The organism is Cohnella baijiui (assembly GCF_020731285.1).
Lineage (GTDB): Bacteria > Bacillota > Bacilli > Paenibacillales > Paenibacillaceae > Cohnella.
In genome coordinates this window covers 288,358-346,028 of the sequence record NZ_JAJFOW010000003.1, presented here as the reverse complement: position 1 = coordinate 346,028, position 57,671 = coordinate 288,358, and the positions used below count along the sequence as shown (strand labels likewise).

Below are 57,671 nucleotides of genomic sequence, written 5' to 3'. Positions count from 1 at the left end.
GGGCTTTCTCATCACCCTTCTCCATTCCATTACCCTTTAACCGCACCGGCAGTAAGGCCGCTGATAAACTGTTTCTGGGCCAACAAGTATACGGCAACAATCGGCAATGATGCGAGCACGGAGCATGAAAACACGATGTTCCAATCGGTCGTTTCCCTACCCACTGCATTATAGATCCCGGTTGTGATCGTTCTGCCATGATCAGACCCCAAGATGTACATGGGCGGCAGAAAATCGTTCCATATCCATATTGAAAGAAATGTAAATACGGTTGCCGTACATGGTTTTAATAGGGGAAGAACCAGTTTGAAAAAGATCGTAAATGTGCCAGCGCCATCAATGACTCCGGATTCTTCGATGGATTGAGGGATCGTTTTAATAAATTCTACATAAAAGAATACGGCGATACTCATGTAAGTACCGGCATAGAAGAGAAACAGTCCCGTCATTGAACCATCCAAATGAAGGAACTTCAATGTTTTCAAGCTGGGGATCAGCACGGCGGGAGCTGGAACCATGAATCCTGCCAATACAAAAACGTACATATAGGAAACCATTCTAGTTTTATTTCTGGCAATAATATAAGCCAGCATTGAAGCTGTAACTAAGATCAGAATCAGGGAACATACCGTAATAAAGATGCTGTTGAGATATAATTCTCCGATTTTCGACCTTTCCCATGCCATCCTAAAATTATCGAACGTAATGGACAATGGAAGCGATAGAGGATTTTTGACGATCTGATCATACGTCTTGAAGGAATTGACGATGGCAATATATAAAGGAAAAATAAAAAGGAGCGAAGCAGCCAGAAGCACTGTCTTTTCCGTAAACCCGGCCATCATGCGTTTTTGCTTCATCCTTCGCTCACCTCAAATCTTTTCATAATTCCGAGTTGTATGACCGATATGACAATCACAATGACGAACAGGACCAAAATAATCGCAGATGCATAGGAGAACATATTATAATTGAATGCCCGCTCGATGGAATTCATCGTGATGGATTGAACGGTTCCAGGCGTCATGATTTTCATATGATCGTATTGCTTAAAGCCCCATACGATGGAAAGTACCGTATTGATGGTAATCCCAGGTGCCAACAGAGGAAGCGTGATGCGGAAAAATTTACTCGTTTTTCCTGCTCCATCGATGGTGGACGCTTCATAAAGTTCTTCAGGTATCGTTTTGAGCGCCGCCATATAAACCATCGTAAAGTACCCTAAACCGGCCCACGTTACCGCTACAGACACCGTATATAGAATTGCCATCTTAGAGCCGTAAAAATGGATGGATGGCAATCCGAACGCATTAACGACCAGATTGATGATCCCCCCGTCCATTTGGGTCATATAGGACCATATAAAAGATACGACTACGCTGCTTAAGACTACAGGTAAGAACACCGTTGATTTCGCAAAATTGTGCACTTTTGATTTTTTATCCAAAATGACGGCAATCAAGATGCCGAAAACATTATAAATCAAGGCCGTAATCAATGTGAAAATGGCCGTATATTTGAGCGCATCAAGAAATGTATCATCCGAGGCAAGTTCAGTGAAGTTTTTAATACCATTGAATCGATAATGGTCGCTGATCCCGTCCCAATTCGTAAAGCTATAATAAAAGCAAAGCAAAATGGGCACAACCATGAATACGAAATATATAAGTATGCCTGGCAAGGCGAAAACGAATGCAGACTTTTTCGCAATTCTCATCGGTTATCACTCCCAAAAATCTCTTTGTTGCATAGTAGGGGGAATGTCAATGAGACAACATTCCCCCTCTAAACGAAGGATATATTATTTCTCTAACGCCGCATTTGCCCGATCCCATTCCTTATCAAGAGCGGCCAATTCATTCTTCACGTTCGTTCCCATCGAAATGCTTGCATCCGCTTTGTACCATGCACCTTGGATGCCAGGCAAGAGAGCATTGTCGCCGGTGGCATCGGTAAAGATCTCCACTTGCTTCCAATTATTAATTTTTTCGCCGATCTCTTTGCGTAGCGCACTCATTTCATAAGGAACATCTTCTTTAGTCGTTGGGAACAGCATTTCGGTCTTCAGGAATTTCCCATACCACTCCTTGTCGGTAAAGAAAGACCGAATCAAAGCCATGCTTTCATCCGGGTATTTGGTTCTTGAGCTAATAGCCAAGCCTTCGTTCGTAAATACCGGAATGACATTGGCGTCCGTTTCGTTCGGGACCGGGAAGAACCCGACTTCGAAATCAGGTTTAAGTCTCTCGACTTCCCCTTGAGCCCATGAACCCATAGGCATCATTGCCGTTTTGCCTTTGAAGAACTTCTCGAGAATTTGCGTGTAGCTTGTGCTGCCGACATCATTACCAGCATATTGGATGCTGAACAATTTGAAATTCTCCATGGCCTTGACGATCTCAGGATCACTGTATGTGAATTTGCCTGCGTTACGATCCGCGCCAAAGTTCGGATTTTTTGCGGATACCATAGAAGTGACTAACGAAGAAGCAAGCACGAATGTCGGCCATCCGTCTTTTGCTCCAATAGACATGGGAGTGATCCCTTTAGACTTTAAATTCTCACTAATGTCAATAAGTTCTTGAAGTGTTTTAGGTTCTGATAGTCCATTGTCAGCAAAGATTTTTTTATTATAGAAAATTCCCGCCAATTGTTTCTTATAGATCGCAACGTAGCGTTTGCCGCCCATTTTGCCGGAATTCAGATCCGAAAGATAATCAACATCCGCATCTGTCAATTCAGCCAGTGCGCCGGAAGGAACAAAGTCGCCCGGAGACATCATGACCATAACGTCAGGCATATCTCCCGTTGCCAGCAATGTTTTCAAATGGGTGGTCCAATCCACGTTGGATGACGGACTTGTAACCAATTCCACTGTGACATTCGGGTGTTCTTTCGTGAACTTCGCAACGGATTCTTGCCAAAACTCTTTGGTCAAAATCGGCGTCACGTTTACGCCAAATTTCAATTTTATCGGGTCTTTACTGCCGATTTCATTGCTGGAGGGTTCTTGATTACCGACTTCATTGCTTTGAACCCCTTCCGACTTATTTGAAGTCCCACATCCCGCCACTAACATTGACACCAGCAGACAAAGAACCAATACTAATGACCTCATTCTCATCATGCGTCGCTTTCCCCCGTCTACATTATTATTTAAAGACATCCTAATTGTATTTTTTTCTTGCTCGCTCCCCAATATAACAAATTTCAAATTTTGTCGTCGTAATTAAATGATTTGCAAACGCTTACGGGAAACCGGCAGGTTTCTCTGCTGGTCTTTGAAGGCCAGACTCGCTTTTTGAACGGCTCACGTTCTTTGGGGTCCACCATTGCCGGCATGACATGAAATTGCATTTCCGCTTTAGCGCGATAATGGAAGCGTGACCGAACCCGAGCGCGAAAAACTTAGATTGCCCCGGCCCAGGGTCCATCCTTCCTTGATTTTGCCCCCCTATACCCTCATCTCCCGAATTGTTCCCGTTAGCTTTCTTCGCACGCGTGTTATAATCTCCGTAGTTTGCTTATCGGAGGATTTCCCCCTCCGCGCTACGGAATTCATCAACATACAAAAGCCGGTGATCAGGATGTTTCAGCTCAAGTGGATTTGGCACAATTTGTTAGGAGACCGGGTACGGTATATTCTCGCCTTATGCCTCTCGGTCGTAGGCTCCGCGCTTACCATTATTAATCCGTACATCGGCCAGCGCATCGTGGATACCTTTATCGCGGGCGACGATGCGATGCAGAACCTGACGAACGAGAGAATGCTGCTGATCAGCCTATGCCTCGGCATGATCGGCTTTTCTTTGCTGCGCACGGGTCTGTCCTACTTTACGACCATGCTGTACGAACGCGCCTCGCAGAACATGCTGTACCGCGTCCGGATTTACCTGTACAACAAAATTCAAGGCCAGGACATGCAGTATTACGATCGCAACCGCACCGGGGACCTCATGACGCGAATGACGGGCGATCTCGAAATGGTACGGCACTCCCTGGCGTGGATCATCAAGACGATCGTCGAATCGCTGACGGTGTTCGCCGCGGCGGTCGTGTACTTCTTCTACATCGACGCGGAGCTGACTTGGTGGCTGCTCATTCTGTCGCCGCCGATCTTCTTCGTGGCGTTTATTTTCGCAAGGCGCGTACGCCCGATGTATATCGACCTCCGGGAACGGCTGTCGCAGCTCAACACCACCACGCAGGAAAATATCGCCGGCAACCGCGTCGTCAAGGCGTTCGCGCGCGAGGAATACGAGGTTCAAAAGTTCAACGAAAAAAACGTCAACTACGCCAAAGCGAACAAAGCAGCGGCCATGGTGTGGCTCGATTACTTTCCGTACCTGGAGACGTTTGCCCAAGGTTTCAACGTAATTCTGATGATTGCGGGCGGTCTGTTCATCATGAACGGCCGCATCACCTTCGGGGAATTCTCGGCCTTCTCCGCGCTGATCTGGGGCCTCTCCAACCCCATGCGCAACATCGGCATCGTCATCAACGATATTCAGCGTTTCTTTGCAAGCCTTACCAAGATCATGGAAGTCTATTATGCCCATCCGGGCATCGTCAACGAGCACAAGCCCGTGGTCAAACGTCGCTATCGGGGCCGCATCCAATTCGACCGGGTCAGCTTCAAATACGACAACGTGACGGTGCTGGAAGATATCAACTTCTCGATCGAGCCCGGCGAAACCTTGGCCATCATGGGAGCGACCGGATCGGGCAAAACGACGCTTATCAACCTGATCCCCCGCTTCTACGACGTAGCGGAGGGTCGCGTCCTGGTGGACGGCATCGACGTGCGCAAGCTGGAGCTCGACGAGCTGCGCGGCAATATCGGCGTGGCGACGCAGGACGTCCTGCTGTTCTCCGACACCATCGACGGCAACATCGCTTACGGTAATCCCGAGCTGCCGGAAGAGGACGTCACGAAGTTCGCACAGCTCGCCGCCGCCGACGGCTTCATCCGCAAGATGCCGGAAGGCTACGATACGATCGTCGGCGAACGCGGCGTCGGCCTGTCCGGCGGGCAGAAGCAGCGGATCGCGCTCGCCCGGGCGATGGCCGTGCAGCCGCCGATCCTGATCCTCGACGACACGACCTCCGCCGTCGATCTCGAGACCGAGGAGCATATTCAGAAGAGTCTGCGCGAGCTGGATTATGACTGCACGAAGATCATCATCGCCCAGCGCGTATCCACGACGGCGCAGGCCGACCGCATCCTCATCCTGGACAATGGCCGCGTGATCGAGGAAGGCACCCACGCCGAGCTGGTAGCTAGACGCGGTTATTATTACGAAGTATTCATGCTGCAGAACGAGGGCATTGGAAGGCAGGTGACCGCTCATGGCCAGGAATAAATTCGACATCGACGAGAATTTGGAGTCGCCCTTCGACATTCGGCACTTCCGCCGCGCGCTCGTCTATATCAAAAAGCAGAAGAATCCGATGATCGTCGCCTTTGTCCTGAGCGCCCTATCCGCCGGCATCGCGCTTTCCGCGCCGCTCATCATGCAGCATGTCGTCGACGTGACGATTCCCGCCAAGGCCAAGTGGCCGCTCGTCGGGTGGTCGGCGCTCGTGCTGGCTACCATCGTCGTCAGCGTCATCCTGGCCACGATCCGCTCGCGCATCATGACCCGCGTCGGGCAGGATATCATTTTCGATATCCGCACCGATCTGTTCAAGCACCTGCAGGAGCTGCCGTTTCAATATTACGACGACCGTCCGCAAGGCAAGATTCTCATCCGGGTCGTCAATTACGTCAACTCCGTGTCGGACGTCCTGTCCAACGGCATCATCAACTTCATTCTCGAGATCATGAACCTGCTCTTCATCGGCGCCTTCATGTTCGCCGTCAATGCCAAGCTGTCGCTCGTCATTCTCGGAGGGCTGCCGATCTTCATCGCCATCATGCTGCTGATCAAGACGAAGCAGCGCCGGGCGTGGCAGGCGGTGTCCAACAAGAGCTCCAACCTGAACGCATACCTGCAGGAGAGCATCAGCGGCATTCGCGTCACCCAAATCTTCACCCGCGAAGAGCGGAACGAGGGCATCTTCACCCGCCTGTCCGTCAACTACCGCAAAGCGTGGATGCGGACCATGTACTTCAACTTCCTCGTTCCGTTCTCGGTCGACAACCTGACGACGATCGTCACCACGTCCATCTACTTCGTGGGCTTGCTGGCGCTGGGGCCGCAGGAGATTACCTTCGGCGTCATTCTCGCCATGAGCAGCTATGCGGCGCGCTTCTGGCAGCCGATCCTCAGCTTGTCGAACCTGTACAACAGCTTCATTAACGCGGTCGCTTATCTGGAGCGCATCTTCGAGACGCTGGACGAACCGGTCACCGTAAGCGACGTTAAAGGCGCGCGGGAGCTGCCGCCGATCCGGGGCCGGGTGACCTTCGACGATATGACCTTCGCCTACGATCCGGGCCACAACATCCTGGAGCATCTGAACTTCGACGTCAAGCCGGGCGAGAGCATTGCGCTCGTCGGCCCGACGGGCGCGGGCAAGACGACGGTCGTCAACCTGATCTCGCGCTTCTATAACGTCACGAGCGGCAAGATCCTCATCGACGGCGAAGATATCTCCGAAGTGAAGCTGAAGTCCTTGCGCAGCCAGATGGGCATCATGCTGCAGGACAGCTTCATCTTCTCCGGCACGATCCTGGACAATATCCGCTACGGCAAGCTCGACGCCACCGAGGAGGAAATCATCGCCGCCGCCAAGACCGTGTGCGCCGACGAATTCATCCGCGAGTTCGAGCAGGGCTATCGGACGGAGGTCAACGAGCGCGGCTCGAAGCTGTCCCAAGGACAGCGGCAGCTCATCTCGTTCGCCCGCACGCTCCTTGCCAACCCGCGCATCCTCATTTTGGACGAAGCGACCTCGTCCATCGACGCGCGGACCGAGCGCCTGCTCCAGAAGGGCTTGAACGAATTGCTCAAGGGACGCACCTCGTTCATCATCGCGCATCGCCTCTCTACGGTGAAGAACTGCGACCGCATCATGTACGTCGCCGACAAAGGCATCGCCGAATCCGGCTCGCACGACGAGCTGATGGCGCTGCGAGGACGGTACTACAAGCTGTATTCGGCTCAGAAGATGGAAGCATAAGACGCGGTCAACACAAGCAAGCCCCCGATCTCTGTTGAGATTGGGGGCTTCTTTGTCCGGCGGATCAGGGCCGTTTTCGCTCTTGCTCTAGAGAGCGCAACAGCTTCAGTAGGCTGCTTACCTCAGGATCCTTATCGCTGTCGCTGTCGCTGTTCGGAGCCGCGACAACGACTTCGGGACGACGGGCTGACGGTTGCGGGTCATTTGCATTCGTACGATGGCTGTAGGAACGGAGCAACAACATCAGACCGAATACCTCAGGATCTTTATCGCTGTCGCTGTCCGGAGCCGCGACAACGACTTCAGGCAGACGAATTGATGGTTGCGGATTTTCGTCCGTTCCCGCAGCCACAGCAGCCCCGGTCATGATCGTACCTGACAGCGCCATCCAAAGGATGATCACACCCGCTTTCTTCCGCTTGGTGTCCATGATAAAAGAAATACGATTTTTCATACTTCTTTTTCCTCCATACAATTGAGTTGAGAATGCGGTTCGGAGCTTTGCCCCATTTCTGGCTACGGCGATAATGGCTTCGCCGTATTGCTTTCGCTGTTGAAAATCCGCGCCTTGCAAAACCAACGCGTCACAGGAGAATTCACATTGTACCGCTATCGACTTTGACATCCAATAGACGATGGGATTGAACCAATGAAAAACGGTGGCCAAAAGAACGATTGCCTTAAACCATAGATCATGCCGTTTGAAATGAATCAGTTCATGCTTGAGGATCAAAGATAATTGCTCATCCGAAAAAGAAATCGGCGGCAGGAGGATGGTTGGCCGGAAAAATCCGACGAGCATAGGACTTGCAATCATCCGACACTCGCTTAGCCCGATATGTTTTCTCATGTTCAGTTCCGACTTTAAGTTGTCCAACGTCTCAAGTACCTTGGAATCCGCTACAGGGGTACTCCAACGGCGTACCGCCCTTACCAAGGATCTGTGCCGCAAAATTTGATAAGATGCGATGCATACAACGCCCGCAACCCAAATCGTTGCAAGCACCGACCATATAGGGATGGACGCCGAAGCGTTAGTCCCATCTGTTACAGTCATCGAAGGCATGGCATTCATAAGGGGATCCGGCATTTGCACAGGAATATTCAAGAGGTCGATCCGGGGACGAAAGGGGATTGCCCATCCCGCAGCAATCAGCATCCAACCCCTGTAACACCACTGCGCCGCATACCGTTTGGATAACAGGGGCCATACTGCCGCATACGCGAGCGTCACCAAGGACATGGATACGGAATCTTGGAGCAGGGTGTAAAAAAGGGACTGCATATCAATCCTTCTTTTCTTTCAGCCACTGCGCCAGTTGATCAAGGTCGCTGTCTTTGATCTTGTTCCCGTCATACAGCCTGGCAACCAGGCTTGTTAAGGAATTCGCATGAAAACGCTCCATGAAGTCGCTCGTTTCAAAATTCAGGTAGTCCTCTTTGCTGACAAGCGGAAAGTAGGTACGTTCCTTGCCGTTCTTTTCCGTCCTGACAAACCCTCGTTCCACCAGCCGCAACATCAGGGAAAGAACGGTCTGCGCCTTCCATTTTCGTTCATTACCCAATTGCTTCATAATGACTTGGGAAGTGATCGGCGGCTCATTTGCCCATACGACTTTCATAATATCAAACTCTGCATCCGGCAATTTCTTCATGGTTCCCACCTGACAGCTCCTTTAAGACATTTGTCTTACAACGATATTCTACACTTGCCTTAAAAGAGCGTCAACCCTCTTAGGAAGAATTTCTACAGTTGTAGAATATGAAAGGCGGATCCTTCTACTCGTTTCTATGAAAAGTTTCTAACCTGCCTATTTACGCAACGATAACAATAGGATGTTACGATTTCGGAGTCGTTAATTCCATTCATATAGGAGGGTGTTTGATGAAACGCAATTCACTCCAAAGAAATAAGAGGATCCGCAAGATGATCGTCCCGGCGTTTGCCATGGCTCTCGTATTTCCGGCCGTACTTCCGGCACAGGCGGCGCCGATTCGGGCAACGGTCAAGTCCATTGAATTCGAGGGCATGGCCGCGCCTGCCAGCGTAAAGGAGATGGCCGACCAATATTCGACCGCTTCCCTCAAAGTGACTTATAGCGATGGTTCCGTAAAGAATTTCCCGCTTTCCTACAATAGACTGTTCAAAACGACGGACTCGATCGGAGGTACGGTCGCCGGCGTAGCGATCGACCATAAGGGCGCTCCGATTATCGACAACAGCGTTCCCTCGAATCCGACGCCTTACGTATCCGATTCGCCGGACTCCAATTCGCTGTTCCAGGTACCGGGCGTGGCGCCGACGGCTTTGGGCGGCAATCCCCTGTCGCTGGTCACCCATTATGAATACATCACCTTTGACAATGCGAATCAATCGGCCTATGGTCTGATTCCGGCCAGCATGAGCCTGACGACGCTGGACCAGAACAAACAGACCGGCGAACTGAAGCCGACCGAGTTGAAGAAAATCGATTTTTCCGGCGTAAACGGTCTGTGGATTCCCTGCAACGGCTCTCTGTCTCCTTGGAACACCCATCTCGGCAGCGAGGAATACGATCCGGACGCCCGTGCCTACGAGGCCGATCCGAAAGCTACGTATACCTCGCCGTTCGTGCAGGCGTACTACCAGGACAAGACGAAGACGGGAAATCCGTACGATTACGGCTATATCGTCGAAGTAAAGACAAATGCCGATAAATCTACGCAGGTCGCGAAGCACTACAGCATGGGGCGCTTTTCCCATGAGCTGACGAAGATCGCGCCCGACGGCAAAACGGCCTTGTTCGGCGACGACGGCGGCAATACGATGCTGTTCCTGTATGTGGCGGATCAGGCGCAGGACCTGTCGGCAGGCACGCTCTACGCAGCGAAGTGGGTGCAGAAGACGGCCGCGAACGGCGGCAGCGCCGACCTTCAATGGATCAAGCTCGGGCACGGAACGGACGCCGAATTGAAGCCGCTCGTCGATAAGGGACTCCGATTCAGCGATATTTTCGAAACCTCGGACAAGGCTGCCGAAGGCTTTACGGCCATCAAGACGTACCCATCCGGCAAGATTGAATATCTGAAGGTGAAACCCGGCATGGAGAAGGCTGCGGCGTTCCTCGAAAGCCGCCGCTACGGCGCGATGCTCGGCGCCACTTCGGAATTCAACAAAATGGAAGGCGTTACGATCAACGAAAAGGACCGCAAGGCGTATGTCGCGATGTCCTACGTAGAAAAGTCGATGGAGAAGGACGCAAAGGGCACCGATCCGGCCGACGATATTCAAGTGGACAAAATTTCCTCGGGCGTGACGTATGAGCTCGACCTTGCCGGCGGCGCAAAGGACCGCGACGGCGGGGCGATCGACAGCGCTTATGTCCCGACGTTCATGAGCGGCCTTGTCGTCGGCGAGGATCTGAAGGAAGCGGACGCGTTGGGCAATAAAGCAGCCGTCGACAAAGTCGCGAATCCCGACAATCTCTCCTACTCCGAATCGCTGCGCACCCTGTTTATCGGCGAGGATAGCGGCATGCACGTCAACAATTCTCTGTGGGCATACAACGTAGACACGCATAAGCTGTCCAGAATCATGTCCGTGCCGGCGGGAGCCGAAGCGACGGGGCTGCAATTCGTCGAAGATCTGAACGGCTTCAGCTACATCATGAGCAACTTCCAACATCCGGGAGACGAGCTGCTGCTGCCGGATCCGCTGAAAACCGAAGTGCTGGCGGAAATCAACAAATCGTTCGAGAACCGCAAAGCCGGCGGCGTGGGATACATTTCCGGCCTGCCGAGCATGAAGCAGATTGCGGAAGCGGCTCCGGTGATTGGGGACGACAACCCAACCGACAAGTCGCTGGTCGATCTTCGCGCAAAGGCCACTGCAGCCGGAGCTAAGCTCGATTGGCACGGCAAGAACAAAGACATCGTGGTCACGTTGGGCAAACATTCGCTGACGACGCGGGTCGGCTCGTCCACGGCGACGATCGACGGGAAGAAAGTCAACTTGCCGGCCGCGACACAGTTCAGCAAAGGAAAAACCTATTTCTCCGCCGCGATCTGGGACCAGTTCATCAAGCTTTAATAATAGGTAATGCAGAAAACCGCCCGTTACGGGGCGGTTTTCGCCGCTTATGATTATGCTTAATGCTTACCTTTGATATGCTAGTCGTGTCGATCCTGTCTCAAAAACGGAAATAGACCGCCCTCGGTCAAAGGTCGCGGTCTATTCCGTGTTCCAACTGATTTGAAGCCTACCGCTCTTACAAGCGGCTATTACACGGTGTCAGTGTCGATTGAATGAATTAATCAATATTCGCAGCTTGAAATGGGCAGATATGTCTTCACGTAATTGCGTAGACCCGCTATTATTTCCCATTCAAATGATAGATGAGCTGTACAACGCCCGAGGATAATGTTTTTGCATGAACCATCTTTAAATTTATCCTCTGTTTGATATCCATAAACAACGGTTTTCCCTCTCCCAAAATAACTGGATGAACAGACAATCTAAATTCGTCAACAAGTCCTAAATGGATAAAAGTTGTAATCAGACTTGCTCCACCATATAGCCAGATGTCTTTACCGGGCTTATTCTTGAGTTTATTTACTTCTTCAAGAATATGATCATTAATGAATATTGCTTTGTTATCCGTCCCTTTTTTTGTCCTGGAAAACACATATTTTTCTTTACGATGAATGACTTCCCAAATTTCTTTATCCGTATCCGTTTGTTCCATTTCTGGCGTAAATTGTCCCCACATATCATAGCTTTTTCTTCCATAAAAAATCGTATCAATTTGATTTAAGAAATCAACAAACCCCATCTCAGCGTCCATGATGCACCAATCGACTTCCCCATTTTTTCCTTCAATAAATCCATCTAAAGTAACTGCTAAATCTAAAATGATTTTTCGTCTCATGATTGGTTGCTCCTTTCGTTGATCTATCACTTAGTATAGACCCTTATATATGCCACCTTGTGTCATATTCATAATGCCGCACGAATATGACAGAAGATGTCATGATGATCCCTTTATACTGATCCGTGTATGAACTACGCGAAAGGTGTTGATCGCATGGATCAGAATAGCATCGTCATCAAGGGCGCGCGAGAAAACAACTTGAAGGATGTTACGCTTCGCGTCCCGAAGCGGAAGCTGACGGTTTTCACCGGGGTATCCGGCTCCGGCAAGTCGTCGATCGTTTTTGACACGATCGGCGCCGAGGCGCAGCGGGAGCTGAACGAGACGTTCAGCGCGTTCATCCGCAACCGGCTCCCGAAATTCGGGCAGCCCGAAGCGGACGCGATCGAGCATTTGTCCCCCGCCATCGTCGTCGACCAGAAACGGCTCGGCGGCAACTCCCGGTCGACCGTCGGCACGATCACGGACATCTACGCGCTGCTGCGGCTCCTGTTCTCGCGCGTCGGGCAGCCGTTCGTCGGCCATTCGAACGCGTTCTCGTTCAACGATCCGGCCGGGATGTGCCCGGAATGCCACGGCGTTGGCAAGATCGTTTCGGCCGACGTCGGCAAGCTGTTGGACCGAACGAAGTCGCTGAATGAAGGCGGCATTGCTTTTCCGACGTTCCGCGTCGGTACGTGGTACTGGAAGTTGTACGTCATGTCGGGACTTTTCGACAACGATAAGAAGTTGGAAGATTACACAGATGAGGAATGGAACTTATTACTGTACGGCATCGGCGGGAAGGAAGCGAAAATCTCGTTCGATACGCCAACCGGCCCGATGGACGCGAGCTATGAGGGTGTCGTCACGAAATTCGAACGGCTTTACATCAAGCGGGATTCGGAGGAAATGGCCGAAGCGACATTAAGCCGTGCCCAGCCGTATATGATGTTCGCCCCCTGTCCGCTCTGCCGCAGGACGCGGCTCAATCAAGCGGCGCTAAGCTGCCGTATCGGCAGTTTGAACATCGCGGAGATGGCCGCCATGGAGGTCGGCGAGCTCGTACACGTCGTGCGCAGCATCCGGGAGTCGGTTGCGGAGACGATAATCTCCGCGCTAGCCGAACGGCTTCAACAATTGATTGACATCGGACTCGATTACCTTAGCCTCGACCGGGAAACGGCGTCACTGTCCGGCGGCGAATCGCAGCGAATCAAGATGGTACGTCACCTTGGCAGCAGCCTGACCGACATGCTGTACATTTTCGACGAACCCAGCGCCGGACTGCACCCTAGGGATGTGATTCGGTTGAACCGGCTGCTCCGCCAGCTGTGCGACAAGGGAAACACGGTGATCGTCGTCGAGCACGACCGCGACGTCATCGCGGCCGCCGATCATATCGTCGACGTCGGCCCGCACGCCGGCGTTCACGGCGGGCGGATCGTCTATGAAGGGGACGTTGAAGGACTGCTGCATGCCGACACCTTGACGGGCCGATACATGCGTCACGAGCTGGCGCTGCGCAAGGACGTCCGCAAGCCGACAGGCTTCTACCCGATCGTCGATGCGACGCTCCATAACTTAAAGCGGGTATCGGTCGACATCCCGGCAGGCGTGCTGACGGTCGTGACCGGCGTAGCCGGCTCCGGCAAAAGCTCGCTGATCAACGGCGAGTTTCTGACGCGCTACCCCGAGGCGATCGCGACAGACCAGTCGGCCGTCGGAGCGTCGGTCCGCTCGAACCCGGCGACGTATACGGGCATCATGGACGAACTGCGCAAGTTGTTCGCAAAGGCGAACTTCGTGAACGCCTCCCTGTTCAGCTTCAATTCATCGGGGGCATGCGAGACGTGTCAGGGGCTCGGCGTCCTCTATACGGACCTTGCCTTCATGGAGGGCATCCGCACCGTCTGCGAAACGTGCGGCGGCCGCAGGTTCAAAGAGGAAGTGCTGCAGTACCGGTACCGAGGCCGATCGATATCGGACGTACTGGCGTTGACGACCGAGGAGGCCCTGGCTGCATTCGACAAGCATCCGTCCATCCGCCGACGTCTGCAAGCGGTCGCGGACGTCGGTCTCGGCTACGTGACGCTCGGACAGCCGCTGAGCACCCTGTCGGGGGGCGAGCGCCAGAGGCTGAAGCTCGCTTGCGAGCTGCACAAGGCGGGCAGCATTTACGTCATGGACGAGCCGACGACCGGCCTTCACATGTCCGATGTCGGACTACTGCTCGACATCATGAACCGCTTGGTCGACGCCGGCAACACGGTCGTCGTCATCGAGCATCACCCGGACATCATCCGGAGCGCGGACTGGATTATCGACATGGGCCCGGAAAGCGGCGCTCGGGGCGGCAAGGTCATTTTCCAGGGGACACCGCAGCAGCTTGTCGATGGGCAAGGTGACGCGGCGCGTTCGATCACCGGCAAATATTTGCGCGGCGAGCTGCGGTAACGGCCAAGAGGGGGTAGGATATATCGCGGTCTTCGGAATGATTGTTGGCGCTTATGCGGAGTATGGCATTGCAAAGGTGAATCAACTGGCGAAAATGTCGAACGCGGAGTATTCCGCTGCTCCGGTGGATGACCTGGTGAAGTTACCGGACGGTCTCTCGTTCGAGGATGCAGCAACGATCAGGGCCGGTGCGGATACAGCATGGAAAGCCTTGTTTACCGAAGGAGAGCTGGAGGCCGGTCAAACGGTCCTCATTCATGCCGCTGCCGGCGGTGTGGGACAATTCGCCGTTCAGTTGGCCAAATGGAAGGGAGCCCATGTAATCGGCATCGCTTCAACCTCTAACCTGAGCTTCGTCAAGTCTTTGGGGGCGGACCAAGTCATCGATTATACGACGACGGCTTTCGAAGAGGTTGTCAAAGAAGTGGATCTTCTCATCGTCGATGCCGTTGGAGGAGATACCGAGAACAGGTCCATGGCCGTTCTAAAGCAGGGCGGAATTCTTGTCGCTTTGACGCAGCCTCCATCCCAAGAGAACGCTCAAAAGCATGGTATTACAGCTAAATTTAACACCAAGTTTCCAACCTACGCGAATCTGCAGACAGTAGCACAATTAATTGCCGACGGTGCAATCAGAGCAGAGATCGATTCCATATTCCCGCTGAGCCAAGCTAACAAAGCACTAGAGAAAAGCGAAGCAAAACATGGTCGCGGAAGAATATTGCTGCGCATCAACCCTTAATGCCCTGCAAGGACAAAGACCCCTTAACCGAGGGGTCTTTTCTGTAACCTAACTAAAGCCCAAGCTTCTTCCACGATAGGACGCGAAAGGTAAATCCTTAGTTTAGTCGTGCGAGATCAAAATAGTGCCATGATAGGTTCGGCTTATCCCCGCTTCGATACAAACAAAAAAACCTCTCGGTTAAAGAGAGGGCCATCCCACATTATCTTCTCACTCCGGCCATTGCAAATAAGGATAACTACCGCCTTCATCCATACTCCAAATATCGATAAAGTCCTAAGAGCGGTCGAGCGCCATCATCTTTATTAGATATTCATAATATCCCTCGCGTTGTCTTCACTTTTTTTATGTAAGTTGTCACTAGGTCGTATGAATGGTTTGAGGAGGAGACGGAGCATGAGGATGTTGGAGATCGCTTTGCTTGGTGTCAATTTCTGCTTGTTGTACTGGGCGGTAATCGCGAATAAGAAGGGGGCGAAGGGATCTTTTATTCCATTGGGGATCGCCATCTTATTGGTGATTGCGCAGATTGCCGCGGAAGGCGGACGATGGGAGATGATTCCGGCCTATCTGACACCGCTTCTATTGGCGGTTTATTTCTTTATTGGCAAGCGGAAAGAGGCAGGCAGAAGCAGGATCGCTGTCACTGTTCAGGCGGTATTGTTGACCGTATACCTGGCCGTCTCGGTCGCAGGGCCCGTGCTTTTTCCCGTATTTTCATTCGTGAAGCCGACGGGGCCGTACGCTGTCGGAACGGTGGTTTATCACTGGGTAGACGAACAACGGCGGGAACCTTATTCAGACAACCCTGCCGACCGGCGCGAGTTGATGGCGCAAATTTGGTATCCGGCCGCCGAAGGAGGCGGGGAAAAGCGGAGCCCGTATTTGCTGAATGCATCGAAAATGACGGCAGCCATTTCTTCGAAAATGATGGATCTTCCAGCTTTTGTGTTAAGCCATCTAGGGCTCGTCAAAACGCATTCTTTGCTGGATGCCAAACTTTCCGATTCGGAGAGCCGTTACCCGGTATTGATTTTTTCCCACGGGATGCTTGGGTATCGCGATCAAAATATTTTCCAGGTGGAGGAGTTGGCAAGCCACGGCTACATCGTCGTTGCCGTCGATTATGCTTATGAAGCCGCCGCATCCGTGTATCCCGACGGAAGGGTGGCCTTGAGTAAAATCAGCAGTTCATTGACTTCCAATGCCCAGTATAATGAGCATATCCCGCTTTGGACCGCTGATACGACTTTCGTGCTCGATCAAGTGGAAAAGCTTAATCGGAGCGATTCCACCGGCCTTTTTACCGGTAAAATCGATCTTGAACGAATCGGCATGATCGGACATTCGTTCGGCGGAGCCGTTACGGTGCAAATGATAAAGAATGATCCGCGCGTAAAAGCAGCTCTGAGCATGGACGGCGGGATCTATGGTCCGCCGGTTTCCGAGAAAGGCTTGGGGAAACCGTTCTTGATGATGTTCTCGGACGAAATATACAGTATGGTGATGGCCTCATACGATGACGTCGCTAAAAAGATGGGCGGGGTAAGCCGCGAAGCGTTCGAAGCTCCGAGGAAAGAATACAAATTAAAAACTCGTAATACATTGGCGGGCGGAGGGTTATCGCTTATGATTCCGGGTTCCAAGCATGCAAGCTACTCCGATCTTTCGTTATTCTCTCCTCTGCTAGGTTTGGGCGGCGCAAACCCGCGACGGGATCACCGGATCGTGAACGAATTCAGCGTTGCCTTTTTCGATCGGTATTTAAAAGGAAAGAACGATTCTGCTCTGCAAGATTTGGCCGCCAAATACCCGGAAGTAAATTTCAAGGTGAATAATTAAAAACTCAACTTTCGGGAAGTTCGATGACGAAAACGTAATGTCCCGACGAATGAACGAGACTTAACGTGCCGCCGTGCTGTTCGACGATTTTTTGGGCAATGGATAACCCCAATCCGGAACCGGCCTGGATCGCTTGGGCAGCTCGCGAGTGGTCTGCTTTATAAAACCGCTCGAATAATAGCGCCTCCTGCTCCTTCGATATCGGAGTACCATCGTTCTCGATTTGAATGGCTACGGAAGATAACCGTTCCTCCAATGTCACGCGTACGACTCCCGGTTTGTTCGAGAACTTTAATGCGTTGATCAGAAGATTGTCGATGGCCCTCCTCATTTTTCTGGGATCCATGGCCATTGGCATCGCCTTGAACGGCAACGACATTTCAACGTCAACCCCGAGTTCTTTGGCGTAAGGTTGAAATTCGGCCAGCATTTGCGTAAGCAATTCTCTTACGTCGATCTGGCCGAATTCAAGCTTGGCGTCGCCGCTTGTAAGACGTGTATACTCGAACAAGTCGTGAATGAGGTCTTTCAGTTGGATGGCTTTTTTGAAGGTGTTATCGACGAAGCGTTCGTGCTCTTGCTCATTCCGGTAAACTTTATTTTTCAACAATTCCAAATAACCGATGAGGCTGGAAAGCGGGGTTCGCAAATCGTGGGATACGGCCGTAATCAAGTCCATTTTGGAACGTTCGATTTCCCTTTCTTTTTCGATTAGCTGTTCCAGTTTTTCGGCCATCGCGTTAATGTTGTCCGCGATTGTGCCCAGTTCGTCTTTCCGCGATAGCGGAACGCGGAAGCGCAAATTTCCCCTAGCGATCACGTCGAGTCCTTCCGCCAGACGCAGCAAATCTTGAACAATGCGCCGGGTCATCAGCGAAAAGCTGAGAATAAACAGGACGACGAACAAAACGACGTATAACATATTCCATAATAAAAGAAAGTGGCGAGTCGTGGAGAAACCGCTTAACAGAGATTCGTTGACGAAGGACGACACATTCATCGCAATGACCAAGCTAATGATAAATGACCAAATCATGCGCACACGGATGCTTGTTTTTCCGGAAATCAAGACAAACCATTTATTTTTCAATTTTGTATCCTACTCCCCAGACCGTCTTGACGAATTGCGGCTCCCGTGGGTTTTCCTCGATTTTCTCCCGGAGATTTCGGACATGAACCACCACCGTATTATTTGAGAAGCCGGCAGTTTCTTTCCAAACCCGTTCATAAATTCGATCTGCGCTGAACACAATCCCGCGATAGCTCGCCATCAATTCGAGTATGGAAAATTCAAGGGGCGTCAGGGGTATTACCTTTTCCTTTACGGTTACCTGGTGCCTAGCCTTGTCTATGATTAGGTCGCCGATACAAATGACGTCTTCCTTCAGGTCTTTGACGGCATAGCTTTGACGGCGCAGCTGCGCCTTGACCCGGGCCATCAATTCCATGAGGCTGAAGGGCTTCGTCACGTAGTCATCAGCCCCGGTCGTCAGCCCGGTAATTTTATCGATGTCTTCTTCCTTGGCGGAAAGCATGATAATGGGGATGCTCGAAGTTTCCCTGATTTTCAGACAGGCCCGGATGCCATCCATATGGGGCATCATCACATCGAGAATGATCAATTGTACGGGAGTTGCTTGAACGATTTCCAACGCCTGCAAGCCATTTTCCGCTTCTAGCACATGATAACCTTCATTGTGCAAGTATAATTGTAAAATGTCCCTGATATCAGAGTCGTCATCCACGACCATTATGGTGCATTTATCCATACCGGAGCCCCCGATATTTGAAAATGGACGTTGAGGATATATCCCCTGGAAGGTAGTGCTTTTTAATTCGTCCGTTCAATCGGTATCGTTTTTCACCGCTCTCTTGAAAGTTGCTGCTGTCCTTGAACGCGTAGCTGACCGAGCCATCGAATGTCTCTTCGTCGCCGATGTACCGAATATCGTACGATTTGGTTTTAGCCGATGAATTATAGATGCAATTGACGGCCCATTTTCACTCTTTCCTTCGAATTTCACAGGGGTCGAACAGCCTGTCAACACCGATAACCCAATGATGAATGTCAGTGACAACAATAGGGGGGATTTCACGTATTCGCCTCCATCAAATCATTCTTACCAAAATTATACAACGTCACCGCATGCCGGCTAACGGACTTCCGCCGTGTTGTTCGCCTGGCCTTTGGTCCGGGATATCTCCTGTCCAAACTTAAGGATTTCTATTTGATTTCCATTCTTTTTGAATAACGCTAAAGAGGAAAAGACATATGATAAAAATGATTTGCGCAGTTCCAATATAGAAAGGCACACCCCATTCTCACAATAAAAAATCCCAATGATAGAAATTCCAACCATCTCTATCATCTGGATTATATTCGTCGAACATTTTTTTCACTTGTGAAATTCCATATACAGTAGATGATAAATACCATGCAACAAAAAAAAGGAATCCAAGTATTCCTTTGTATCTATTGATTAATCTTGAAGATAGATATAGAAGGAATGCAAGGGCTAAATGGGTAACAATAAAAAAACCTAGCACACTACCTTCAATACCGTGATTTAAAGGCCATGTGTTCATCATGAATACACCGGCACTCATATAAGTCAAATAGATAAGAATCGCTCCCCATATTCCTTTCATTACACCTCTCCTGTTTTTTCGCGATTGGTTTCATATCGCTAGTATTGGCGGACAGCTTCATCGATATTTTGAGGACAAGCCGGAAAAATTAGACAGCTTTGAACTCACCGCCATCTATCTGCTCATCCGGTTATGTATAATCAATGCTGTTATCTCCGAGCCTAAAAAGTGATTCCCAACGATTTTATCGGATCTTCAGGCTAAAAAAGTTTACTGACTGTAGAAAGCGACTTGTCGGAGGATTTGACAAGTCGCTACTACTAGATAAGTATGATTTGGCTTCTATGCTTACTGCTTCAAGGGTCTAGGCTATGTTTGAAGCTGCGAAAGTTGAGTCAGCAATTAAAGCTTTTCTCAATTCATGCAGAATATTCTCCGGATCCAACCGCTGCATAAAGTCGGGATTCACATAGGCGGAACGAATAATGCCGGATTCGTCGATCATAAAGGTGGAAGGAATCGGCAGGATCCAGTGGTTCGTCGCGTTGTATTCCGCCAGGTCCATGCCCATTTGTTTCATTATGTCCTGGATGTAATCCGGGACGTCGTAAAGGATGTTATACATAGCGGCCACGAGACCGTGTGTGTCGCTAAGCACTTGAAAGGTCAACTCTTCTTTCTCTTGTTGGGAAAGCGTGTTGTCCGGGCTTTGCGGGCTGACCGCGATCAACTGGCCCCCAAGGGCTTTGATGTCCGGCAGAAGCTTCTGATAGGCCTTAAGCTGACTGTTGCAGAACGGGCACCATCCGCCCCGGTAGAAAGTCAGGACAACAGGTCCTTTGGACAATTCATCATAAAGGTTAACCGATTCTCCCAAAGCATTCTTGAGTGTAAAATCCTTGGCCTTCTGCCCCTCCTGCCGGCCGTAAGCAATACCGGATTCCTGCTGCTCCCGGATCTGACGGAACATCTCCGTTTGGATCTCCAAAGGGGTATGCGCGATAAATTCCTGTTTAGCTTCCGTTAAAGCTTGAGTTAATAACATGTTTTGCTTCTCCTTAATTAATTAATTAATTAATTAATTATCCTGACGGCATTCGCCGCCGGCCAACATCATTCGGCATACGTCTTGGCTGGCGAGTCGAATGTCGCGAGCTTGTCCTGCCTGCGCATATGGATGATTTGGGCTGTCAAGCCAACGATGAGAATGACGAGGAGACTGGCTTGAGAGCCGAGAAGAATTGGCGAATTCAGATCGGTCACTAAGGGGTGGCCGTCTGGAACACGGCGCAAGATTTCGGAAACGGTCGGCAACATCAGCAGAAACGCCGTCAGGGTGAGGAGGATTGTTTCGAGGTACTTGCCCGCACGCCCAAACCTTGAAATACGCCCGATGCCGTATCCGACGAGCAGCAGTAGGATCGTTGCCGCACCAATGACATAGCTGACGGACTGATGTGCGACGGGGAATACTGTGGTAGCGCCGATCAGCATCGAAATGAAGTAGACGACACCGGGCCTTGAGCGAGGCACAATCCGTCCGTAGCGAGCAAACATATAGATAGCCAGCGGAATGGCGGGCAAGCTGCTGAGCGTATGCACCCAGCCGAGTCGAGAAATTCCAAACATAATTGTCTCCTTCCAGTCCTTAAGGACAAGGGTGATTTGTTCTGTTCTGCCCGCTCTCTAGATGGGTTAAGCTACGGGAGTTATGTTGAGCTCCTTTCATCTTGATCATCATGGCTGCAACCATCGCCGTCACGACTTTCATCACAAGGGAAGCGCGAAGCGAGTCGCTCCAAGAGCGGGCCTGTCACGACGCCGAATATCTTCGGATCTCCATAGGCTCGCGCCGAAAGCATCGCGCCATGAACCGCCGCCATGAACGCTTCGGCCTCGGCAAGAGGGGTACTCGTCAGTTGAAGTTGCCCATGCCGCGCGCCGCGCTCCAGCACGGATGTCAACCACCCCGACAGAGAGCGGAAATGCGCCCGGACTTCTAGGCCAACTTCCTCGGGTAGGACGGGGAGTTGGCTTGCCAACAGCGCGCAGATGCAAAACGGAGCGCTGGCGTCCGCGATGCAGGCTTCCCAATAACCGGCGTAGAGCCGAAGCAGCTCGAGCGGATCGGATACCTGAAGTTCGAGATTCGCCATCCCCAATTCAGCTTCTTCCCGATACCGCGCAACCAGCGTTCGGACCAGATCGACCTTGCTTGGAAAATGGTGATGGATGCTCGCCTTACGAATCCCAACCATATCAGCGATGTCGGCATAGCTGAAACCGTTGTAGCCGCCAGCGACGATCAGATTACGCGCACAAGCCAGAATGTTATCAGAGGTGGTAGATGAATTTTTCATATCTGTAACCTACCATCTAGTAGGTAGTTTGTCAAATGACATAGGCGTGGTATACGAAAGGTCGGTATTCCAGAATTTAAGTACTTTTTTACATATGTCTGCGAATCGAATCCCTCTCCGTTATAGGTAGTATCTATTAAATAAATCGATTTAATATATTTCACTAGTATCGTTGTAAGAGCTATCCTGTTTCTAGAGTGAAAAAAATATACATCTGGAGGGAATACAATGGTTATCTCAACAAGTGGACGCGAAGCATATATTACCGAGCTTTTTAATAGTACTTCGAAGATTTTTTCAGATGTTACCCAAGAGAAAGGGGGAAGTGGTAAATATTTTAGACCACATGATCTGATCGAATCGGGCTTTGCTTCGTGTGTAAATATTACTACGAGAATGGTGTTGGATTCTATGAATTTATCTTATGACGGGGTTACTGTTAAAGTTGAACTAGATAGAAGCAATGAAGAAAGGACTATTTTTAAGTATCAAATTGATATTTCCGGATCAATTGATAAAGAAACCCGGGAGGAAGTATTGAAAAGGGTAGCGAATTGCCCAGTCAAAAAGACATTATCTAAACAGCTGGAATTTATTAATGAATGCAATTTGATGTGATATTTCCGCTAACGGATTTACGTTAGTTCAATCAAGCAGCAGCAGGGTAGGGTTGCAGGACATGTTGGTCGACAAAAACACCGGTCGTTTTGACTCCAACATAAAAGAGGCCTTCATATTCTGATTTTTTATCGATTAGCGCCTGATAATACATGTGTTTCATTTCTTCCGATATCATGCTACTCCTCCTTCATCATGCTGCTTTCAACACGCATTCTTGCCCTTGATCTTGCATCATTGTAACACTTCAGAAAAATAACGCCGCCGAAAAACGAGCATTGATTCTGGACAGCAAAAATGACGCTCAGGATCAGCTCTCCCTTTTACCCGGATAATATTGATTATTTATTTTTATCCGGGTATAATTAGCGAGACAAGCAGAGAGGAGGTCAGCATGAGCAATGCCCTAACGCGCTTTAACTGCACGGCATTTTTGGGTGTGGGAGTCGTCGCCAGCGGTTCGTTACAGCACGTTGTTACTACAGTGAAGGATGCTCTGGATGACAGAGACCTCACGCAGTTGCTTTTATTTGACGATTCCACGGGGAAGCCAGTAGATGTTGATTTTCGTGGGAAGACAGATGATGTGCTCAAACGAGTAGGAGAACAGTTTGGTGACTTGCCCGATACGGAAGTGAATCACCAGCCTACACGGCGGGTCGGTCGGCCCAAGCTGGGGGTTGTTTCCGGTGAGGTTACGTTATTGCCACGGCATTGGGAATGGCTCAAGAGTCAACCTGGAGGGGCGTCGGTAACATTACGGAAACTCATTGATGAGGCTCGCCGTGCTGGAGAAAAACAGAGCAATATCCGAGAGTCACAAGAAGCAACATATAACTTTATGACCGCTATGGCCGGGAACTTCCATCACTACGAAGAAGCTCTGCGGGCACTGTATGCTGGCGATTTGGATCGTTTTTACCACTTCATCGATGACTGGGCACCTGATATCAGAAACCATGTCAAAAGATTAGCCGCTAATGCATTCCCTGTATGAATGAAAGCATTTGGAGGCGTAAAGAATTTAAAAAGGAACTACGAAAGGAGCCGCTATGACAGCGTTTAAATCTATTCGTTACATCGAACCATCGCAACGCGCTGGCATGAGGTTCATGCAACGAGGCATTGAGGGCAGCATCGTCATGTTGAACCTGCTGCGTTTTCGTGATGTTGCCGATTACACAGCCAATCCCGAACTAACACCGGAGGGCCCAATTAGCGGTGCCGAAGCTTTCAACCGCTATATTGAGCACACCCTCCCATTTCTCCGTGAAAGCGGAGGTGAAATCATGTTTCTTGGCGATGGCGGGGAGTTTCTTATCGGACCAGAAGACGAAAGATGGGATCTTGTTATGCTGATCCGCCAGAGCAGCGCGCAGTCGTTTCTTGCTTTTTCAAGTCATCAAGACTACCTAACCGGTATCGGGCATCGGACTGCAGCGATCGAAGATTCACGCCTTCTGCCTATGGCAGAACTTCCGATACCGAATGAAGTTGAAGGAGAACAGATCATGAATATTCTGAAAGTCAACGGCGTTGATTTGGCCTACGACAGTTTCGGTAACGAAAATGACGAGGCTATTATCCTAATCGCCGGGCTTGGAACCCAGATGATTCGATGGACGGTTCCGTTTTGTCGGATATTGGCAGCGCGGGGCTTTCGCGTAATCCGCTTTGACAATCGCGATGTAGGTTGCTCGACACACTTTAGCCATTATCAGGCGCTGGATTTTGACGCGCTGGCAACTGCGCTCATGTCAGGACAGCGGCCGGACATCCCTTACACGCTCGATGACATGGCAGGCGACGCTATCGGACTGCTCGACGCCCTTTCAATTGACCGGGCACATTTCGTTGGCAGGTCGATGGGCGGAATGATCGCCCAGATTGCAGCCAGCGAGTACCCTGAACGGGTTTTATCACTCACCTCCATGATGTCTAGTTCCGGTAATCCTACGCTTCCGCAAGCTTCCCCGGATGTCATGGAGATGATGACTAAACCGGCGCCGAACCCCTTTGAGGATGAAGCGGGATTTCTGGCGCACAGCCTCTCTTTTGCCAAACGCATTGCCGGCACCGGCTATCCGTTTGAAGAGGACGCTTATCGGGCGCTCATTCTGGAGGAAGTCCGGCGAGCCTACGATCCAGGCAGTGTCGGACGACAAATTGCTGCGATCGCTGTCTCCGGCGACCGTCGTCCGCGGCTGGCGACCATAAAAGTACCAGCACTTGTCATTCATGGGGTGGACGACCCCCTGTTCGTCCCGGCGTGTGGCGAGGATACGGCTTCTGCCATCCCGGGCGCCGAGCTAATGTTGGTTGAAGGCATGGGACACGACCTGCCGCACCAACTGTACAAAGTAACCGCTGATGGCATAGAGCGAACGGCTCGTCGCAATTGACACGCGTTTCCTGAATAGCAACCAGCCGGAGTCCCGCGGTGCCCAATGGGAAGAGCGGGCCCAAGGGCGCAGCGCTGATTATTTGCCCCCTTGGCGCATACGACCCGGGGAGAAGCGGCAGTGTTCTAGGAACGGTTGTTAAAGCAGCTGTGGAAACGATCAAATAAGCGCCGGTTTCATGATAACATCGTGAGCCAGCGCTTTTTTTGTGGGGATTTTTCCAAACAGATGATGGTCAGATTCAGAAACGAATGATTCAAACCCTTTTTATTCGCCCTCCTTCTGCCGCTTCCGGTATTCTGCGGGCGTCAGGCCGGTTTCTTTTTTGAACACTTTGTAGAAATACTTGGCATTTTCATAACCGATCATGGTCGCAATCCGATCGATCCGGTACTTGTTGGAGACAAGCAGTTCCTTCGCCCGTTCCATTCGCAACCGTTTCAGGTAGTCCTGGAACGTCTCTCCCGTATTCTCCTTAAATACCATGCTTAGATAGACGGGATGCAGGTAAAATCTCTCCGCCACCTCCTCCAGCCGAATTGGCTGGGCGTAACGCTGGTCGATATAATGCCTGATCTGCCCCATCTGCCCTGCGGCGGTCGACGTTACGGCAATGGCGTTTTCGGCCGCCGACCGCGCCACCCCCGTGAACCGGCGCACCAGCTCGGCGGGGTCTGGGGCTTCGCGAATCGTTTCGTTCCAGCTTAGTGTATCCTTATCCGACTCATCCGCCGCCTCGCTGTCCCGATGTCTTTTCTCCGCGATGTCACGCGCAAGAAGAGCGCAATAATGCTTCGCCTGGGCCAGTGTCACACCGCTTATAGCACGTATGTAGCCAAACAGATCCCCTGTCAAATTTACAGCCTGCTCAACGTGACCCTCCTCAATCTCAAACAACAGATCGTCGCGTCGCGGCCACTTCCAATCCGTCTTTTGCATCGCCGCGTCGTGTGCCTGCAGCACGCCTGTCCACGGGACAAAAGGCCGCTGCTCCAGCAAAGCCGCTGCCTCCCGATATGCGAGGCGAAGCTCCTCTGGCCTGCCGCGCGTTCCGCTCGCCGCTCCGACAGCCGAGCCGCCACAGCGCCGTGCTTCCTCGACCGCTTGCCGCAGCTTGCCGCAAGCCAAGCGTGCCGCAGCCTGACGACTGCCGACGACAAGCAGCGTCACATCCGGCCGGTCGGGATGGGAAAGCCGCAATACACCCTCATCTTCCGACCATTCGGAACCTCTTGCGGCGGCCCCATGCATACTGTGCCAAGCGGCGACGGGCGACTCCGCGAGTGTCGCAGATATACCGCGGGCGCTGCCTTCAACGTCCTGGTTCGCGCACTCTGAATCGCGCACCGTCACGGAGAGAAGGCCGACGGCGAACGAATCGGACGCGAGCAGTTCCCTTATCGGTCCGGAGCGGTACTGCTCAGCTCGCAGCGGCGTCCGCTCGTCCGCTCCCAATCTGCACAGCCAGGCGGACAGCCGCTCGCTTTCCAACGCCAGCTCCCGGTCCCGGTCGGCCCGCCGCCTGTTTTCCTTCTCCAGGCAGAAGGCAATTGCTTTTTCCAGTGAGGCGCGCAGCTCGTTGTTGTCAAAAGGCTTCAGGATATAGTCGATGACGTTCGTCGCGATCGCCTCTCGCGTATATTCGAAATCCGAAAAGCCGCTGATGACGATCAGCCCCGTCTCGGGCTGCCGCTCCGCCAACACCCGGAGGAGGGAGACGCCGTCCATCGTGGGCATCCGCATATCGGTCAGCACGATATCGGGATTTTCCTGCAGCGCAAGCGCAAGACCTTCCTCGCCGTCGCAAGCCTCGCCCACCCAAGCGAGGGGCAGATCGAGAGAGGCGATTTTTTTGACGATAGCTCTGCGAATAAGCGTCTCGTCGTCGATCACGATGTATCTGTACATATGTCCCTTCCACCCTTTCCAAAAGCGGACGCCCGTCTATGATCAGAGCCCGCCGTCGGCTCCTTTACTGAAGATCTGGCCGTATCGGCCTATGCTTGTCCTGTCCACTTCGCGGAGGCGGCAGGAAGACGAATCCGGATCGTCGCTCCCTCGCCCTTTCCCGCGCTGAACGCCTCAATCCCGTACGGCTTGCCGTAAAACAGCGTAATACGGGCATGGACGTTGTATATGCCGATGGACCGACTGTCGCCCCCTTCCGCTCCAAGCTGTTCAAAAGCAGGCGGGCTGTTCAGCATCTCCCGCAGCCGTGCGAGCTTGGCTCCGTCTATGCCGAGGCCGTCGTCGGCTACCTCGATCCATATGCCGCGTTCATCCTCGCCGGCCGAGATCCGGACGGAGCCCTTGCCTTTTTTGGCTTCGAGGCCATGGAATACCGCATTCTCCACGAGAGGCTGCAGAAGCAGCTTGAGCATCGTCGCGTTCTCCAGCCCGGGCGGAATGCCAAGCTCCCAGCCAACTTTGTCCCCGTAGCGGTAAGATTGGATGCGAATGTAATTGCGGACATGCTCAAGCTCCTCGCGAAGCGTCACCTCGTCGCGGTTCAGCTTGATACTGTAACGAAACATGTCGCCGAGCGCCTTGGACATTTCAGCGATGCTGTCGACATCCTCCAGCTCCGCAATGCTGTTGATCGTAGCTAGCGTGTTAAATAGAAAATGAGAGTTGATCTGCGCTTCAAGCGCCTTCATCTTGGCGGACATGGCGATAAATTGGCTATGATAGCGCTCGCGGATAAGCGTGTCGATCCGGATCAGCATGTTGGCATATTGTCCATACAAAATGCCGATTTCGTCCGTGCGGGACTTGTAGCGTTGCAGGCTGGCCTGCGGAAGCAAGCCTTTATCGTAGTTTTTCATCAGCACGGCGATCCGGCTGACCGGCTTGGAGAACGCGTTGGCGATCCATAGTGACAGCGCGACGGCAACAACGGCCCAGCAGGCGCCGAAACCGATCGCGAAAGTCTGCGTCGATCGGACCTGCTTAGTCACGGACGCTAGCGATACGGAGATGACCATGCGCCAGTCATATGCGGAAAAGGTATCGTACACATACAGTTCGTCGCCTCGCTTGTCGACGCGGCTGCCGTTCGCCTCTTCGGGAACAAACGGTTCGGCATCCGTAATCTCGCTGCCATAAAGCTTGCCGCCGTTCCTACTCAGCACGGTAATTCGCTGATCGGGCAGCACTCCGTTTTTCAGCTCGTCGAACAAGTTCGTGCCACAGTTCATAAGGAGCACGCCGATCCGCTGCTTGGTCTTCGGATCGTAGAGCGCCCGCGAGAAGGTGATTGACATTCTGTCCGGCAGCAAAAAATCGTGATGTGCCAATTCGTCGACATACATGCCGCCCTGACGCTCCAGCGTGCGCTTGTACCATTCCGATTCGAAAGGCGCATAGCCGAGCTGAAGCTCCGAGCCTTTGGTGCTGGAAAACACGGTGCCGTCCTCCGCGAAGAGATACAGTCCCTCGATATAATCGTGGCTGAGCAGCAGACTCTCCGTAGCCGAGCGGAAGTCTCGTTCGTTGCGTAGCCTATCGTAATCGCTCTCCGAGCCGGACGGGACATAACGCTTGAGAAACGACAAGGACGCATCCGCTCCCGCCATCTGCTGGTAGGCGATATATTCGGACACCCGGCCGATCTCCTCCAACTGGTTGGACATGCGGATCATGGATCGCTCCAGCACGTTGGCCGACACCTCCTGGACCTGTCGCTCGACCAGCGAAGCGTAGTTTCGGGAGGTGACGACAACGACGACGACGATCGGAATCAGCGAGATAAGCAGTAGTGCGACCAGCAGTCTGTTTTTAAGCCCCCAGGCGAATTTCATATAAATGCTACTCCGTGAAAGCGTTTTTTCGTATAATTGTAGCATATTCTGAGAGGGTGGATGCCATTGTTGTCGATATATCGTTCCCTTCCGCTCCTCGCGTTGCTGCTGCTTCTGACGACAGGCTGCGACAGCGAGAAAACGGCGGAACCCGATAGCGGCGGCCAGGTAACCGTGCGTTATATGCACATGGGCGTGGCGGCGGATGACGGGGATAATAATCCGTACGTCATGCGGCAATTCCCCGATGCTGTCGCGGAGCATTTTCCCGACATCGCGCTGAAGTCCGAGATGCTTCCCGAGGACCCATATACGAAAACGCTGCTCGTCCAGTTGTCATCCGGCGAAGGGCCGGATTTTTTCGAATGGTGGCCAATGCGCCAGCTGGAGGAGCTTGTGGCGGCGGGGTATTTGCAGGATTTGACGGGCATGGACATGCTAAACAGGTTTACGCCTGACGCGTTGGAGGGCTATACGATCAACGGCAAGGTGTACGGGATGCCGAAGGGGCTCAGCATTATGGCCACCTGGTACAATAAGGAACTGTTCGAGCAGCACGACATCGACGCTTTCCCGTCGGACTGGCCCTCCTTCCTTGCCGCGTGCGAGAAGCTGAAGCAGGCGGGCGTCACGCCGATCGTCATGCCTGACGAGGACCGCTGGTTCATCCAGTTCGGCCTGTACCAACTCGCTGCGTCCATCGTCTACGCCGCGGACCCCGACTTCGACAAGAAGCTCTTGGCGGGCGAGCGCACTTTCGCGAATTCCCCCTGGCGAGAGGTATTGTTGATGTACAAATCGCTGTACGACAGAGGCTATATCGCACCCGGCTCCCTCGACATCGGCGCGGAGAAGGCGGCAGCGCTGTTCAACAACGGAAAAGCCGCAATGATGTTCAACGGCAACTGGGATTACGCCCGGTTGACGGCGAATCCCATAAGCCGGGGCGCTGGTAGCGCGGGTGGCCTGAAATCGAACGGCGGCGCGAATTTTCAACGCGGCTTTATGCCCCTGCCGGGCAACGAACCCGACCAGCCGCTGCTCCTGTCCATCGGCCCGGCCGGCGGAACGGTCATCAACGCCAATACGCGGCATCTGTCCGAAGTGCTCGACATTCTGGCTTATCAGTTCGATCCGGATTCTCCGCTTTACGGGCTGTACAAGCAGAACTACGACGTATTCCCGATGTACAAGGGCGAGGATCTCGGCATCCCCGAATTCCGGGACTACACGGCGCTGTCAAAAACGCATGACTCCGTCTACTTCAGCAACCAGGCCTGGCCGGTCGGCGTGGCGGACGCCCTGTGTCGCGGCTTCCAGGACTGGATCGCCGGCCACGGGACGGTCGACGACATCCTAGCGGCGATGGACGAGCGATTGGAGGCGCTGCGAGACTAGCTGCATTTCCAGTCTTCTCGGCCTGCGAAGCCCGAAATGGCGGGCTCCGATCCCGTCAGCTTCAGCCCTAAGCCGCAAGCCCATCTTAAGCAAGTAGACCGAAACGCCTTAAAATAGTAGACCGCCGACCTCCTATAATGATGGCTGTGAGCATGAAAGTGCTTACAGCCATCTTTTTTGGCATGAAAGAGAGGAGGGTTCAAGTTGGGCTATACCTTACGAAAGGCTGCGGGCCGGAAAACTGCCGCATGGCTGCTCGGTGCGGCGCTTGTCGCACAAGGCGGCACCGCCGTCTCGCCGGGCACGGCCGAAGCCGGAGCGGCCGCCGCTCAGGCGAAACTCGTGCGGGTGACGCCGGATCTGACGAACGAGGTACTGCATAACCCCGGCATGGGCTGGGTGCTGATCGACAACGCGATCCCCGGCCATCTGGACGCAGGGCGCACGGGGGCATATCCCGAGGTCGATAACGTCGCGGTTCTGACCCACTGGGGAGAGCTGGAACCGACGGAGGGACAGTTCGAATGGTCGCTGCTCGACGAAGCGATCGACTATTGGTCGAACTTGGGCAAACGGATCCATTTCCGAATTTCCACGGATGCGATGATGATCTCGGGCTACAGCTACGCAAAAAGCGTGCCGGAATGGCTGTTCCAGCAATACGGCGTGCCTTACCAGGAGCGATTCGACCAGGGGTACACCTTTAAGCTGCCGGACTACACGCACCCTGTCTTTATGGAAAAGCTGGAAACCTTCCTGCAAGCATTCGCAGACCGATACCGGAACGATCCACGGCTGGACATCGTCGACCTGCGGGGCTACGGCACATGGGGAGAATGGCATAGCGGCCACGACTTCGACAGCTATTCTGAGCGGATTGCGACACTGCGGACAATTATCGATAAGTGGGATGACGCATGGAACGGCGATAAAATACTCGCCCTCTCCAACTCCTACGAATGGCGGAGCGAGATGGAACCGTCGGTAAGCACCCCCGCCTCCTACGAGGACTATATGAGCTGGTCCGCGTTCGACTACGCGCTAACGAAGCCGAATCTGACGTTCCGCAGGGACGGCGCCGCCGGTGCGCTGCGGCGCGATCCACGTCAGCCTTGTCTGCAAGCATTCAGCCGCACGACACCGCAACTCACCCCCCGATCTACTTGGAGGCGAATATATAAATGATAATTAATCGTACACGCAGCATGACCGGTCTCTTGGCCGCCAGCGCACTTATCCTGTCCAGCGCCTGCTCCGCCAACAACGGCGAGAGCGGTACCAGCAGCTCCGCGTCCCCCTCGGGGAGCGGCGCGCCGGTACAATCCTCCGCGCCCGCGGCCGACACGAATCCGCTCGGCAAATACGATCCGCCCATTGAAGTCTCAGTTGTCGGCACGACGGGCACGAACGTCCTGTTCGCCGAAGGCGAAAATATCGATGACAACATCATGACGCAGAAATATAAGGAAATTCTCGGCATCCAGTTCAAAAACAAATGGGTGTCCGACGCCTCGCAATCGGTGGAGAAACTGAATCTGGCCATCAACACCAACAACCTTCCCGACATATCCAAGGTTGACCTGAACCAGCTCAGCCGCATGATCAATCAGGACCAACTGGCGGATCTGACCGAAGCTTATGAAACGTACGCCTCCCCGCTTCTGCGCAAGGCGCTGGAATACGGCGGCGGCGCCGGCTTCGCTCCAGCCAAGAAGGACGGTAAAATATACGGCATGCCGGTGCCAAACGATTATTACGAAAATGTCGCGATTATGTATATCCGCAAAGACTGGCTAGATAAGCTGGGCCTGCAGCCGCCGAAGACGATCGACGAGCTGTACGAGGTGGCCACCGCCTTCGCAGAGCGCGATCCCGACGGCAACGGAAAGGCGGATACCTACGGCATCGGGCTCGACAACGCGCTTGGGATGGCGTTCGACGGCGTCGCTTCTGCCTACAAAGCATACCGTGCGACCTGGGTCAAGGATGCCGGCGGCCAACTCGTCTACGGCAGCGTTCAGCCGCAGATGAAGGACGCGCTTGCCAAGCTTCGCGAGCTGTATGCGTCCAAAGCGATCGACCAGGAGTTCGGCGCCAAGGATTGGGGCAAAACGGCGGACGACATCGGCGCGGGCAAGGGCGGCATCTACTTCGGCGCATTCTGGCAGCCGCTCTATCCGCTGCAGACGACCATGACGCACACGCCGGACTCCGACTGGAACGCCTATCCGATTCCGGCGGCGGCGGACGGAAGCCTGGTGCCGAAGCGTCCGAACAACGTGTTCAGCTGGATGGTCGCAAGCAAAAGCATGAAGCATCCGGAGGCGCTCATCAAGTCGATGAACCTGTGGGCGGAGATGTGGATCGAGGGCGGACAGTACAATGACCTGTTCTACAAGGAAATTCAGGGCAGCGAGAAATACGCGGGCAAGGAGGTCCACCAGTATGCCAAGCCTTACTTTTTCGACGATCCCGGCAAAAATATGGTCATCGGCAAGCAGTTCAAGGAAGCCGTAGCCAAGGACGACGGCTCGCTCGTTACGCATCCCGACGGCATTTGGAAATGGAACGCCTACAAAAACAAGGAGCCGAACGGATGGGCGTACTACAAATATTTGCTCGAATCAGAGGGCGTACTGGCCCAATACGGCGAGAGCTTCGTCCATGAGTCGTTCCTCGGCGCGCCTACCGAGACGATGGTCAAACGCCAGGCCAACCTGAACAAGCTCGAGGTTGAGACGTTCACCAAAATTATTATGGGCAAAGCCGATCTCGCCGCGTTCGACAAATTCGTCAGCGACTGGAAGTCGCTCGGCGGCGACGACATTACGAAGGAAGTCAACGCCTGGGCGGCAGAACAATAACCCCTTTGCCCCGGCTCAAGGCTAGGCGCAGCCCGGCTGACCTTGAAGCCGGCATCAATCGGGTGGGAAGGAGAGCCGTTCGCATGGACGGCTTGCTCCCCTCCCTTCTACCATCAAGCAATCGCGGAGGGACAGCCATGAAAATTACCAAAAGGGATGTCGCTTTTTTTCACCTACTGCTCGCTCCCGGCGTACTCTTGCTGCTGCTGTTCGCGTACCTGCCCATGTTCGGCATCGTGATCGCCTTTCAAAATTTTAATCCGTCGAAAGGCTTCATCTATTCGGAATGGGTCGGTCTGGAGCACATCCGCTTCCTGTTCGAGCTTCCCGATACGATGGCAACGATTCGCAACACGGTCGAAATCTCGCTGATGAAAATCGTCGCGGGGCTCGTCGTGCCGGTCGTATTCGCGCTGTTTCTGAACGAGGCGCGTCTTATGTGGTTCAAGCGGACCGTGCAAAGTCTCGTCTACCTGCCTCACTTTTTGTCCTGGGTCATTCTGGGGGGCATTCTTGTGGATGTTTTGTCCATCAACGGCGGCGCATTCAATCAGGCGCTGGGGGCTGTGGGCATTCCGCCGATCTTCTTCTTCGGCGACGAGTCCTGGTTCCGCGTCATGATCATCGTATCCGATGTGTGGAAGGAGTTCGGATTCTCCACCATCGTCTACCTGGCTGCGCTGACCGGCATCAATCCCGCGCTGTACGAGGCCGCGGCGATCGACGGCGCCACCCGCTGGCAGCGGACGCTGTACATTACCATTCCCGGCATTTTACCCGTCATCGTGCTGATGTCGACGCTCAGCCTCGGCAACGTGCTGAACGCCGGCTTCGACCAGATTTTTAATCTGTACAACCCGATGGTCATCAGCTCTACGGATATTATCGACACCTATATTTACCGGATGGGCCTGATCCAGGCGCAGTATGGCCTGTCGACCGCGATCGGCCTCATCAAGTCGGTCATCGGCTTCGTCCTGATCGTACTGTCCTACAGGCTCGCCAGCCGCTACGCGAATTATCGCATTTTCTAACCTTCTTAAGACGATCGGGGGTATTTCGATGCACGGACGGCTGAACAGAATGCAGCCCTTCGATATATTCAACTATGCAGGCCTGGCGATCATCTCGCTGTTGTGCCTTCTCCCCATCTGGCATATCGCCATGGTGTCGCTGAGCGGCGAAGGACCCGCCTCCAAGTTCGCAGTCGGCCTGTGGCCGGTCGAATTTACGGCGGACGCCTACGGGACGATCCTCCGGATGGGCAAGTTCTGGAGCGCGTTTGGCATGTCCACGCTGCGCGTGGCGGCGGGGGGTCTGCTTAATTTAATCCTGACGATCATGATGGCGTATCCGCTGTCGAAGGAGAGCGCCTACTTCCGTGGGCGTAACGTCTATATCTGGGTTCTCGTCTTTACGATGCTTTTCAGCGGCGGACTGATCCCGATGTACATGATGATCAACGAGCTGAACCTCATCAACACCATATGGGCGCTGGTGCTGCCCGGAGCCGTGCCCGTTTTCAACGTCATACTGATGGTTAACTTTATGCGCCAGCTTCCCAAAGAGCTGGAGGAGGCCGCGCTGGTCGACGGAGCTTCCCAGCTCCGGATTATGACGAGCATCTTCGTCCCGTTGTCGATGCCAGTGATCGCGACCGTCACGCTGTTCAGCGTCGTCGGCCATTGGAACGCCTGGTTCGACGGATTGATCTACATGAACGATACCTCCAAATATCCTTTGCAAACGTATTTGCACGTCGTGCTGGCTTCGCGCAACCTGATTAACGCGGATCAGCAGACAGTGATGGCGTCGCTCACGAACCGTACGTCGATATCGGCCCAAATTATTCTGGCTTCGCTGCCGATTCTTGTCGTTTATCCGTTCCTGCAGCGTTACTTTATTCACGGCATCGTGATGGGCTCGGTCAAAGAATAGGCTCCTACGCAGATAGGAGCGTGACAGGAGAGAAACAGATGAAAGCCATTTGCGTCATCGGAAGCTTGAACATCGATATGGTAGCGGCGGTAGAGCGGTTCCCGCTTCCCGGCGAGACGTTGACGTCCGTCGGGTACTCGACCTTTTTCGGCGGAAAAGGAGGCAACCAGGCTGTTGCGCTCGGCAGACTGGGCGCCAACGTGCGGATGGTCGGCAAGGTCGGCAGCGACATTCACGGCAGCGACTACATCCGCCACCTGCGAATGAACGGCGTAGACACAAGCGGCATTCGCGCCGAGCAGAGCGCGACGACCGGCATGGCGATGATTCTGGTCGACCCGCAGGGAGAGAATCAGATTATTATTTCTCCGGGAGCGAACGGGCTTCTAGCGCCTTCGGACATTGACGAGAATTGGGAACTTCTGATGGAGGCGGACATTTTCATGTTTCAGTTGGAGGTGCCGATCGGCACGGTCGCCTACGCCGTGAAACTGCTCAAGGGAGCGGGCAAGACGGTCATCCTGGATCCCGCGCCGGCCTCCCAGCTGCCCGACGCCATCTTTAAACATATCGATTATATGACGCCTAACGAAACGGAGATCAAATATTACGCGGGTCGTCACCAGCAGTATGTGCTGCAGCTGAAGGAAGCGGCGAACGTCCTTCTTCGCAAGGGCGTGAATACCGTCGTGGCGAAAGCCGGCGCGGAAGGCGCGTATCTGATTCGGGACATCGACCTGAAGCATATCGCCGCTTATCCGTCGAAGCCCGTCGATACGACCGGCGCCGGCGATAGCTTCAATGCGGGTTTCGCCTTTGCGCTGGCTGCGGGGAGTAGCCCCGAGGAGGCCGTCGGCATCGGCAACGCCGTTGGCGCGCTCGCGATCCGTCAGGTCGGGGCCCAGTCCAGCATGCCGAACAAAAGCGAGCTTGACACGTTCCTTCGGCAGCAGGAAGCGTATCGGCGCGGCAGCAATTCTATTCAGGGAGGTGCGTAATGCGAGACAACGACGCTATGAAGGCTGAGCGAACGGTGCAGACTATGCGAACGGAAAGCTTCTACGAGCCTGGCGACGGGCCTGTCCCCGTCATTCTGGATACCGACATCGGCCCGGATTGCGACGATGCCGGCGCCGTGGCCGTCCTTCATGCCTTGCAGTCGGAGGGGCGGCTTCGCGCCTTAGGTATGATGAACTGCACCTCCAGTCCGTGGGGTGCCGGCTGCCTGGACGCTATCAACGCCTACTACGGTCGGGGCGACATCCCGGTCGGGACACTCGAGGCGCGAGGCTTTCTAGTTGGCGATCTTTTCGAAAAGTACAACCGCATGATAGCGACCACCTGCGTCAACCGCTACACGGACGGGCGATCCGCGCCGGATGCCTCGCGGCTTTATCGCAAGCTGCTCGCTGACGCCGGCGACGGCAGCATCGTAATTATCGCGATCGGCCCGCTCATCAATCTGATGCGGCTCCTGCTTACCGGCGCGGACGATATCTCACCCCTCTCCGGAACCGAGCTCGCCGCCTGCAAGGTTCGGCATCTCGTTGTTATGGGCGGGTTATTCCCTGAGGGGAAAGAGTGGAACTTCGAGATGCACCCCGAATCTGCCGCCATCGTATGCGGCCAATGGCCGACGCCGATTACGTTTACGGGCTATGAGATTGGGGCCGCCATTCCGACCGGCAAGCGGTTGTTAGCGGAAGCGCCGGAGGATCATCCCGTGCGTCGCAGCTATGCCGCCTATCTTGGCGACGAGCCCGCACGGCCGAGCTGGGACCTGACGGCCGTGCTGTATGCGGCCCGCGGGGCGGCTCCGTATTGGGACATCGTGCGAGGCCGAATTACGGTCGACCCGGCAAGCGGCGCCAACGACTGGAACGCCGATCCTCTCGGGCCGCACGCCTATCTCTCGGCGAAGCTGCCCCCCGAGGCTATTGCCGACATGCTCGACGAGCTGCTAACCCGTGATCACAAGGCCAAGAAAACATGATGGACTTGATGAGCAACTCGTAGAACATGCGGTCTTGGAATGACGACGTAACAAAGCAACGAGCAGAAATCAAAAAACATTTTACAAAGGGGCGTAGCTTGTTTGGCATCGCCCCTCCACTTCACAAATAACTCATATTCAAAACCGAGAATGGGACTATGCAGGCATTGCGCAACATGAAGATATATTTCGAAAGCATATGTATAAAATCCGTTTAATAAGCGGCGATTGGCATTTATAATGTGAGTCATCGTTTTTTCAGACAGAAAGCGTTAGAACAAGCGGTAAATCCACACTGCCACTACAAAAACCAATAGAATTACCAATAATACTCCACGAGCTGCCTAGGATTAACACCTTACATGTTTCCGTTTGAAGCCAAGCTGCCCTTTACCTACCGCCTTTTGAATATTGTCGGAGGCGTTTAGGAACTTGCTTTTTGCTTTGTCTTTTTGGACTTCGACCGGACCTACTGCCATTGCGATTTCGACCGCCTTATCGTGAAGTGGCAAATAGGAAGTCCCCACCGTGTATATAAAATTATTCATCGCGTATTTCGTTCGTTCGGGAGAGTCGTGAATCGTATTTTTCACCGTTTCAAGCAAACCGGCCATTTTGCTTTCGGAAAATTCATGATCCGGGCGATTACCCAAAAGCCAGCAGTAACAGCTCCAGCCCGCCGACATTCTCAGCTCTTCGCCGCTTGCGATCCATGGATCGGCAACTTCTTGTGCGATATCCGCTTCAGCCAAGGTTACTGCAACCACATAATCGGACAGCATGTAGAAATAGGCCGTATCCATCCACCGATCAAAATCCGCCTTGGTCATTGCTTTTGGATCTGCGATCACACCGGCAAAGTACATCGCATCATAGTTCCCGGTGGCGTAAAGCTGCTCAGCCAGGGGTTGATTGATCTTGATTTTTCTCGCCATTGGCTTCATATCGCCCGTAGCAACGCCAAATAGGGGTTCGTGAGCGCCATTGGATATATATATTTTCTTGGTTCGTTCCTTGCCGAGAGCTTCAAGCTCGCGCATGACCATTTCTAAATCCATCGCATACCCCTTCTTTCATTGGCGGATTTCCCTTAGATTATATCCATCAAATCCATGACAGTAAATGCCGACTGAACGCCCACGCTTTGAATCGTGGGATGTATAATGAGGATGAATGGTTGAATGGTTAAAATAAACAAAACTAGGAGATGGGTTATGAAGGTTGAGTATAATGAAAGGGTAAGTCTGGGACAAATCGACATCAGAACGGACATGGTTGAAAAGGAAGTAACGATTCTACATCTAACAGATAGTCATTTGTTGGAGGTTGACGATCGTGAAGAAGAACTGGACTTCCTATATGCGATCCAGAGGAAGTGGAAAGACATTGAAAACGTAGAGGCGATGTCTTCACGTCTTCATTTCAATAACCTTCTTCAGCTTGGTCATGAGAAAGAAGTAGGTTGTACAGTAATGACAGGGGACGTAGTAGATTTCCCTTCATTAGCCAATTTGGATTTCGTCAAAAAGTCGCTTCAATCGTTAGCGTCCCCTTATCTGTATACCCTTGGCAATCATGATTGGTATTATCCCTATATGGAATGGAACGATTCCACGAGGAAAGATTATTACCCTAGGTTTTTTGATTTTACCTACGGCAATCCTGCTTATCAAATGGTAAATGTGAATGGAATCAAATTGATTGCGATTGACAATAGTAATTATCAGATATCCGAAGAACAATTACATTTCTTTCAGGAACAACTGCAAGACGGTTTGCCATGCCTATTATTTATGCATATCCCCCTTTATATTCCCTCCCTCGCAACGGAAGTTGTACAGACGTGGAAAGCCCCGATCATGATGGCAGCTCCGGGGTGGGATGTGAAGACGCAACAATTATGGAAAGTGAGAGATGCGGATCCGAGCACGATCCAGTTTTATCATCTTGTAACCGGCAAGGAGCATGATCAACTATTAGGTATTTTCTGCGGGCATGTCCATTTTCCGCATCAAGATCCGTTTAGACCTAACCGATATCAGTTTATCACCACTCCCTGCTTTAGGGGGGGATACAGGATCATAAGAATACTTCCTTGGTAGTTCTATCAAAAATCGTTGACTGCCACTGTCAGCGATGATTGTGTATGCTTGGATCAGGAGGCGATTCATATGGTAAAAAAATCAAGTGACTTGCCGATTATTTCCTTTACCGACCCCCTGTCTTTTGAAAAATGGCTCGATGATCATGGTGATACCTCATCCGACATCCGATTGCAGATTGCGAAAAAGAATTCCGGCGTCGTTACGATTTCCTATAACGAAGCGCTTGAAGTTGCCTTATGTTACGGATGGGTCGACAGTCAGAAAGAAGCGTTCGATGAGAAAACATGGCTGCAGCGGTTCACTCCACGCGGGGCTAAGAGCATCTGGTCGAAAGTCAATAAAGAGAAAGCGGAACGGCTGATCGCAAACGGGCGAATGAAGGCTTCCGGATATAAGGCCATTGAAGAGGCCAAAGAGAATGGGAACTGGGATCAAGCCTACGAGTCGCAAAGCGTCGCGTCGCTGCCTGAGGACTTCGCGATCGAGTTGGAGCGCAATGCCAAGGCTAAAGCATTCTACGATACACTGGGGAGACAAAATAAATATGCAATCCTATTTCGAATCCATAACGCCAAAAAACAAGAGACCCGGGAGAAGCGGATCCGACAGTTCATCCAGATGCTTGAGAGAGGGGAAAAAATTTACCCTTCATCCCCCTAACATACTCTCTTCCTGTGGACTGCAAGTCTGGATAACGCAACAGTCGATCTAGAGATCGGATTGCCGCTTTAAGAACAATCTTATGGTTTCGTTACTTCTTATAAAAATGGAGACGCGAAATCGTTCGCGTCCCCATTTCATCCCAACCACAATTGGCAATCATCTTAGAACTTGACCGAACCGGCCAGCGCGCCGCTGACAAGATAACGTTGAATGAAAACATACAGCACGATCAGCGGAGCGGCAATAATGATGATGCCGCAAGCGAGAAGCGGCCAATTGTTCAGATACTGGCCGAAGAAGGCGAACAGCCCGCGCGTAATCGGCTGATATTTCGTGTCGGATAGATAGATGGTCGGACCGATAATATCGTTCCAGACGCCGATCGCCGTAAGCATAATGCCGGTGGCCATAACAGGTTTTACAAGCGGGATCAGAATATTGAACATAAACCTCAGATAGCCGCATCCGTCAATCGCCGCCGCCTCGTCCAAGTCGCGCGATACCGACTTGATATACCCGACGAACATCAGGAACGCGATTCCCGTTCCGCCGGTGCGCAGCAGCATATACCCCCACTGCGTGTTATAAAGCCCCAACTCGTTAGCCAGCCAGAACTGAGGAACGAGCGGGCTCGGCAGAAATAGAGACATCGTAAAGAACAAATAGATCACGTTGGAAAACTTGACATAACGCCGGGCAATCGGAAATGCCGCGAACAGGGAAAGCAAAATGGATGCCAGCATCGTTACTACGGTGTACAGCACGCTGTTCCAGATATATCGCGAGAAATCCCCTTTTTCCCAGGCTAACGAGAAGTTTCCGAAACGAAATTGCTCGAACAGGCTGATCGGAGATTTTAAATATTCGATTTGAGTCTTCATGGACACGTTAAACAGATAGAATAAGGGAAGTAAGTACATGCACAGCATCAGAAGAACCACGAGATAACGCAGGCTGACGGACGTTCTGGATTCGGCCATTACAGATCGACCTCTCTTCTGCGCAGCAAGTACATAAAGACGACCGTAAAGAAAAAGACGAACAGGAACAGCACCATTGCGCCTGCGGATGCCAATCCGTAATCGGCCGTCGTGTTGTTGGCGATAGCGTCCCGATAAACGTCGAGTGCGAGCGTGCGGGTATTGAATCCGCCATTCGTAAGCACGTATATAATATCGAACGTTTGCAGCGCGCCGATGATCGAGAGCAACAGATTCACTGTCATTGAAGGTGCAATCATAGGAAACGTAATGAAGCGGAAAGACTGCCAGGCGTTCGTACCGTCAATATGGCCCGAATCGTACAGATCTTTCGGAATCGCCTGCAGCCCTGCCATAAAAATCGTCATGGAATAACCCATATACATCCAGATTTGCACGAAAATAATCCAATAGAAGGCGGCGTCGTAGCTCGAGAGGAAATTGCTGCTCGTGTGGAAAGCCTTGAAAAGCGAAGCAAAGGGGCCGCTCATCGGATTCAGCATCATCCGCCACATAAGCCCCGATACCGTAACGCCCAGCACAACCGGGAGAAAAAAAGTAGCCCGGTATAACGCATCTCCCTTGAGCTTGCGGTTAAGCAGCACGGCCATGAGCAATCCGACCGCATTTTGGATCACCACGACAAGAAAGGCGAACTTAAGCGAGTTGCGGATGGAGCGTAACCGTTCGGCCTGGTCGGAGGAAAACAGCAGCTTGTGATAGTTGTCGAAGCCGATGAAGTGCCAGCGAACGCCCGGCAGTCCGGTCGCGTCGGTCAAAGAGAAAAACACCGTCGCCATCGACGGGCCGAATGCAAAGACGACATAAAGCAGCAGCGGTATCATCAAAAGTGCAAGCGGCAAATGTCTGGATATTCCTCTGCCAAATGGATACATACTATCACTCCATGTTTGGGTGTCTGTATCAGAAGGAAACGGGGCTGAACAATCGGCGTCAGGCCCCGTTTCGGCTTGCTTCATTTAAGCTAGATTATTTTCGTCACTTCGGCGCCGCTGCTTCCCATTCTTTCTGCGTGATCGCCGCCAGCTCTTCCGGCGTCTTGATCGGTCCTGCAGGCGCAAGGAACTCGGCGTGGATGCTGGAACCGCTCACATGCTCCCCGGCGTTCGGACGGTTGATGAACAACTGATCCCAGGAAAGCTTGAACGATTGCAAGTAGGGCTTAAGCTCGGCGATAAAGGGATCGTCTACTTGGATGTCCGCATTGGGCAAGAATCCGGCCGATTTGACGAAATCCGCATAGTTGTCCGGTTCGGATTGCATGGCCAGCCATTTCAGAGCGGCATCCTTGTTCTTGGACTTCTCAAGCACCATCCAGGACATGTCGTATTTGCCCGCGAGCGTCGAGTTTTGCGCGGGATCGTTGCTGCCCGGAATCGGGAAATATCCGAATTGCAGGTTCGGATCTCCGGACTTCAGCGTCGGCGCATTCCATGTGCCGTCGGCGATCATCGCGACTTTGCCGCTTATGAACAAGCTCGGGAGCGAGCCGTAATCGACGCCCATCGTGCCGTCCGCCGCATTTTCCAGCAAGTATTTCGCCTTCTGAAGAATCTCGATCTGCACTGGGTCGGTGAACTTGGTCGAGCCGTCCCACAAGCCCTTGATGAAAGCTTCCTGATCTTTCTGGATGGAAGCGGACAACCCTTGCACAGCCAGGTTAAACGGCCAGACATCCTTGCCGGCGAAGCCCAGCGGCGCAATTCCCTTCGCCTTCAGCGCGTCGACGACCTTTGTGAATTCGTCCCAGGTTGTGGGAACTTTGAGGTTGTTATCCGTAAAAATCTTTTTGTTATAGAACAGACCGGTGAACGATACTTTACCCATATTGATGCCGTACACTTTACCGTTGTAGGTCGTCGAATTCGCGACATCGGCCGGATTGTAGTTTTTGACGAACTCCTGTCCGCTCAGATCCGCGATCAGCCCGGCGTCGATCCATTGTTTCCAGGTCGGTGCCTCGGCCCCTTTGGCCCAATCCTGCGGAATCGGTGCGAAACCGCTCTTGATCGCCATCAGATCGGCGTCATTGGCATTGACGCGGGTTTGCTGCAGCTGGTCGTACGTTGCATCTGAAGGAACTGTGACGTAGTCCACCTTAATATTCGGATACTTTTCTTCAAACTTCTTGTTGAATTCCTCGTAATACTTGTTCACCGGCTCGTTGATCCAATGAATGATCTTGAGCGTAACTTTGCCGCCAGAAGAGCCCTTGGAGCCTCCAGGACTAGAAGCGCTTTCATCGTTGCCGCTCTTCCCCCCGCAAGCGGCAAGCGGGACAACCAAAGCGAGACCGAGGCACAGCAGGGTAAGCTTCTTAAGCATGCACTTTTCCCCCATTCAAATGGTTTACTTCCCGTTTTCACTTTTTACGAAATCGCTTTCGTAAATCATCCATATTATTTATCAGAATTTGGGTTTTGTAAAGTATAAAATCAAAATTTTTCCTATTTCCTTAGAACAATCGATGGCATTCGTTAAACTTTCTTTACGTTTCCAGCAACATGGAGTATATTTAAGGCAATCTGAAGCTCCGTTATCGAAAACGGTTTCGTTGTCGGGGATGATCCGTACTCGGGGATTTGTGATACGTTTGCCGAAGGGAATGAACGTTTGTGAATATAAAAACGATTGCTTCCATGGCGGGAGTTTCGGTCGCGACCGTCTCGAAGATTATTAATAATTACAGCGATGTCGGCGAAGAGACGCGCCAGCGCGTTCTCAGGATCATGGAGGAGACAGGGTACAAGCCCTCCTCCTCCGCGAAGACGCTGGCGACAAAGAAATCCAATTTGATCGGCGTCGTGTTTGCCGGCAAATTGAACTCGGATCTGAACCATCCGATCTTCGTCAAGGTAATCAATGCATTCAAGAAACAGATCGGCTTGCTCGGTTACGATCTTTTGTTTTTCTCCAACGAAACGTTTTTCCAGTCCAAGGAGGATTATCTCGCTCGATGCCGTCATTTCCAGGTAGACGGATGTATTATTATTGCCGGCGATATTATAGAACCCAGCGTCGTCAATCTGGCTCGCAGCGATATTCCGTGTATCGGAATCGACATTGAAATCGATGGCGTCAATTCCACTTACTTGATGTCCGACAACGCGAACATAGCCGCCAAGATCGTCGAGCATCTGTATATGCGCGGTTACCGAGAAATCGGATTGCTCGGCATTGAGCGGAACTCCGGCGTCATATTGATTCGGGAAACCGCGTTTCGCGAATCGCTCAAGACATTCGGCCTTCCCATCCGGCCGGAATGGATCATTCGCAGCGTCGACTACGCAAGGGATAGCGGATATCGCGCGATGAAGGGGTTGATCTCTTCGGGCTCGTTGCCCCAGGCGATGTTTGCGGTTACGGACCATCTCGCGTTCGGTGTGATGCAGGCGATGAAAGAGCATCATCTGCGCATTCCGCAGGATATGGCGCTGGTCGGCTGCGACGACATCGACGCCTGCAAGTATACCGTTCCTCCGCTCACGACTGTCAGGCAGGACACCGACAAAATCGGCCGGTTAGCCGCTCTGATGCTATTCGATATGATCAACAAACAGATCAACCCCACAGCCGTAATGGTCGAATCGGAACTGATCGTACGCGAATCTTGCTGAAATCCGGCTTTAAGCCGAACGGGCCGGTAAGGTGTTATTGGTAAATCACCCTTTACACCAATGAGGAGCCGACATTCCGCAAGTATGCCTGTGAGAACAGCAAAAAAACAGCCATTTTTTAACTTGGCTGTTCTTATGATTTCAAAATTTTTTTAACGATGCTTTCAGCCCATTGAGGAAGAGATTCCGATTGCGAGATTATTGAACCGTTATTTGCATGCAGAATGATTTCGCCTTCCGTATGACTGTTATCAATAACGATCAAATGGTCGATCAAGTGAAAGTAAGACAATAAATTACGAATCGATGTTTGATGCCGTCTGATGATATCTTGGGAGGGAATATAATGCCCGCCATTTTCCACTCGAATGGCTACCCTCTTGATATTCAAACAATAATCGCCTAGACCGACATAGAACATTGTAACTTCAAAACCGTTTGCCTTTGCGTCACGCATGAGGCGGATCGCATTTCCTCCGGCAAGTGTTGTTTCGATGGAAAAATCACGTCTGTTATGAACGCAATCCCTCGCCAGTTTAATGGCCTCTTTCCCAGCAGATACTTTTCGGCTTTCAGGATGATCTGAATCTATCCCTCGTGCCAGAGCATCGGGATCAATGTTAACACTGATGCCGAGCCGATCAATGATCAAGTTTCGAATCGTACTTTTGCCGCTACCATTATTTCCGGCAAATACGTACATGATCGGTGCCGGCTCATGCATGAGGTGCATCCTCATCGGAAACGGGAACAATGTTTCCGTTGTAGTATTCTTTTACGATTTGACCATCTTTCGTTTTGTATACAATATATGTTTCGTTGACCTTGGCATCAAGCTTAGCGCGATCGCCTGTAAGCTTAATTAGCTTCTCGAGATCTTTGATTTGATTCATGAGCATCACCGCCTCGTTACCTTAGTATCGGCTAACGATTGAATTATAACACAATCATTAGAAACGATCAGATACATAAATTGTCTGCAAGGTTTGATACGGCAGTATTCGCTAATTATGTTAGCCAATCTCATGCGATTTCATAGTTCACCCCTAGGGTGGACTTTTTTTGACAAGCGAATATGATTACAGTAAACTGTAACTAATACACTAAAGTGTAATAAAGACAGTTGAGTGTCATTCGGAGGTGTACCATGAATAGTTATACCGCTAAACAAATAGCTGAAATTCTCCAACAAGATGACCCGCGCATGAATCTGCGAACGGTAAGGTACTACACTCAAATTGGCATGGTACCGCCCCTTGAATTGATGGGTAACAAAAGGGTTTACACAGATAACCACATCCATTGCTTTCGCGCGATTATTACCTTATCAAGAACCGGGGAAACATTAGCTTCTATCCAGGAAACATTGAAAAAACTTTCCTTGGAGGACATCGAAAAAATAAGTCGGCAATTAACATGGTATGAACCTAACCGAATTATTGAAAACGAAACGCTAAAGATAACGGACGATGTCATTATAACGATTAGCCCTCGAATTTCTGCGGAGTTAAAACAAAAAGTTATTGATTCAGTATCGCAAGCACTGAGGGGTGAAAATCAATAATGCTTGACATTAAATTAGCCAAGTCAAAGATGGAGAACGAAGAAGGAATGAATCATTTATGGGTTCAGTTATTACAGGATGAACAAGTTCAATCCCAAAAGTCGGAAATCCAAATACGACTACCAAAAGGGATCTACCGCTCAAAAAACCTTAATGGCTTGGTCGAGAATGAACGAGAACACATTGTAGTTGATGTCTTCAACCGAGATGTTATCATAGAAATCTTTACCCAAGATGCGATTCAATGTGGTGAAATGACAATCGTAGTAAGCTTATTGACAGCCGAGACCACGGTAAGCAAAGAAATTTCGATTCAAGTAGTCGAAGAAGATGAAATGGAAATGGTTGAGATTGACGAACAAGTTGTCGAACGAATCAAAGAGTTAAGCAAGGTCACTCTACCCTACGATGCAGGAACAAATATGGTATCCATTCAATCAAGGATACTGGAGAAAAGGGATAATGAATTTTCGCACTTGGAAAAGAAATATCGAATTGACTACTGATGTTGAAGGGGCGTAGCCATGAACCTGATTCCATATAGCACAATAAAGAATGGATTGGCGGTGAAATTGCGTGGAGAATGAAGAGCTTGAATACAACGTTGAGTACCAAGACGGTTACGGCGTTCTTTATTTTGAAAAGGTCAAAGCGCCTGAACTATCCGATGCAAAAATGCAAATCCTCCAACGATTCCCTGATGTTACGATTAGGGCAGTTACCGTTGTTCCTCACAACAATAATGATGAGCATCCTTAACTTTCTCGGAGGGGAGAGACGCATCGGGTGGGGATATTACGCCCCACCCCCTCCCTACAGTCGGACGATTTCCGCCGACTGGGAGCCGCGCACACCCCATGCGTCAACGCATTAAACCCGCTTCCTAACGGTCCCCATGATATGCATCAGGTATTCCTTCTTGTTCAACGGGTTGTAGTCGCTCCGCTTTCGAGTCGGAACCTCGTCTGTCACCTTCCGATATCCCACGGGTTTGGAGATGAACATCCCTTCCCCTTCCGTGTAGGATTGGACTTTCGCCTTAAAGGGCTCTGTCACTCGCGCGGGAATGGCGCCCGTAAGGAGGTATTCCTCTTTGCTCAGCATGGGATCGTACAGTTCGGCCTTCACTTTCGACAATTGAAACAAAGCCGTCCCCAGTCCGCTTGCCGGCAGGGTGAACTCGAAGCCGTTCATCGGCTCATATACGTCCGTCCCGGCCCTACTCAGCGCTTCCATCAGCACAAGCGGCGTCAATTTGCGGAAGTCCGCCGCCGTACTTACCGGGCTACTGTACCCGCTGTCGGTCAACGTCACTTTGATGTCCGTCACTCGCCAGCCGTATAGCCCCTGCTTCAACGTTTCAAGCACGCTTTCTTCAATGGCATGGTGGAAAGGCAGCGGCAAAGAACCGAGCTCCACACCCAAGCCGTACACCATACCGCTGTTCTCCGCTCCCGGCTCCACGCGAAAGCCGACCGTGCCATTAAACAAATTGCCATCCTCGGAAATCACCGCGCGCGCCGCGCCGCAGCCTTTCGGCTTCTCGATGCAAATCACGCTCGTCTTTGAAAATTCGGCCGCAATGCCGTATTTCTCCAGCAAGACAGCTTGAATGACTTCCTTCTGGACTTCGCCGAACAACCGGATGTAAATCTCCTGACTCTGCGGGTCCCGGGAAATCCAAATCAGCGGATCTTCATCCGCCATATCGATCAGCGCTTGATACAAACGATGGACGTCGCCGCTGTACCAGGGCTGAATCACCGCTTCCAGATTGGGTTCTTCCAGCTCGACGGTGCGCATCCGGTCGTTCCATTCGCCGAGCACGTCACCGATTCTCAACTCCTGGAGCCCATGAACGATGCCGATATCTCCCGCTTCAATTCGATCGGCGGCAACCTGCTTGCCGTTCACCAGCGCGCTCAATTTCTTGATTTTCCCCTTGCCGAACTCGCCTTGGTCCGCGCCGCTTCCGTTCCATATTCGCACTTCCTCTCGCAGCCGGATCGCGCCCGAGAACAAGCGGACGTACGCTTTCTTCTCCCCGACCGCTTCTCGCTCGATTTTGAATACGACGCCCGAAAGCCCGGCTCCAGTGCAACTCCCAGCTCCGGCATTAGACGGCAGGAACTGTTCGATGCCGCGGATCAGCTCCTTTACGCCGATTCCTTTGGCGGCAGCGCCGAGAAATAGCGGATAAACGTCAGCGCGACGGGCTTGCGTCGCGATTTCGCCGACCAGATCTTCTTGCGCAAAGGTCCGACCATTCACATATTCATCCAACAATCGTTCATCCTGCAAAGCAAGCGTCTCCATGCACGACTCGACGAAATCGCCGCCGTCTCGGTCGCCTTGCCAGTCGCAGTCGTCAATGTCGGCGTCATTCGTTCCTTCGCGGCTTCCCCGGTACAAGGGAATGACCTTGTCGGTCAACTTTTCCCGGATCGTGCGAATGACTTTGCCGGAATCCGCCCCGCTTCGGTCGATTTTGTTGACGAAAATGATCGTCGGAATGCGCAGCTTCATCAAGCTCTTCATGAGCACCTTCGTCTGCGCCTGAACGCCTTCGACTGCCGACACGACGAGAATCGCCCCGTCCAACACCCGCACAGAGCGTTCAACTTCGGAAATAAAATCGGCATGGCCAGGTGTATCCAGTACGTTGACCTTCAAGTCCCCCAGCATAAATGAAACCGCCGAGGCCTTGATCGTAATGCCGCGTTTGCGCTCCAGTTCCATCGAGTCCGTCAGCGTATCCCCTTTATCAACGCTGCCCGGTTGGCCGACGATGTTCGCCTCATGTAAAATATGCTCCGTCAGGGTCGTCTTTCCGGCGTCGACATGCGCCAGAACCCCTATATTGATCGTATTCATCGCGGATCAGTCTCCTCGTTTTCGCTCGCATCGCTTTTTTGTTCATCGTGAACGCCTCTCTCGTTTTCATGGTGTTTTGCCGCATATTTTTCACCCTCCGTAGGAATATCGTTTTCATTGAAAAAGCCGACCGTGGCAGCCGACCGTGGCCGAACAACGCAAAAAAGCCCCCTGTCCAAATTCTGGAGAGGAGGCGGCGAGCATACACGCAAAGAAAGGAGGTACTCCCTTAACCCAGGGGAGTGCCGCGTTTCTTGCTGCATACGTATAAAAAAGCCCACGCCAAATCCTATCCAGAAAAAAACCGTTTACTCAGTTTTTCGCGTTTGGATAGAATTATCGGCGCATCGGCTTTAAGGTCACCCTTTTCAATGAATTGGCTTTAATGTAGCACACGCTTCCGGCAAAAGCAACGATCAGTTCGTTTGAATATCCAACCGGTGTGCCGTCGCCTAAAAGTTCTGGCCCCGAAGCTTCCTAAAGACCTTATAGCTTCTCTCTGCACATTCCGATATGGCTATGGGGTGAAATCCTTTCACTTCAGCATATAACGTATCGTTCAATGGAGCAATCCAATGTGATGGTATCCGATCCGCACCCAGTTTGGCGCCCATAATGGAACCAACCGTTGCCCCATTGCAATCCGTATCCCAACCGCCAAGTACCGCAGTGGAGATCGCAAGCGAAAAATCGTCGCCGGCAAAAATAATCGAGGCTGCGACAAGTGCGGCATTATTAATGGTATGGACCCATGAATAATGTTTGAAAGCGTCCCAAATACGCTCCACCAATTCCTCTTGGGTCGATGATGTGCGAGCAATGCGAACCGCTTCTTTAACTGCTTGAGCTAACCTGCTATTTTGCGGAATTTCGCTCAGTCCGATTTCTACGATTCGGTTTGCATCCTGTTCCGCAAATGCGGCAGCAATCATCGCGGAGATGAACATTTCGCCGTATATTCCGTTTTTAACGTGGGAGAAAGATGCGTCACGCCAACCAAGCTCGGCTGCCAATTCAGGATTGCCCGCGGCCGCGTATGCCCATCCGTCGGCTCGGATTTGTGCGCCAATCCACTCCCGATAAGGATTCAAGTGCGTACGTACCCATTGCTTTTTTTGCTGCCAATCGTTCGGACGGTCTCCTGTCATGTGGGATGTGACGTGAGCGAAGTTAAGATAAGCTTGTGTCTCAGCTGTGGCTACCTGCCCATAGGTCAGATGTCCGTGCCACATCTTCCCGATATCCCAACTATCCCATTCCAGCCCTTTCTCCTCCATCATGATCAAGCCTAGAACAGTATAACGAATATCGTCATCCGACTCCATGAACCGGATTTGTTCCTTCTCGCTTTTTTTACAGAATGGCGATAGGGACAGGCCGTATTGTTCAGCAGCGGTGGAGAACCCCGGCGTATAGTCGTTGATCGGCCATGCGTCCGCTCCTTCAAACCAGAGCTTCACATTTTTCCAACCGGGATTACCGTGCCCGCCATTTACAAATCCTCCGCTCTCCAACGGTTTTCCCAATGCACAGCCAATACACCTACCAAGCCACGCGCCGTAAAACTTATCCTTCCATTGATCCGAAGTTAAGCTGTCCTGTAAGCGTCGCGGGCCTTCCGGCCGTTCTCGGCGAATTTCCTCCAATTCCGACGGCTCTATATAGAAGAAATCATCTCGCATGGGGAGTTCAGCCAACTGCTCATAGAGGACTTGCAGCTCCGATTCTTTCTCCATCTGTTCCGCCTTCTCCTTAAAGCCATGAACATGGAAGCCTTCCTCGTGCTTTTGCTGAATCTCCTCGATCACAATACCCTTCAGTGTGCTCCAACCTGCCACTATGATTTCCTCCATTTCGAATAGTTCCACGCTAAATGAGGTGTTTTCTTAAGATAGAGATTAGTTCAGCTTGAACGTCACGATTTTCTTCGCAGCGAGCTGCGTCGTGAACGCGTTGCCATCCGCGGCTACTGGCTGCTTCGGTTCCTCCAGCAGGTTCGTCTGCAGCACCGAACCGCGGCCGTACCTGCACCGCCGTCATTCCCGGGCGCCGTCCAGGACAAGACCGCGGAACTCGAAGTGACCGAAGATACTTTCAAATCCGTTACCGCGCTCGGCGCAATCGTATCCGTCTATGTCTGCAAATAGGTATCATCGGCACGGTACGTCAGATTGTTGGTCCACATGTAATACTCGTATCGAATCGTTCGCGTCGCCGCTTGCAGTGCAACGGTTTGCTCGAAAGACGCCCAACTGGTCGTCGTGCTGATCGGGAGATGATCCGTTTGGATGATCGTTCCGGTGCTGTCAAATTGGCGAATGACCAAAGACAACGAACCGTTGGCGCCTTCGGACATAAACTTCCCGCCGAAGCGCAAAATGCCGCTCGTACCGCCAGCAATGGACACATCTTGATAGATGCTGTTCGTTCCAACGCACGTTCCGCCGCAGTTGCTGGCCAGATACGGCGTGCCATCCGGCGAGTTGTTCGGCAAGCGGTAGGCTGACCAATTCGTGCCCGGCCCCAAGCGGTACCAGTAATCCGTGGTCGACATCCCAAAATCGCTGTTTTTCAGCAAATTGGCGGACTTCTCCAGACGATACCAATAAAGCCCGTCATAGTTCGCATCGTTCGAACGGCGGCCATAAGCCAGATAGATAGAGCCGTCGGTCGGATCCTTATACATCCCCGCATACTGCACATTGCATAGAAGTGCACCGTTCGCGTCTTCCGCAGCCCGACTGGAGTAGATGACCGGATTGCCGCGCGGAAACTGATCCCAGGTCGTGTTCGTAAGCGAACTGCTGCGAAACAGCCCGTAATCCCAGTTTTGATTGGACGTGCAGCCCAGATTGATATCGGCCGCTTCCACCAGGTGGTAATAGTAGCTTCCCTCCTGAATCATGCTTCCGGCTCCGCCGCCGACAGAGCCGCCGGCCGCCCAGCTCTCGCGCCACGTTGCCGAATCGTTGAGCGTCATCACCGCGTCCGCCGGAACGCCTTGGGCCGAATTCCCGGCGATCCAGTTCTGGAAATCGGCCGTCTTGGCGATGCCTCGATAGCCGTGGTGACCGTCGTAGCCATGGAAACCGACCCAGTAGTACGTGCCGTCATACTTGAAAATATTAAATGTACCTTCGTCGAGCACTTTGCCAGGTCCGCCGGCAATCACGGAACATTTTTTCGTCGGCGTATTGCAAATCTGATTCCACAACTGCCCCCCGGTAAGAACAGGATTGCCTTTGGCCGGCGCTATGGTGAAAAGGCCCATCGGATCAGCGCCGGAACGGGAAAGCATACAGCCTTTCCAACTCGTAGCGTCGAGACACTGAAACAGGAAGTGCCACTGATTCTCGGCTGCATTGTAAATCACGTCGCCATCGGTAGCGGCGCAAGCGTACGGAGTACCAGCAACGTGAGGAAGGACAAGGACAGGTGCAGACCAGGTAACGCCTTTATTGGTCGACTTGCGCACCTGCATTTCCAATGCCCATCCTCCCGAACAGGCTGTCTCAGGCGTATATTTGCGATTGAATAAGTACCAGGTGCCGTCACTCATCATCTTGACCTGAGCCCCGTCGAAATAGCTTTTGAATCCGGTGCTTGCCTGCGTATCCTTGCGTAGGAACACCCAATCGGCGTCGCCGTTCCAATAATCGGCCATCGTGCCGGGCGTGCCGGTGCCATTGGCCGCATGCGCCGTTGACGACAATGGCGAGATGCGAGGTGCGAAAGCGATAAAGGACTGCAGGAGGAAAGCGAATCCAATCGCAATAAGCCAAACGTTCTTCAGTTTGATCTTGGCAAGCATACAATCATCTCCCTGATCAAGAGTGAACTACGTTCAGGATTTTCTTCCTTGACGCTGTGGTATGTTCGATCCAACACGCCTGCGTCCGGTCCTCGATCACAATACCCTACAGCGTGCTCCAACCTGCCACTATGATTTTCCTCCATTTCGAATAGGTTCCGTTGGCACGGAAGGACTGGGTTTCCTATATCCTTTCCGGATCAGCATCATACGCAAGATGTGTTCATGGCTTTAACGAGCCAGAGCCGGTCCTGAGGCAAAATGTCCTCGAAGTGCCGCTCAACGGTCTCGCCGGGAAAAATCAGAAATCCGTCTTCCAGCGGCCGGACAACCGGGCGACTACCGCTGTCTTCAGGCGCTGTGCCGCTTATCCTTACCCATAACGCACTCCTGTATTTCTAACCGAGACATTTGTTCCGCCGGCTTCTTCCTTCGTCTCCCATTCAATCGAAGTCATGGGCAGAGAAAGAAAGGCTTGCAGCGGCGGTTCCTCGTCCCGTTCCTTGACGGCGAATGCGTATTCGTTGTCCGCTAACACTTGCCGCTCCACAGAATCGACTACTTTGAGCGTGACGAATAAAGTCGTAAGTTGCGGAACCTGAAATTCAACTGTACCGGCAAAAATGGTTGAATTCCTTGTATCGCGCAGCGTATGCAAGCCTTCCGAAATTTTGCAACCCGTTTCACTCCTTGCCACCCATTCCACTGTCAGATCGTTCGCTTGAATGCCATCATTCGTGAGATAAATCGTTGCCCGAAAAGCATCGCCAGGCCGATAGGAAATTCCGTCATACTGCAACGAGACGTGCAAATTGCGATTCGCTTTCGCCACCCAGCTATAGGCCAGCTTCGGGTTGCCGAAATAATCGATAGCGCTCGTACAGGATACGTTCGGATACGGTTCGTTGAGCTGCCATAGCAGACTTCCGCTGCAGCGAGGCGCCCTCCTGCGGTTCGCTTCGACGGCGTAGCGGATGCCTTCCGCTTGCAGCCACTGCGACGCCATAACCATCCGTTCGAACGTGCCGAAAGAAGAGCCGAACAAGCTTTGCAACTGGTCGTCCATATTCCAATATTCATAGCCATGCAAGAGCCATTCAACCGATTCGGAATGCCCGGCTTCCATTCTATGCGCCGGAAGGAACCGTTCTATACTTTCTATAGAAGCAAAGCCGTCTCCGCCATATTCGCTGTGCAGCAACGCATCGCTATCGTTATACAGCCGGTAATGCTCGGTCGCTCCCGCATATTTCCAAGGTCCGTGGACATCGTACATCATTCCTTTGCCGGCGTTCTCCCCTTCGAGGAAAAAAGACGGGCCTGAAGGCGAAGTGGGCAGGAACAGCCTCGAATCGTCGAGATCGGATACCAGATCCCGAAGCAGGCGCAGGTTCGTCTGTCTGTCGGTAAGCGGCACCATTTGGCTATCCAGATGTCCTCCCTCGGTCAACTCGTTGCCGCCGCACCATATGGCCAAAGACGGGTGATTGCGTTTCTCCCGGATCGCCTGCCGCATCGTATGCGAGACGGTGTGGAGAAAGGCAGGTCTTACGGACGGTTCGTTATTGAAGCCGGAGCTGGATTGCATCATCTCTTGCCAGACGAGAATGCCCGCTTCGTCGCATTGCCTATAAAACAAAGCCTTCTCGATCAGTCCGCCTCCCCACACGCGAAGCATGTTGACATTGGCCCGTTTGGAAAGCGCGATCAGATATTTAAGCTGGTCCTCGCGGTGCCTGCCGTACAGTTGATCGGCTGGCACCCAGTTCCATCCCTTGATATAAATCGGTTCTCCGTTCACTTCCACCGTGAAGGCCAGCGCATCGGAGGGGGCGCCGGGATTAGCGCGGAACGACAGCGTACGGAAGCCAATACAAGCTTCATGGTCGTCGGAGCGGCAATAACCACCCTCCGAATCGGCCACCTCAAGCCGCAGCTTTAATCGATACAGCGGCTGCTCTCCGTAACCGTTAGGCCACCACAGCCGCACGTTCGGAACGGAAATCCGCTGCCTGATCGTTTGCAATCCGGGAACCGCATCGCCTTCCTCGCTTGCCTCTCCGGCGAGCCGACCGCCTGGTTCGTACAGTTCGGCCGTTAGTCGGAATCGCCCCGACTGTCCGCTCTCGACCGTGGCGCTCACCACCGCGTCTCCGCTCCCGTCCGCCCCGGGAACCGCTTCGATCCTGACGTTGTCGAACCGGCTCCATTCCGATATTTTCAGGCTTACTCCCTTCCATAATCCGATATGCACAAGCTTCGGGCAGAAATCCCATTTATAGCCGAACCTGCTTTTGAGATGATTCACCTGGTCGGTGTAACCAAGCTGCGCCACCCCGTCCGGCGATCGTTCCAGCACCACGAGAAGCGCATTATTCTTGCCATATCGCAGCGATTCCGAAAGATCGAATTCACCCGGAATAAACATCCCCGTGTGGCGCCCGATCTCCTTGCCGTTCAGCAGCACTTTCGCCGAATCATCTACGCCCTCAAGCAGTAGCGTAATTTTCTTGCCTCTCCACGACTCTTCGGCGGCAAAGAAGGTTCTATAAAGCCAGTCTCGTTGGTTCACCCATTCGCAAGCTAGCGCGTTCGCCCCATAGTAGGGGTCGGGCAAATAACCCGAACGGTACAGATCCCAATGTACGCTTCCAGGTACTTCAGCCGGAATCCATGGGACGATCCCCTTTAGTTGCACGCCCACTTCCATGCTTCGTCCGAATGCCCAGAAGCCGGGGTACGATCCCGTCAACTCCCAATTTTCCGTCAAATCGATGCGCATCGGTTAACTCTCCTTATGAAAACCATAGCTTCAAGGTGACGATTTCTTTGGGCTTCGCCGTAACGTTCAAGATGTTCCCTTGCTCTACTTGAACCGTACCGATGGTCTGCTCATCCAAATTCGTCCGCTCCGCCTTGATTACCGGATCAGCAGGTTGAATGCTCCCCCTCGTCTCGACATTCGAGCTGTTCCACAATCGGATGATCCAAGCGTTGGCATCGTCTTCGGCCTGTTTGCAGGCGCTGACAATCAGATCGGAACCCGTTAGGTTCAGATAAGAGTGCCGGGAGGGTAAATTGCTTTCTCGCCTGTGCAGCGTCTCGAAGGCTACCGGTCCCGGTTTCCGATTCACGGTCCGAATGCCAAGCGCGAATTGTTGCTGATCTGTAAGCAAGTCGCCCCATGATGTGCCGGCGGGATCGAAAGGCCGGAACGCATACTCGAATTCCAGTCGTCCCAGTAATTGCCCGCCGTCGCCTCCGTCGCTTAGCACCTCATCCCTTGTGCTCCGGTATAACGTAAGCGCTGCCGTCCGCGTCCGGTCATCGCGCATTTGCGCTTCATAAAGCCCCTTGCTGTATATGGCGAATCCATGCCGTTCGCTCCGGATGGCCAGCAACCCATTCGAAGGTACGATGCCGCTGTCTTTCTCCATGTGACGGCTATAATCCGGCTGCTCAACGCTTCGCTCCACGACATCGAACGGGGTTCCCGTATAATAACGATTGCTGGCGACCCGCGTCGGGAACAGCAGCTTCAAACGGTGGTCGCGTACGCCGTTATCCACAATCGTGCGGCAGCGGATGATCGGGTCATCCTTGCGAAGCGTGATAAAGGTCGTGACCGGCAGACTTATCCGCTTGTCCGAGCGATTCGTTCTCTCCGGGGCAATCTCTTCCGGCACTTCCATCTGCAACGCAATGCGCAAACAGGTTTCCAAAGGCCCGTCATGCACGACGGACACAGACGCGCGGCCGGCCGCAGAGCTTACCGTTTCGTTCCCAACCGGAGCAATATACTGCCAGCCGTCTCCAATATCGGCCTGATCCTCGAATGTCAACATGCCTTCCGTTTCATAGCCGGTCTCCAAATCGCGAAGCACAAGCGTACCGTTCGCCGCAACCTCCAAGCGGATCTTGCCATTTTCCCACACATTCGGAGATACCTGCTGACTGCCGATATAACGTACGGGCTCCGCATTCCGGCGAAATCCATATTCTCCGTTGCCCGGCGGCTCGGATGCATCCATATCGACTGTATACGTCGTATAACCGAAAGCGGGAATGTCGCATTTAAGCGCGACAGTGAACCTGTCAACCTGCTCTCCATGAGGAATATCGCGGTAGGGACGCCATCTTCTTACGCTCTTTTTCTTCACGCTTATGACCTGAAAAGGCACCTCGCGGCCTTCCGAATCCAGCAATCTGAAGTTCGTGCCGCCGATCTGCGGAGATACGGCCGGCACGGCCGAATTCGGCGGCAGCTCCAATTCAACTTGAACCACTCCATGAACAGGACGCTGAGACGAATTGAACAACACAACGGCATGACGCCCTTCCAATGCCTTATCCGCGATATGCCCCGACACATAAGCGAACGCTTCGGTCAGCATTCCTTCCCCGATGGAACGGCTCTGGGCAAAGCGATACAGCATATCTTCGTGAACCGGAGTGATCGAGCATCCGCATATCGAGTCGTGCGGATGATTCTCAAGCAAATGCTTCCAGGCTTGATCGAGAAATGCTTTCGGATAGGGTCGGCCTTCTCGTGACGCAAACGAGTTCCACGGCTCCGCCCATCCGGTCAGCAAGTTCTCGCAGTTTTGGTTCTGCTGCTTGAGATGAACGCGAGACGAAAGAACGTTAGCCAGTACCATGTTATTGACGCCGTTATAGCCAGGTACGCGCTGTTCGCCTTTGAACACTTCAAGCTCGCCGATACGGGATCGGAGCGCCGAAAGATAAGCTTCCATTGTACTATGCTCCCACTCCACACCCGAGGTCCTATCGTTTAACCGCCCAAGCATCCAGCCCAGATTCGGTTCGATCTCGATATGGTCGCATCCGTCGAGGCTAAGCGCGATATTTGTTGTAGCGCGTTTATTTTTGTAGTCGAGCATAGCATCGGCGCGTCGGATCAACTCTTCCTCCTCGTAGTGAAACTCCCGATCCGCAAACGGCCAACGCAAGAAGAAGTAAAAGTCGCTGTACGATCTGTCTTCGTCCAGCTTCAGGCCA

47 protein-coding genes and 1 pseudogene (1 of these 48 running past the window's edge) are annotated in these 57,671 nt (G+C 52.4%); 22 read left to right on the top strand and 26 right to left on the bottom strand.

Annotation, left to right across the window (positions count from 1 at the left end):
- Positions 1–29: 29 nt before the first annotated feature.
- The 3 genes from LKX83_RS05095 to LKX83_RS05085 form a co-directional block, all read right to left on the bottom strand.
- Complete coding sequence (locus LKX83_RS05095; protein ID WP_227881071.1) at positions 30–860, bottom strand: carbohydrate ABC transporter permease; 831 nt, start codon at positions 858–860, stop codon at positions 30–32.
- A complete protein-coding gene (locus LKX83_RS05090) occupies positions 857–1,717 on the bottom strand; it encodes a carbohydrate ABC transporter permease (RefSeq protein WP_227881070.1) in 861 nt (286 codons plus the stop codon). Before LKX83_RS05090 ends, LKX83_RS05095 begins: the two co-directional genes overlap by 4 nt.
- An 84-nt stretch (positions 1,718–1,801) precedes the next feature.
- Positions 1,802–3,127, bottom strand: coding sequence for an ABC transporter substrate-binding protein (locus LKX83_RS05085; protein ID WP_227881069.1), 1,326 nt, complete (start codon positions 3,125–3,127; stop codon positions 1,802–1,804).
- Between the two features lie 460 nt (positions 3,128–3,587).
- On the opposite strand from LKX83_RS05085, the gene LKX83_RS05080 reads away from it, so the two are divergent.
- Complete coding sequence (locus tag LKX83_RS05080) at positions 3,588–5,363, top strand: ABC transporter ATP-binding protein (RefSeq protein ID WP_227881068.1); 1,776 nt, start codon at positions 3,588–3,590, stop codon at positions 5,361–5,363.
- On the top strand, positions 5,350–7,125 hold the full coding sequence (locus LKX83_RS05075) for an ABC transporter ATP-binding protein (protein ID WP_227881067.1): 1,776 nt from the start codon (positions 5,350–5,352) through the stop codon (positions 7,123–7,125). The genes LKX83_RS05080 and LKX83_RS05075 overlap by 14 nt, the downstream gene beginning before the upstream one ends.
- Before the next feature lie 64 nt (positions 7,126–7,189).
- On the opposite strand, the gene LKX83_RS05070 is transcribed toward LKX83_RS05075, so the two are convergent.
- Both LKX83_RS05070 and LKX83_RS05065 read right to left on the bottom strand, forming a co-directional pair.
- The gene (locus tag LKX83_RS05070) at positions 7,190–8,410 is read right to left on the bottom strand and encodes a M56 family metallopeptidase (RefSeq protein ID WP_227881066.1); all 1,221 of its coding nucleotides are present in this window, start codon (positions 8,408–8,410) and stop codon (positions 7,190–7,192) included.
- Position 8,411: 1 nt separating this feature from the next.
- Positions 8,412–8,780 (bottom strand): BlaI/MecI/CopY family transcriptional regulator, encoded by a 369-nt coding sequence (locus LKX83_RS05065; protein ID WP_227881132.1) that lies wholly within the window; start codon positions 8,778–8,780, stop codon positions 8,412–8,414.
- 230 nt (positions 8,781–9,010) lie between these two features.
- On the opposite strand from LKX83_RS05065, the gene LKX83_RS05060 reads away from it, so the two are divergent.
- Positions 9,011–11,194 (top strand): alkaline phosphatase PhoX, encoded by a 2,184-nt coding sequence (locus tag LKX83_RS05060; RefSeq protein ID WP_227881065.1) that lies wholly within the window; start codon positions 9,011–9,013, stop codon positions 11,192–11,194.
- A gap of 283 nt (positions 11,195–11,477) precedes the next feature.
- Here the strand turns inward: LKX83_RS05060 and LKX83_RS05055 are convergent, their stop codons facing one another.
- A complete protein-coding gene (locus LKX83_RS05055) occupies positions 11,478–12,032 on the bottom strand; it encodes a dihydrofolate reductase family protein (RefSeq protein ID WP_227881064.1) in 555 nt (184 codons plus the stop codon).
- Positions 12,033–12,188: 156 nt separating this feature from the next.
- Between LKX83_RS05055 and LKX83_RS05050 the strand changes: the two genes are divergently transcribed.
- From LKX83_RS05050 to LKX83_RS05040, 3 genes are all read left to right on the top strand, one after another.
- On the top strand, positions 12,189–14,471 hold the full coding sequence (locus LKX83_RS05050; RefSeq protein ID WP_227881063.1) for an ATP-binding cassette domain-containing protein: 2,283 nt from the start codon (positions 12,189–12,191) through the stop codon (positions 14,469–14,471).
- Entirely contained in the window at positions 14,410–15,213 is an 804-nt protein-coding gene (locus LKX83_RS05045; RefSeq protein ID WP_227881131.1) for an NADP-dependent oxidoreductase, read from the top strand. Before LKX83_RS05050 ends, LKX83_RS05045 begins: the two co-directional genes overlap by 62 nt.
- Positions 15,214–15,609: 396 nt before the next feature.
- A complete protein-coding gene (locus LKX83_RS05040; protein ID WP_227881062.1) occupies positions 15,610–17,055 on the top strand; it encodes an alpha/beta hydrolase family protein in 1,446 nt (481 codons plus the stop codon).
- Positions 17,056–17,059: 4 nt separating this feature from the next.
- On the opposite strand, the gene LKX83_RS05035 is transcribed toward LKX83_RS05040, so the two are convergent.
- The 6 genes from LKX83_RS05035 to LKX83_RS05010 all read right to left on the bottom strand — a co-directional run bounded on the left by LKX83_RS05035 (position 17,060) and on the right by LKX83_RS05010 (position 22,004).
- Positions 17,060–18,145, bottom strand: a complete 1,086-nt coding sequence (locus LKX83_RS05035) for a HAMP domain-containing sensor histidine kinase (protein ID WP_227881061.1) — start codon at positions 18,143–18,145, stop codon at positions 17,060–17,062.
- Positions 18,135–18,824, bottom strand: coding sequence for a response regulator transcription factor (locus tag LKX83_RS05030; RefSeq protein ID WP_227881060.1), 690 nt, complete (start codon positions 18,822–18,824; stop codon positions 18,135–18,137). The genes LKX83_RS05035 and LKX83_RS05030 overlap by 11 nt, the downstream gene beginning before the upstream one ends.
- 553 nt (positions 18,825–19,377) lie before the next feature.
- Positions 19,378–19,704: a hypothetical protein gene (locus LKX83_RS05025; protein WP_227881059.1), complete on the bottom strand. Its 327-nt coding sequence runs from the start codon at positions 19,702–19,704 to the stop codon at positions 19,378–19,380.
- A 304-nt stretch (positions 19,705–20,008) separates the two neighbouring features.
- Entirely contained in the window at positions 20,009–20,689 is a 681-nt protein-coding gene (locus LKX83_RS05020) for a peroxiredoxin-like family protein (protein ID WP_227881058.1), read from the bottom strand.
- 68 nt (positions 20,690–20,757) lie between these two features.
- A complete protein-coding gene (locus LKX83_RS05015; RefSeq protein WP_227881057.1) occupies positions 20,758–21,273 on the bottom strand; it encodes a hypothetical protein in 516 nt (171 codons plus the stop codon).
- Between the two features lie 80 nt (positions 21,274–21,353).
- The gene (locus LKX83_RS05010; RefSeq protein WP_227881056.1) at positions 21,354–22,004 is read right to left on the bottom strand and encodes a TetR/AcrR family transcriptional regulator; all 651 of its coding nucleotides are present in this window, start codon (positions 22,002–22,004) and stop codon (positions 21,354–21,356) included.
- 228 nt (positions 22,005–22,232) lie between these two features.
- Between LKX83_RS05010 and LKX83_RS05005 the strand changes: the two genes are divergently transcribed.
- On the top strand, positions 22,233–22,622 hold the full coding sequence (locus LKX83_RS05005) for an OsmC family protein (protein ID WP_227881055.1): 390 nt from the start codon (positions 22,233–22,235) through the stop codon (positions 22,620–22,622).
- Between the two features lie 44 nt (positions 22,623–22,666).
- Here the strand turns inward: LKX83_RS05005 and LKX83_RS05000 are convergent.
- Positions 22,667–22,800, bottom strand: a pseudogene (locus LKX83_RS05000) (Ada metal-binding domain-containing protein); the annotation flags it as partial.
- 216 nt (positions 22,801–23,016) lie between these two features.
- On the opposite strand from LKX83_RS05000, the gene LKX83_RS04995 reads away from it, so the two are divergent.
- Positions 23,017–23,619 carry a DUF2239 family protein gene (locus LKX83_RS04995; protein WP_227881054.1) on the top strand — a complete coding sequence of 201 codons (603 nt, stop codon included), beginning with the start codon at positions 23,017–23,019 and terminating at the stop codon, positions 23,617–23,619.
- Positions 23,620–23,674: 55 nt separating this feature from the next.
- On the top strand, positions 23,675–25,024 hold the full coding sequence (locus tag LKX83_RS04990) for an alpha/beta fold hydrolase (RefSeq protein WP_227881053.1): 1,350 nt from the start codon (positions 23,675–23,677) through the stop codon (positions 25,022–25,024).
- A gap of 267 nt (positions 25,025–25,291) precedes the next feature.
- On the opposite strand, the gene LKX83_RS04985 is transcribed toward LKX83_RS04990, so the two are convergent.
- Both LKX83_RS04985 and LKX83_RS04980 read right to left on the bottom strand, forming a co-directional pair.
- Positions 25,292–26,932: a response regulator transcription factor gene (locus LKX83_RS04985; protein ID WP_227881052.1), complete on the bottom strand. Its 1,641-nt coding sequence runs from the start codon at positions 26,930–26,932 to the stop codon at positions 25,292–25,294.
- An 89-nt stretch (positions 26,933–27,021) separates the two neighbouring features.
- Complete coding sequence (locus LKX83_RS04980) at positions 27,022–28,824, bottom strand: cache domain-containing sensor histidine kinase (RefSeq protein ID WP_227881051.1); 1,803 nt, start codon at positions 28,822–28,824, stop codon at positions 27,022–27,024.
- 69 nt (positions 28,825–28,893) lie between these two features.
- Between LKX83_RS04980 and LKX83_RS04975 the strand changes: the two genes are divergently transcribed.
- The 7 genes from LKX83_RS04975 to LKX83_RS04945 all read left to right on the top strand — a co-directional run bounded on the left by LKX83_RS04975 (position 28,894) and on the right by LKX83_RS04945 (position 37,017).
- The gene (locus LKX83_RS04975; protein ID WP_227881050.1) at positions 28,894–30,222 is read left to right on the top strand and encodes an ABC transporter substrate-binding protein; all 1,329 of its coding nucleotides are present in this window, start codon (positions 28,894–28,896) and stop codon (positions 30,220–30,222) included.
- A gap of 204 nt (positions 30,223–30,426) precedes the next feature.
- Positions 30,427–31,407, top strand: coding sequence for a beta-galactosidase (locus tag LKX83_RS04970; protein ID WP_227881049.1), 981 nt, complete (start codon positions 30,427–30,429; stop codon positions 31,405–31,407).
- Entirely contained in the window at positions 31,404–33,086 is a 1,683-nt protein-coding gene (locus tag LKX83_RS04965) for an extracellular solute-binding protein (protein WP_227881048.1), read from the top strand. The genes LKX83_RS04970 and LKX83_RS04965 overlap by 4 nt, the downstream gene beginning before the upstream one ends.
- A gap of 137 nt (positions 33,087–33,223) precedes the next feature.
- Positions 33,224–34,120: an ABC transporter permease gene (locus LKX83_RS04960; protein ID WP_227881047.1), complete on the top strand. Its 897-nt coding sequence runs from the start codon at positions 33,224–33,226 to the stop codon at positions 34,118–34,120.
- 28 nt (positions 34,121–34,148) lie between these two features.
- Positions 34,149–35,024, top strand: coding sequence for a carbohydrate ABC transporter permease (locus tag LKX83_RS04955; RefSeq protein ID WP_227881046.1), 876 nt, complete (start codon positions 34,149–34,151; stop codon positions 35,022–35,024).
- A 38-nt stretch (positions 35,025–35,062) separates the two neighbouring features.
- A complete protein-coding gene (gene rbsK / locus LKX83_RS04950; RefSeq protein WP_227881045.1) occupies positions 35,063–36,022 on the top strand; it encodes a ribokinase in 960 nt (319 codons plus the stop codon).
- Complete coding sequence (locus LKX83_RS04945; RefSeq protein WP_227881044.1) at positions 36,022–37,017, top strand: nucleoside hydrolase; 996 nt, start codon at positions 36,022–36,024, stop codon at positions 37,015–37,017. Before rbsK ends, LKX83_RS04945 begins: the two co-directional genes overlap by 1 nt.
- A 350-nt stretch (positions 37,018–37,367) precedes the next feature.
- Here the strand turns inward: LKX83_RS04945 and LKX83_RS04940 are convergent, their stop codons facing one another.
- Positions 37,368–38,075 carry a DNA alkylation repair protein gene (locus tag LKX83_RS04940; protein WP_227881043.1) on the bottom strand — a complete coding sequence of 236 codons (708 nt, stop codon included), beginning with the start codon at positions 38,073–38,075 and terminating at the stop codon, positions 37,368–37,370.
- Positions 38,076–38,231: 156 nt separating this feature from the next.
- Here LKX83_RS04940 and LKX83_RS04935 point away from each other — a divergent pair, with 156 nt between their 5' ends.
- Both LKX83_RS04935 and LKX83_RS04930 read left to right on the top strand, forming a co-directional pair.
- On the top strand, positions 38,232–39,119 hold the full coding sequence (locus LKX83_RS04935; protein ID WP_227881042.1) for a metallophosphoesterase family protein: 888 nt from the start codon (positions 38,232–38,234) through the stop codon (positions 39,117–39,119).
- Between the two features lie 69 nt (positions 39,120–39,188).
- Positions 39,189–39,782: a YdeI/OmpD-associated family protein gene (locus LKX83_RS04930; protein ID WP_227881041.1), complete on the top strand. Its 594-nt coding sequence runs from the start codon at positions 39,189–39,191 to the stop codon at positions 39,780–39,782.
- A 164-nt stretch (positions 39,783–39,946) separates the two neighbouring features.
- Here LKX83_RS04930 and LKX83_RS04925 read toward each other — a convergent pair whose 3' ends face one another.
- The 3 genes from LKX83_RS04925 to LKX83_RS04915 form a co-directional block, all read right to left on the bottom strand.
- A complete protein-coding gene (locus LKX83_RS04925) occupies positions 39,947–40,765 on the bottom strand; it encodes a carbohydrate ABC transporter permease (protein WP_227881040.1) in 819 nt (272 codons plus the stop codon).
- A complete protein-coding gene (locus tag LKX83_RS04920; RefSeq protein ID WP_227881130.1) occupies positions 40,765–41,661 on the bottom strand; it encodes a carbohydrate ABC transporter permease in 897 nt (298 codons plus the stop codon). Before LKX83_RS04920 ends, LKX83_RS04925 begins: the two co-directional genes overlap by 1 nt.
- Positions 41,662–41,764: 103 nt before the next feature.
- The gene (locus LKX83_RS04915) at positions 41,765–43,111 is read right to left on the bottom strand and encodes an ABC transporter substrate-binding protein (RefSeq protein WP_227881039.1); all 1,347 of its coding nucleotides are present in this window, start codon (positions 43,109–43,111) and stop codon (positions 41,765–41,767) included.
- A gap of 290 nt (positions 43,112–43,401) precedes the next feature.
- On the opposite strand from LKX83_RS04915, the gene LKX83_RS04910 reads away from it, so the two are divergent.
- Positions 43,402–44,403 (top strand): LacI family DNA-binding transcriptional regulator, encoded by a 1,002-nt coding sequence (locus tag LKX83_RS04910; protein ID WP_227881038.1) that lies wholly within the window; start codon positions 43,402–43,404, stop codon positions 44,401–44,403.
- Between the two features lie 133 nt (positions 44,404–44,536).
- On the opposite strand, the gene LKX83_RS04905 is transcribed toward LKX83_RS04910, so the two are convergent.
- Both LKX83_RS04905 and LKX83_RS04900 read right to left on the bottom strand, forming a co-directional pair.
- Positions 44,537–45,127 carry a zeta toxin family protein gene (locus LKX83_RS04905; protein ID WP_227881037.1) on the bottom strand — a complete coding sequence of 197 codons (591 nt, stop codon included), beginning with the start codon at positions 45,125–45,127 and terminating at the stop codon, positions 44,537–44,539.
- The gene (locus tag LKX83_RS04900) at positions 45,120–45,296 is read right to left on the bottom strand and encodes a hypothetical protein (protein ID WP_227881036.1); all 177 of its coding nucleotides are present in this window, start codon (positions 45,294–45,296) and stop codon (positions 45,120–45,122) included. Before LKX83_RS04900 ends, LKX83_RS04905 begins: the two co-directional genes overlap by 8 nt.
- Positions 45,297–45,550: 254 nt before the next feature.
- On the opposite strand from LKX83_RS04900, the gene LKX83_RS04895 reads away from it, so the two are divergent.
- The 3 genes from LKX83_RS04895 (at position 45,551) to LKX83_RS04885 (ending at position 46,726) form a co-directional block, all read left to right on the top strand.
- Complete coding sequence (locus tag LKX83_RS04895) at positions 45,551–45,967, top strand: MerR family transcriptional regulator (protein WP_227881035.1); 417 nt, start codon at positions 45,551–45,553, stop codon at positions 45,965–45,967.
- Positions 45,967–46,473 carry a hypothetical protein gene (locus tag LKX83_RS04890; RefSeq protein ID WP_227881034.1) on the top strand — a complete coding sequence of 169 codons (507 nt, stop codon included), beginning with the start codon at positions 45,967–45,969 and terminating at the stop codon, positions 46,471–46,473. Before LKX83_RS04895 ends, LKX83_RS04890 begins: the two co-directional genes overlap by 1 nt.
- A gap of 70 nt (positions 46,474–46,543) precedes the next feature.
- Positions 46,544–46,726, top strand: coding sequence for a hypothetical protein (locus LKX83_RS04885; protein WP_227881033.1), 183 nt, complete (start codon positions 46,544–46,546; stop codon positions 46,724–46,726).
- 111 nt (positions 46,727–46,837) lie between these two features.
- On the opposite strand, the gene LKX83_RS04880 is transcribed toward LKX83_RS04885, so the two are convergent.
- The 5 genes from LKX83_RS04880 to LKX83_RS04860 all read right to left on the bottom strand — a co-directional run.
- The gene (locus tag LKX83_RS04880; protein WP_227881032.1) at positions 46,838–48,841 is read right to left on the bottom strand and encodes an elongation factor G; all 2,004 of its coding nucleotides are present in this window, start codon (positions 48,839–48,841) and stop codon (positions 46,838–46,840) included.
- Positions 48,842–49,293: 452 nt separating this feature from the next.
- On the bottom strand, positions 49,294–50,679 hold the full coding sequence (locus LKX83_RS04875; RefSeq protein ID WP_370639027.1) for an ADP-ribosylglycohydrolase family protein: 1,386 nt from the start codon (positions 50,677–50,679) through the stop codon (positions 49,294–49,296).
- 293 nt (positions 50,680–50,972) lie between these two features.
- On the bottom strand, positions 50,973–52,652 hold the full coding sequence (locus LKX83_RS04870) for a hypothetical protein (protein WP_227881030.1): 1,680 nt from the start codon (positions 52,650–52,652) through the stop codon (positions 50,973–50,975).
- A gap of 373 nt (positions 52,653–53,025) precedes the next feature.
- Positions 53,026–55,434: a glycoside hydrolase family 2 protein gene (locus tag LKX83_RS04865; RefSeq protein ID WP_227881029.1), complete on the bottom strand. Its 2,409-nt coding sequence runs from the start codon at positions 55,432–55,434 to the stop codon at positions 53,026–53,028.
- A gap of 13 nt (positions 55,435–55,447) precedes the next feature.
- A protein-coding gene (locus tag LKX83_RS04860; RefSeq protein WP_227881028.1) for an alpha-mannosidase crosses the window boundary here: on the bottom strand, positions 55,448–57,671 show its 3' portion. The gene runs 536 nt beyond the window's last position; only the last 2,224 of its 2,760 coding nucleotides appear in the window; its start codon lies off the right edge, out of view; its stop codon occupies positions 55,448–55,450.

Coding starts and splice junctions, on each gene's coding strand:
- LKX83_RS05095 (WP_227881071.1), bottom strand. CDS start 860: ATGAAGCAAAAACGCATGATGGCCGGGTTTACGGAAAAGACAGTGCTT.
- LKX83_RS05090 (WP_227881070.1), bottom strand. CDS start 1,717: ATGAGAATTGCGAAAAAGTCTGCATTCGTTTTCGCCTTGCCAGGCATA.
- LKX83_RS05085 (WP_227881069.1), bottom strand. CDS start 3,127: ATGATGAGAATGAGGTCATTAGTATTGGTTCTTTGTCTGCTGGTGTCA.
- LKX83_RS05080 (WP_227881068.1), top strand. CDS start 3,588: ATGTTTCAGCTCAAGTGGATTTGGCACAATTTGTTAGGAGACCGGGTA.
- LKX83_RS05075 (WP_227881067.1), top strand. CDS start 5,350: ATGGCCAGGAATAAATTCGACATCGACGAGAATTTGGAGTCGCCCTTC.
- LKX83_RS05070 (WP_227881066.1), bottom strand. CDS start 8,410: ATGCAGTCCCTTTTTTACACCCTGCTCCAAGATTCCGTATCCATGTCC.
- LKX83_RS05065 (WP_227881132.1), bottom strand. CDS start 8,780: ATGAAGAAATTGCCGGATGCAGAGTTTGATATTATGAAAGTCGTATGG.
- LKX83_RS05060 (WP_227881065.1), top strand. CDS start 9,011: ATGAAACGCAATTCACTCCAAAGAAATAAGAGGATCCGCAAGATGATC.
- LKX83_RS05055 (WP_227881064.1), bottom strand. CDS start 12,032: ATGAGACGAAAAATCATTTTAGATTTAGCAGTTACTTTAGATGGATTT.
- LKX83_RS05050 (WP_227881063.1), top strand. CDS start 12,189: ATGGATCAGAATAGCATCGTCATCAAGGGCGCGCGAGAAAACAACTTG.
- LKX83_RS05045 (WP_227881131.1), top strand. CDS start 14,410: ATGGGCAAGGTGACGCGGCGCGTTCGATCACCGGCAAATATTTGCGCG.
- LKX83_RS05040 (WP_227881062.1), top strand. CDS start 15,610: ATGAGGATGTTGGAGATCGCTTTGCTTGGTGTCAATTTCTGCTTGTTG.
- LKX83_RS05030 (WP_227881060.1), bottom strand. CDS start 18,824: ATGGATAAATGCACCATAATGGTCGTGGATGACGACTCTGATATCAGG.
- LKX83_RS05025 (WP_227881059.1), bottom strand. CDS start 19,704: ATGAAAGGAATATGGGGAGCGATTCTTATCTATTTGACTTATATGAGT.
- LKX83_RS05020 (WP_227881058.1), bottom strand. CDS start 20,689: ATGTTATTAACTCAAGCTTTAACGGAAGCTAAACAGGAATTTATCGCG.
- LKX83_RS05015 (WP_227881057.1), bottom strand. CDS start 21,273: ATGTTTGGAATTTCTCGACTCGGCTGGGTGCATACGCTCAGCAGCTTG.
- LKX83_RS05010 (WP_227881056.1), bottom strand. CDS start 22,004: ATGAAAAATTCATCTACCACCTCTGATAACATTCTGGCTTGTGCGCGT.
- LKX83_RS05005 (WP_227881055.1), top strand. CDS start 22,233: ATGGTTATCTCAACAAGTGGACGCGAAGCATATATTACCGAGCTTTTT.
- LKX83_RS04995 (WP_227881054.1), top strand. CDS start 23,017: ATGAGCAATGCCCTAACGCGCTTTAACTGCACGGCATTTTTGGGTGTG.
- LKX83_RS04990 (WP_227881053.1), top strand. CDS start 23,675: ATGACAGCGTTTAAATCTATTCGTTACATCGAACCATCGCAACGCGCT.
- LKX83_RS04985 (WP_227881052.1), bottom strand. CDS start 26,932: ATGTACAGATACATCGTGATCGACGACGAGACGCTTATTCGCAGAGCT.
- LKX83_RS04980 (WP_227881051.1), bottom strand. CDS start 28,824: ATGAAATTCGCCTGGGGGCTTAAAAACAGACTGCTGGTCGCACTACTG.
- LKX83_RS04965 (WP_227881048.1), top strand. CDS start 31,404: ATGATAATTAATCGTACACGCAGCATGACCGGTCTCTTGGCCGCCAGC.
- LKX83_RS04960 (WP_227881047.1), top strand. CDS start 33,224: ATGAAAATTACCAAAAGGGATGTCGCTTTTTTTCACCTACTGCTCGCT.
- LKX83_RS04955 (WP_227881046.1), top strand. CDS start 34,149: ATGCACGGACGGCTGAACAGAATGCAGCCCTTCGATATATTCAACTAT.
- rbsK (WP_227881045.1), top strand. CDS start 35,063: ATGAAAGCCATTTGCGTCATCGGAAGCTTGAACATCGATATGGTAGCG.
- LKX83_RS04945 (WP_227881044.1), top strand. CDS start 36,022: ATGCGAGACAACGACGCTATGAAGGCTGAGCGAACGGTGCAGACTATG.
- LKX83_RS04940 (WP_227881043.1), bottom strand. CDS start 38,075: ATGGATTTAGAAATGGTCATGCGCGAGCTTGAAGCTCTCGGCAAGGAA.
- LKX83_RS04935 (WP_227881042.1), top strand. CDS start 38,232: ATGAAGGTTGAGTATAATGAAAGGGTAAGTCTGGGACAAATCGACATC.
- LKX83_RS04930 (WP_227881041.1), top strand. CDS start 39,189: ATGGTAAAAAAATCAAGTGACTTGCCGATTATTTCCTTTACCGACCCC.
- LKX83_RS04925 (WP_227881040.1), bottom strand. CDS start 40,765: ATGGCCGAATCCAGAACGTCCGTCAGCCTGCGTTATCTCGTGGTTCTT.
- LKX83_RS04920 (WP_227881130.1), bottom strand. CDS start 41,661: ATGTATCCATTTGGCAGAGGAATATCCAGACATTTGCCGCTTGCACTT.
- LKX83_RS04915 (WP_227881039.1), bottom strand. CDS start 43,111: ATGCTTAAGAAGCTTACCCTGCTGTGCCTCGGTCTCGCTTTGGTTGTC.
- LKX83_RS04905 (WP_227881037.1), bottom strand. CDS start 45,127: ATGCATGAGCCGGCACCGATCATGTACGTATTTGCCGGAAATAATGGT.
- LKX83_RS04900 (WP_227881036.1), bottom strand. CDS start 45,296: ATGAATCAAATCAAAGATCTCGAGAAGCTAATTAAGCTTACAGGCGAT.
- LKX83_RS04895 (WP_227881035.1), top strand. CDS start 45,551: ATGAATAGTTATACCGCTAAACAAATAGCTGAAATTCTCCAACAAGAT.
- LKX83_RS04890 (WP_227881034.1), top strand. CDS start 45,967: ATGCTTGACATTAAATTAGCCAAGTCAAAGATGGAGAACGAAGAAGGA.
- LKX83_RS04880 (WP_227881032.1), bottom strand. CDS start 48,841: ATGAATACGATCAATATAGGGGTTCTGGCGCATGTCGACGCCGGAAAG.
- LKX83_RS04870 (WP_227881030.1), bottom strand. CDS start 52,652: ATGCTTGCCAAGATCAAACTGAAGAACGTTTGGCTTATTGCGATTGGA.
- LKX83_RS04865 (WP_227881029.1), bottom strand. CDS start 55,434: ATGCGCATCGATTTGACGGAAAATTGGGAGTTGACGGGATCGTACCCC.